The organism is Streptomyces sp. NPDC006235 (genome assembly GCF_040613735.1).
Taxonomy (GTDB): Bacteria; Actinomycetota; Actinomycetes; order Streptomycetales; family Streptomycetaceae; genus Streptomyces.
The window spans coordinates 1-56,458 of record NZ_JBEXSR010000054.1 but is presented as its reverse complement, the minus strand read 5'-3'; the positions used below and the strand labels follow the sequence as shown (position 1 = coordinate 56,458).

The following is a 56,458-nucleotide window of genomic DNA, read 5'->3' as shown; positions in this document are numbered from 1 at the left end:
CAACTCGCCCCGGAGCCGTTCCACTTCCCCCAACCTCACTCCGGGAAGCTGCCCACGATCAGCCGAGATCACTCAATGTAACGAAGCACTACTAGATCCTCGTCGCGCATGATGCGGGCCACCTCGGCGACGGAGGTCTGCGGCTCGACCGTGGCCGGATCGCTGGTCATGATGTCGCGGACATGCTGAGCCATGACGTTCCTCTTCCTTCGGCTCGGGTTCTCCGTCTTGCGCCGCCCGGGTACCCGGCGATCCGGCCCGGTCACAGGTGATCGTGGAGGTGTTCACCGCCCGAGCACGACCTCCGCCCACACCTGCTTGCCGCCGCTGACCGGCAGGGTCCCCCACGTCGCCGACAGGGCTTCGACGAGGAGGATGCCCCGGCCGCCCGTGGCCTCCCAGCCGATGCTGGTCGGCCGGACCGGGCTGCGCGGGGAGGCGTCGGCGATGGCGACGCGCAGGCGGTTGTTGATGAGGGTGAGGTCCATGCGGACCTGGCCGTCGGTGTGGACGAGGGCGTTGGTGACGAGTTCGGAGACGATGAGCAGGACGGCGTCGATGTCCTCGGTGACGCCCCAGGAGCGCAGGGTGCGCCGGGCGAAGCGGCGGGCGTGTCCGACCGCCTGCGGGACGCGCCACACCGTCCAGCTCTCCCGCAGCGGGCGCAGGTCCATGCCGTCGTAGCGCAGGAGGAGCAGGGCGACGTCGTCGCTGCGCGGGGCGTTGCCGAGGAGGGCGTCGGCGACGAGCCCCAGGTCGGCGGGGGCGGCTTCGGCCAGCCGGCCGGCGAGGCGGTCCATGTTCTCGTCGATGTCGGTGCCGGGCGTCTCGACGAGGCCGTCCGTGGCCAGGGCGACCACGGTGCCGGGCGGGAGGCGCAGCGGGCTCATGGGGAAGTCGGCCCGGGTGATCACCCCGAGGGGCGGGCCGCCCTCGGCCTCGGCGATCTCGGTCCGGCCGTCCGGGTAGCGCAGCACCGGCGGCAGGTGGCCGGCGCGCACGCACCAGGCGGAGCCTTCCTCCAGGTCGATGTCGACGTAGGCGCAGGTGGCGAAGAGGTCGCTCTCCATGTCCATGAGCAGCCGGTTGGCGTGCGCGACGACCACGTCGGGCGGGTGCCCCTCGACGGCGTAGGCGCGCAGGGCGGTGCGCATCTGGCCCATGAGCGTGGCGGCGCCCGCGCTGTGGCCCTGGACATCGCCGATGATCAGGGCGACGTGGTTGTCGGGCAGCGGGATGACGTCGTACCAGTCGCCGCCGAGTTCGAGTCCGGCCGTGCTGGGCAGGTAGCGGGCGACGGCCACCGCGCCGGGCAGCCGTGGCAGGCGGCGCGGCAGCAGCTGGCGCTGGAGCATGCCGACGAGTTCGTGCTCGGCGTCGAAGGCCCGGGCCCGTACCAGGGCCTGTCCGGCGAGGCCGGCGCAGGCGGTGAGCAGGGCGCGCTCGTCCGTGCCGAAGTCGTGCGGGGTGTCCCAGCCGATCAGGCAGGCTCCGGCCATGCGGTTCCCGGCGGGCAGCGGCAGGACGGCGAGGCCGCCGGGGCCGACCTCGGCCAGGGCGCGTTCCAGGGGGCTGCCGGCGGGCCAGATCCGGGCGCGGCCTTCGCGCAGCGCGGCGGCGAGGGTGGGCATGGCGCGCACGGGCGCGTCGGGCCACTCGCCGCGCCACTCCGTGCGCCACAGCTCGGGCCAGGCCTCGGGCTCGGGCGGGTCGAGGAGGGTGACGACGAGCCGGTCGCTCTCCAGCTCGGCGAGGGCGATCCGGTCGGCCCTGAGCGGCCGGCGCAGGGCGGCGACCACGGCGTTGCCGACGTCGCGGACGGTGACGGCGGTGGCCAGCGCGGTGGCCAGGCGCTGGACACGGGCGACGTCGGTGACGTCGGAGCGCAGGGTGGAGGCGTCGGCGACGGTGCCCACGAGCCGCGCCGGGTGGCCCTCACCGCCGGGCAGGAGGCGCCCGCTGAGCCGGAGCCACTTCGGCGGCCCGGTGGGCTGGAGCACGCGGAACTCCAGCTCGCGGTCGCCGATGGACATGTGGTCCGCCTCCACGACGGACATCAGCGAGGGCAGGTCCTCCGGCACGGTCAGGCCGAGCAGGGTCTCGACCCGGCCGTCGAACTCCACGGGGTCCAGTCCGAACAGGTCCAGCAGATCGTCACCGACCCGGACGCGTCCGGTGTCCATCGCGAGGCTGAAGGCGCCCGGCGGCAGCTCACCGCCCTCGGCGAGCGCGGCCGGCGCGGTGAGGGCGACCGCCTCGGAGATGAGTTCCAGGCACTTGCGGTCGTCGGTGTCGAACCCGGCGGGGCGCTCGCTCACGGCGAGCAGACAGCCGCCGCCGTTGCCGTGCACGGGCAGGGCCAGCAGATGGAAGTCCCGGGACGGCACGCGCCGCGCCTGGGCGTGCTCGGCGAGTTCGGCCGGGCCCATCGAGACCGGCCGTCCCCCGCGGTGCGCCTCGGCGACCGGGGACCGCCCGGCACGCGGGTAGCTGTCGCGCAGGCCGTACAGCGTCCTGGGCACCCCGGCCGACTCGACGAGGCAGAGCAGTTCGCCGTCCTGGCCGGGCGCGTACACGGCGACGAACGCGGCACCGGCGAAGACGAGTGCCTGTTCGAGGGTGCGGTGCACCCGTGCGGGCGACTCCTGATCGGCCGCGATCGCTTTGAGGGCACCTTCGGCACGCACCGTTCGCGTTCCGCGCTCTTCGGCGCCCTCACTGACCACGTTGGCCATTACAGCGCTTATGAGACACCTGCGCAGCCCCTGTGAGCGTTCCGTGGAGCCGGGCCGGTGCGGGCGCTCGAAAGCCACCGAACATGTCTTTACCCATGCGTTCCGCACGGTGTTCTCGTGACAGGCGTGACTGTCCGGGCCCGTCGCGTGGCTGGAAGGCTCGGTGCCCGTCACGACAGGGGGACGCATGGACAAGCGGTACGAGGTGTACGCGCTCGCCGACCGGCACTTCTACGAGACGCCGGACCGGCTGGCGCGGGGCGGGCAGGAGGCCGCGCAGGGGGCGGCCGCGCACCTCTACGAGACGGCCCGCCGGCCGGTGCCCGAGGGCTGGGAGGCGGCGCGGATCGGCGACTGGCTGACGATGACGCCGCTCGGCGCGGGCGGCGAGCCCGTGCAGGGCCCGGCGCAGGGCTGGAAGATCCACGCCTCGGCGACCCGGGCGAACGCGGAGCGGATCGCCGGGATCGTCTGGGACTACTGCGTCGAGCGGCGGATCGCCTTCAAGTTCGTGCCGGGACCGCACCTGCTGCACCTGCGCAACACCAAGTACGCGCCGCGCGACGGCAGCGGAAAGTTCGTCACCGTCTATCCGGGCGACGAGGAGCAGCTGCACGAGGTGCTGCGCGAGCTGGGGGCGCTGCTGGAGGGGTTCGAGGGGCCGTACATCCTGACCGACCTGCGGTGGGGCGAGGGTCCGCTGTACGTCCGGTACGGCGCCTTCGCGCGCTCGTTCGTCGTGGACGACCGAGGCTCGCTGGTGCCGGCGGTGCGGGACGGCGAGGGGCGGCTGGTGCCGGACCGGCGGGCGCCGTCCTTCCAGGTGCCTCAGTGGGTGACGCTGCCGGAGTTCCTCAGGCCTCATCTGGAGGCGCGCAACAACACGACGACGGGTGACCTGCCCTACCGCATCGAGAAGGCGCTGCACTTCTCCAACGGCGGCGGTGTGTACGCCGGCACCGACACGCGCGACGGGCGCAAGGTCGTGCTGAAGGAGGGCCGGCCGCACGCGGGGCTGGCCTCGGACGGCGCCGACGCGATCGCCCGGCTGGAGCGGGAGAAGCGGGCGTTGGAGCAGGTCGCGGGCACGGGCGTGGTCCCGGAGGTGCGCGACTGGTTCGAGCTCGGCGGCCACCGTTTCCTGGTGATGGACTTCCTCGAGGGGCGTCCGCTCAACTCGTTCTTCGCCGAGCGGCATCCGCTGCTCGCCCAGGATCCCGAGCCGGAGGCGGTCGCCGCGTACACGGCGTGGGCGCTGCGCATCCACCGCAAGGTGGAGGAGGCCGTGGCGGCGGTGCACGCGCGCGGCATCGTCTTCAACGACCTGCACGTCTTCAACATCATGGTCGCGCCGGACGAGGAGACGGTCTTCCTCCTCGACTTCGAGGCCGCCGCCCCGGTCGGGGACAACGGCCGCCAGATCGTGGCCCACCCGGGCTTCTTCGCGCCGCCGGACCGGCGGGGCGCCGACGTCGACCGTTACGCCCTGGCCTGTCTGCGGCTGGCCCTGTTCCTGCCCGTGACCACGCTGTTCGTGGTCGACCGCGGCAAGGCGGCGCACCTTGCCGAGGTGATCGGGGAGCAGTTCCCGGACGTGCCGCGGGAGTTCCTCGACGAGGCGGTCGCCGAGATCACTCGGGAGGTGTCCGGCCGTACGGTGGCCGCTCCGTCCTCTCCGGTGGACCCCGGCGACTGGCCCTACAGCCGCGACTCGATGGTCAAGGCGATCCTCGCCTCGGCCACCCCGGAGCGCGACGACCGGCTCTTCCCGGGCGACGTCGCCCAGTTCTCCGACGGCGGCGGGCTCGGGATCGCCCACGGCGCGGCCGGGGTGCTGTACGCGCTGGACGCGATCGGCGCCGAGCGGTACGAGGAGGGCGAACGCTGGCTGCTGGCCCGGACGGCACCGGCCCCGGTGGGCACGCCGCTCGGCCTGTACGACGGGCTCGCGGGCGTGGCCCTGGTCCTGGACCGGCTCGGGCACCGGCAGCGGGCGCTGGACCTGGTCGAGGGCATCCTCGCCGAGCGGTGGCAGAACCTCTCCTCCGATCTGCACGGCGGACTGGCTGGACTGGGCCTCGTGCTGGGCCACTTGGCGCACACCACCGGGGAAGCGGTGCTGCGCGAGCGGGCCGACGAGGCCGCCCGGATCCTCGTGCGACGGCTCGCCGAGCCGCTCCCGGCCACGCCCCGGCGGCGCGCCGGACTGCTGCGGGGCGCGACCGGTCCGGCGCTCCTGCTGCTGCGGCAGTACGAGTGGACCGGCCGGGCCGAATGGCTTCAGGCGGCGGCCGTGGCACTGCGCCGGGACCTGGAGTCCTGCGTGACCCGCGAGGGCGGTGCGCTGGAGGTCGACGAGGGCTGGCGGACCCTGCCCTACCTCGGCGACGGCAGCGCGGGAATCGGGATGGTCCTCGACGACCTCGTGGCCCACGCCCCGGACCTGGCCGGGGAGTTCGGCCCGGCCCGCTCCGGCGTGCTGACCGCCGCCACCTCACGCTTCTACGCGCAGCCCGGGCTGTTCCAGGGCCGCGCCGGAATGATCCTGCACCTCGGCCGCACGACCGCGCCGGGCGCGACCGCGGAACGGCTGGCCGCCCAGATCGCCGGACTCGGCTGGTTCACGATGGCCTACGAGGGCCAACTGGCCTTCCCCGGCCACCAGATGATGCGGCTGTCCATGGACCTCGCCACCGGAACGGCAGGGTGCCTGCTGGCGCTCGGCGCGGCCCTCGACCCGGCGACCGGCGCCCACCTGCCGTTCCTCCCGCCGCCGAACCGGCGGCCCACCTGAACGCGGCTCCGCGATCCGCGGAGTCGTGACACCACCCCGTCCCCACGGATGACCACGGACGGACACCCAACGGAAGGACACACCATGGCACTTCTCGACCTGCAGACCATCGAGTCCGAGGAGCGGACGGACGGTGGCGGCGCCAGCACGGTGAGCCTGCTCTCCTGCATCAGCGCGGCGAGCGTCCTGCTCTGTCTCTGACCGACGGTCCGCGGCATGGCTCCGGGCGGCTCTCTCCCTTCGGGGAGGGGCCGCCCGGGGTCCTCCCGTTTCCCGAAAGGCCCGTATGACCACGCGTGGTGACGACGACCCGGCGACCGGACACGCCCGCGCGCTGCTGCGTACGGCCACCCGGTACAGCGGGGTCCGCTGCGCGGCGCTGTGTCTGGTCAGCACCGCCGCGACCGGTGCCGGGCTGCTGCTGCCGGCCGCGCTGGGCCGGGCCCTCGATCTTCTGCTGGCGCAGGCCCCGGCGACCCGCTGGGTGCTGTACTGCGCCGGCCTCGTGCTGCTGCTCGCCCTGCTGGACGCGGCCCAGACCGTGCTGATCGGGACCGTCGACGCCCGCAGCACCGCGTGGCTGCGCCGCCGGCTGACCGGGCACGTGCTCGGCGTCGGCCCGCGGGCCGCCGACCGCTTCGGCTCAGGTGACCTCGTCGCGCGCCTGATCGGCAACGCCGCCGAGGCGGGGACCACTCCGGCGGCCCGTGCTGCACTGCTCGCAGCCCTCGCCGGTCCGCTCGGGGGTGTGGTCGCGCTCGGCCTGATCGACTGGCGGCTCGCGGCCGTCTTCCTCGCCGGGGCGCCCGTCCTGACGTTCCTGCTGCGTGCCGTCGCCCGGGACACCACGCAGAGCGCGACGCGGTACCAGCGGGCCCAGGGGCGGATCGCCGCCGCGCTGGCCGAGGCCGTCGAGGGGTTCCGCACCGTACGGGCGGCGGGTACGGAGGACAGGGAGACGGCCCGGGTGCTGCGGCCGCTGCCCGGCCTGTCCGAGGCCGGGCACCGCATGTGGCGGGTGCAGGGGCGCGCCGCCGCTCAGGCGGTCGCCGTGGCACCGCTGCTCCAGCTCGGGGTCGTCGCCGTCGCCGGTGTGCTGCTGACCCGGGACCTGCTGTCGGTGGGCGAGGTGCTCGCGGCCTCGCGGTACGCCGTGCTCGCCACGGGCGTCGGCGTCCTGGTCGGGCGGCTCGCGGGCCTGGCCCGGGCCCGGGCGGCGGCCCGGCGCCTCGGCGAGATCGAGGCCGAGCCCGCCATCGCCTTCGGCGCACGGCAGCTGCCCGACGGGCCCGGGCGGCTGGAGCTGCGCGGCGTGACGGCCCGGCGCGGCGGACACCCCGTCCTCGACGGAGTCGACCTCGTCGTACCGGGTGGCACGACGTTGGCCGTGGTCGGCCGGTCGGGCGCGGGCAAGTCGCTGCTGGCCGCGCTCGCGGGGCGGCTGGCCGACCCGGACGCCGGACAGGTGCTCCTCGACGGGGTGCCGCTGCGTGAGCTGCCGCACGACGACCTGCGGCGCGCCGTCGCCTACGCCTTCGCCCGTCCGGCCCTCCTCGGCGGCACGGTCGAGCAGGCGATCGGCCTCGGCCTGGCGGCCCCCTCCCCCGACCGCGTCCGCGAGGCGGCCCGCACGGCCCTCGCCGACGACTTCGTCCGCCGCCTCCCCGACGGATACGGCACGCCGGTCGCCGACGCCCCGCGCTCCGGCGGCGAGTCCCAACGACTGGGTCTCGCCCGGGCGTTCGCCCACGGGGGCCGGCTGCTGATCCTCGACGACGCCCTCTCCAGCCTGGACACGGTGACGGAACGCCACATCACCGACGCCCTCCTCGGCGACGGCCCCGCCGGAACCCGGCTCCTGGTCGCCCACCGCGCCGCCACGGCCGCGTGCGCCGACGCGGTGGCCTGGCTGGACGGGGGGCGGGTGCGGGCGGTCGGGCGGCACGAGGAGCTGTGGCGGCTCGCGCAGTACCGGGCGGTGTTCGGGTCCGGAGAGGGGACGGAATCGGCGTACGCCGAGGCCGGGAGCGCGGCGGGGGCATGACGAGCTTGACGGACAGCCCCGTGCGGGACGGACTGCCCTCACGGGGCCTGCGGTTCCTGCTGGCCCGGTGGCGGGTCCTGCTGCGGCTCACCGCCTGGTCGGTGCTGGAGACCGGGCAGACCTTCCTCATCGGGTACGGGCCCGCCCGCGCCCTGGACGACGGGTTCCTGCGGGGGCGGCCGGATGCCGGGCTGGCCTGGCTGGCGCTGGCCGGGCTCGGTGTCCTGGCCGGGGCGTACGGGACGGGGCGGGTGTACGCCGCCGTCGCCTCGCTGGTCGAACCGTTCCGGGACCGGCTCGTGGAGCGGGTGGTGTCCCGAGGGGTGCGGACCGGTGACGCGAGCTCCCTCTCGGGGCTCACCCAGCAGGTGGAGATCGCGCGGGACACCTTCGCCGGGCTGGTCATGGTCTCCCGCTCCTTCGTGTTCACCGCCGCCGGTGCCCTGGCCGGGCTGTTCACGCTCGCCCCGCCGCTCCTGCTGGTCGTCGGGCCGCCCCTGGCGGCGGGGGTGGCCCTGTTCGCGGCGACACTGCGGCCGCTCGCCCGGCGGCAGGAGGCGTTCCTCGTCGCCGACGAGGCCCTCGCGGGGCACCTGGGCACCGTCTGCCCGGGCCTGCGGGACATCACGGCGACCGGCGCCGAGGCGCACATCGCCGCGGGCACCGCCGACCTGGTGGAGGCGGAACTGCGGGCGGCGCGTGCCCTGGCCCGCTGGGGCGTCCTGCGCGTGGCGTCCCTGGCGCTCGGCGGCCAGCTGCCGATCGTGCTGCTGCTCGCCACCGCCCCGTGGCTCCTGGCCCACGGCGTCACCACGGGCGCCCTGGTCGGCGCCCTCGCCTACGTCACCCAGTCCCTGCTGCCCGCCCTGCGCAACCTGGTCCACGGCCTGGGCACGAGCGGCTCCCGCCTGACGGTGGTACTGCGCAGGCTGACCGCGGCGGGTTCCGCGGAGACCAAGGGCAAGGGTGACGTCGGAACACGTGCGGGAACGACCCCGCGCGTGGGGCCCCACCCCGCGGACGCGACACAGCGACACGAGGCGCTGCGCCCGGCTCCCGGCACCCGCGCCGACGGGCCCCGCGGCGCGATCCCGGATGCGGTAGGGGCCGCCGACGGCACTGGGGGCACACGCGGCACGCCCAGCGTCGCCGCCGTCCCCGGCAGCACACGCCACGCACCCGCCGTCGCCGACGGAACCGAGGGCACAGAGCGCACACACGGCACGCCCACCGTCGCAGTCACCGACGACACACGCGGCACGCCCACCGTCGCCGACGGCACCGCGAGCACCCGCCACACACCCACCGCCACCGGCCGGACCGACCCCGCCGCCCCCTCGACCTCGACCTCGCCGTCACCCTCACCCTCCCCCTCTCCCCCGGCCCTGTCCCTCTCCTCCGTCACCTTCGCCTACGGCCCCGCCAGCGCCCCCGTCGTCGACGGGCTGGACCTCACCCTTCCGGTCGGCTCGCACCTGGCCGTCGTCGGGCCCAGCGGTGCCGGGAAGTCCACGCTCACGGCCCTGGTCGCCGGGCTGCTCACGCCGGACCGGGGGACCGTCGCGGTGGGCGGGCACCCCGTGCCCGGGCCGGAGGCGGCCGCCGGGCGGGTGCTCATCCCGCAGGAGGCGTACGTCTTCGGCGCCACCCTGGCCGAGAACCTCGCGTACCTGCGTCCGGACCCGGTGCCCGAGGAGGAGCTGCGGGCCGCGGCCGTGGCGGTCGGACTCGCCCCGCTGGCAGGCCGGCTCGGCGGCCTCGGCGCCCGGGTCGATCCGGCCGCCCTGTCGGCCGGCGAACGGCAACTGGTCGCGCTGGCCCGGGCCTACCTGTCGTACGCCCCGCTCGCCCTGCTCGACGAGGCGACCTGCCATCTGGACGCCGCGACGGAGGAGCGCGCCGAGCGGGCCTTCGCCGCGCGGCCGGGCGGGACCCTGGTGGTCGTCGCCCACCGGATCAGCTCGGCCCGCCGCGCCGGACGCGTGCTGGTCATGGACGGCCGGAGCACGGCCTGCGGCGGCCATGAGGAGCTGATGCGGTCCTCGGCGCTGTACCGGGACCTCGTCGGGAGCTGGACGCCTGCCCCGGCCCGGCGGTCAGAGCCATCCCTGGCCCTGCGAGATGCGGATCGCGTCGATGCGGTTGCGGGCCCCGGTCTTGCGGGTGATGGCCGCCATGTAGTTCCGCACGGTCCCGTGGGACAGGTGCAGGCTCCCGGCGATCTCCGCGATGGAGGCTCCCTCGGCCGCGAGGGATAACACGCTCAGCTCTCTTCGGGTCAGCGGCATCTCGGCCGCCTTGAGGAAACCGAACCCCAGCGAGTCGTTGACGAAACGTTCCCCCTGGGCGACCCGGCGGATCCCGCGCAGCAGGTTCTGCGGCGAACCCTCCTTGTCGACGTAGCCGAGCGCCCCCGCCTCGGCCGCCCGTTTCAGCAGTCCGGGCCGGTTCGCGGTGGCGAGCACGAGCAGGCGCGGGCGCATCCGGTCCGGGCCCGGGCGGCACAGCTCGCCCAGCGGAGGGATGCCGTAGGAATCCGCGCACTCCAGGTCCGCCGCGCACACGTCCGGCCGCACGGACGGCAGCAGTTTCGGCGCGCCTCGCCACGACGTGTCGTGCACCACGAGATCGGACTCCCCCCGCAGCCACTCCGCCAGCACCGATCGCACCAGACACTCGTCGTGCACCAGAAGCACCCGGATCACTGCCACCCCCTCGGCTCGCCGTACGCCTGCCTCGTCGTCGTGTTGAGCGCGTGCCCCATTGTTCGGGACCGTGACCCTGCGTGGGCGCGATGATCCGGCCATCGGGGTGCGCGGGGGCGCACGCGCGGCGCCCGTACACCCTGCCGCGCTTCGACTTCGGCGGCATGGGGCGCGGCGGTCGGGGTACGCGGGCGCCTGGAACGGGGCCCTGTGAGTGTGACCGACGGTAACCAGGTCTGTCCCCCCGGGCGCTCGTCGTGCGCGACGGGCCGCCAGGGAGGACATTTGTTCCTGAGTCCGGTCGCGCGGCCGTGCGAGGAGGTGGTCGGCGTGTCCGACGGGCAGTCGTCCGCGCAGGCGCCGGCAGCCGCCAGGACGCCGGTCGGCCGTCCCCTGCTGTCCCTGGCCCTGGCCTCGATGATGGACGAGGTGCACGCCCACTCCGGCGCGGTGTACCTGCTGGGACGGGACCAGCCGGTGCTGGAGATGGCGGTGATGGCGGGGCTGCCCCGGGCGTTCGCGGCGCCCTGGGAGCGGGTGGGGCTGAGCGCGCCGATCCCGGTCGCCGACGCGGCGCGCGAGCGGCGGCTGGTGTGGGTCGGCGGTGAGGAGGAGATGGCCCGCCGCTACCCGCGGATCGCCATGGTGCTGCCGTATCCGTTCGCCCTGGCCGCCGTGCCGGTGGCCACCGAGTCCACCGTGTACGGCGCGGTGTTCGTGACCTGGCCGGGCGGGCACCCGCCGGAGCTGTCCGACCGGGAGCGCGAGCATCTGACGGCGGCCTGCGGGCGGCTGGCGGTCCGGCTGGAGCGGGCCGCCGAGCACAGCATTCCGCCGCACCCCGAGACGGATCTGGTCGCCTCGCCGCTGGTGGGCGGGATGGCCGGCACGCTCGGCACGGTCGAGGCGGCCCGGATGGTGAGCCGGCTGCCGTACGGGCTGGTCTCCCTGGATCTGCACGGGCGGATCGGTTTCGTCAACGCGGCGGCGGCCGAGCTGCTGAACGTCCCGGTCAGCCGACTGCTCGGCACACAGCTGTGGGCGTCGGTGCCGTGGCTCAACGACCCGGTGTACGAGGACCGTTACCGGGCCGCGCTGATGAGCCAGCACACCGCCTCGTTCGTGGCGCTGCGCCCGCCCGGCGAGTGGCTGTCGTTCCGGTTGTACCCGAGCACGACGGGCCTCAGCGTCCGGATCACCAGGGCCCGGGCCGTGGCGGAGATGAACCGGACCGCACCGCCGCCCGACGGGACGCCGACCCGGCTGGTCACCATCACGCAGGTGCTGAACCTGGCCAGTGCGCTCACCGAGGCGGTGGGGGTGCAGGACGTGGTGCAGCTGGTCGCGGACGAGATCGCCCCGGCCGTGGGCAGCCAGGCCCTGGTTCTGCTGGGCTCGCGGGCCAACCGGCTGCGGGTGCTCGGGCATCGCGGGTACCGGGGCGCGAACGTGGTGGAACGGTTCGACGGGATGCCGCTGACCGAGCCGACCCCCGGCACACAGGTGCTGCGGACGGGCGTGCCCGCCTTCTTCGAGTCGCAGGAACAGCTGGAGCGCCTCTACCCTGCGCGGGTCGCGACGCCCGACGGGTTCGCGGCCTGGGCCTATCTGCCGCTGATCGCCCAGGGACGGCCGGTGGGGACGTGCGTGCTCTCCTACACCGAGCCGCACCCCTTCCCGACGGAGGAACGGGCGGTGATGACCAGCCTGGCCGGGCTCATCGCCCAGGCGCTGGAGCGGGCACTGCTCTACGACGCCAAGCACCGGCTCGCACACGGCCTCCAGGAGGCGCTGCTGCCGCACTCCCTGCCGTCGCTGCCCGGCATCGAGGCGGCCGCCCGCTATGTGCCGGCCACGCAGGGCATGGACATCGGCGGCGACTTCTACGACCTGGTGCGCACCCAGGGCATGGCGGCTGCGGTGATCGGGGACGTGCAGGGCCACAACGTCACGGCGGCCGGGCTGATGGGGCAGGTCCGCACCGCGGTGCGCGCGTACACGGCCGTGGGCCAGGCGCCCGAGGAGGTCATGCGCAGCACCAACCGGCTGCTGCTGGACCTGGGGGCCGACCTGTTCGCAAGCTGCCTGTACCTGCGGCTCGACCCGGCGCGCGGCCGGGCCGTGATGTCGCGGGCGGGTCATCCGCCGCCGCTGCTGAGACGCCCGGACGGGCGGGTGCGCGTGCTCGACCTGGCCGGCGGCCCACTGCTGGGCATCGACGCCTCCGCGGTGTACCCGACGACGGAGGTCGCCTTCGCCCCCGGCTCCCTGCTCGTCCTCTACACCGACGGGCTGGTCGAGTCCCCCGGCACCGACTTCGAGGAGGCCCTCGCGGCCCTGGGCCGTCGCCTGACCGACGCCGGGGACCAGCCGCTGGACGAACTGGCCGACAGCCTCGTCCGCCCGGAGCGCCACCGCACGGACGGGGAGGAACGACTCGACGACATCGCCCTGTTGCTGCTCAGGGCCGTCGGTTAGGGCCCCGGCGTTCCGCTCTCCCGCGGAACTCCGCTGACACGCGAACGGACCGGCCCTCCCGCCGAAGGACCGGCCCACTCCACCACCGGCCGGAACAACGGCTCAGGCCGGTCGGTGGCTCGAAACTCCGGTGGACCGGCCCGGTCCCGCCAGGAAGGGGGCGGGACAGGGCCGGCATCGTCGGACCGGCTGCCGACGTCTCCGGGTCAGCGGGACTCGGTCAGACCCGAGTGGTCCTCGGCACCCTGGCCCGCGTCCTGGCCGGCGCCCGCACCGGCTCCGGCGCCCGCTTCCTCGCCTCCGGCCTGCTCACCGGCACCAGCGCCGGCCTCTTCACCGGCACCAGCCTCGCCGCCGGCACCGGCTTCACCGGCACCAGCCTCGCCGCCGGCTCCGGCTTCCTCACCGGCACCCGCTTCCTCACCGGCACCGGCACCAGCGCCGGCGTCCTCACCAGCACCGGCTTCCTCGCCGGCACCGGCCTCTTCGCCCGCGCCGCCTGCCGCGCCGCCCGCGCCGAGGGTCGCGCCGACCGCCTCCAGGGCGGTGGTCACCGGCTGGAAGAACGTCTCGCCGCCGGCCGTGCAGTCACCGCTGCCGCCCGAGGTCAGGCCGATCGCGAGACCGTCCTGGGTGAACAGGGAGCCGCCGCTGTCGCCGGGCTCGGCGCAGACGTTGGTCTGGATGAGGCCGGTGACCGTGCCCTCCGGGTAGTTCACCGTGGCGTCGAGTCCGAGGACCTGGCCGTCGGCGAGCCCAGTGGTGCTGCCCATCCGGAAGACCTCCTGGCCGACGGTCGCCTCCGCGGCCTCGGTGATCTGGACGGTCTGGTCGCCGGTGTTGACCTCGCTGGGCGCCTCGGTCGCCGGGTCGTCGTACTTCACGAGCGCGAAGTCGCCGTCGCCGGGGAAGGTCGACTGGTCGACGGTGGCGATCGGCTGGCCGCCCTGCGTGTCCGACCACTCGTTGCCGCCAAGGGTGCAGTGACCGGCCGTCAGGAAGGCCGGCGAGCCGTCGCCCGCGGTGACGTTGAAGCCGAGGGAGCAGCGCGAGCCACCCGCGAAGATGGCGTCACCGCCGGAGACGAACGGCTTGAAGGTGCCCGAGGACTTCTTGAGGGTCGCCATACCGGAGCCGAGGCTCTGCACGGTGGACTCCAGTCTGTCCCACTTGGCACCGGTGACGGTGCTGTCGGCCGTCACCAGGAGCTTGTTCGTGCGCGGGTCGATCGACCACGAGGTGCCCGCGATGGTCGCGTCCGACTTCAGGGTCTGCGCCCCGCTCTTCAGCTCCGACCAGCTGTTGTCGACCTCGCGGACCTTCGCACCCGCCGCCTTCGCCTGCACGACCACGTTGTTGTTGTCGCCCGGTACGACGTTGACGACGAGCTGCTGGCTGTCGCTGTCGTAGTAGGAGCCGCCGAACGCCTCACCGAGGAGCCCGGAGAGCTGCGAGGCGAGATCCGAGGCGTCGCCCGCCTTCAGGGTCTTCGGCGCGGCCGCCGCGCCGTCGGACGAACCGTCCTGCGAGGCGTTGGCGTTGGGGAGCAGGATCGCGGCCGCGCCGAGCGCCACCACGCTGCCCGCCGCTATCGCGGCCTTGCGCTTCGGAATTCGCTTGTGACTCAAACTTCTCTCCTCCTGGGGAACGGAGTAGGTGCCGCCGTCCGGCAGCTTCGGGGGGCGCCTGGATGGCTGTTGGTACGCACGGGCTTCCTGGGGCGTTCAATTCCGTTTGCAAGTGATCCGTTCGCATCACGGAATCAGCCAACTCCCGCCGCTCGCGCACCGAACCGCACGGCCTGCGTCCGTCCTGGTCGCAGCGGCGCGCCGGAGGAGCTGAAGAGTGACGGCCCACGACCACCCATGGCCGGATGACGGCGTTTCAGTCACAGCCCCGGTGACGACCCGTCGAACCAACACGGTCCGTATCCGACCGGAAGCGGTCTGTTGTGATCGCCGAATCGAATCCCACCTTCAGCGAATCTGCACATCGAATGCTCAACCCGGTCACCGAGTCGAGGGTTATCCGCGCGCCGGCCGCGTCGGTCATGCCTTTGGGGCGGGAGTGCCGGATTCGCCGTTCCGCAGGACAAGGGGCCAGATGCGCCGATGCCGTACCCCATGTGAAGAAGTCGCCAGGAAGGCGTGCCCACACCTGCACTCTTCGGTGCCTCTGGGGCGCAAGTTGCCTGGTGAGACGGCTGGTTGATTGGAAGCCCGCGCCCGCAGCGTGCTTTGATCCATCGCACCGCGGGGGCCGCACAGGGCACTCGGAAACGAGAGTCCGGCACCCGCGGTCGCGGCCGTCATCTGTCCCCAGAGGGGGCCGCTCCCCCCTTGTGAGATATCCATACGGAAGGAAGTTCCATCATGAACTCCACCCCCCAGGTTGAGACCGTCGAGATCGCCGACGCCGAGCTCGACGCCGTCTCCGGCGGCCTGTCCGTGAACGCCGTGAACACCGTCACCGACACGGTCGACGGCATCGCCCCGGTTTCCGGCCTGGTCAACACGGCCGTCGGCACCGTTGAGGGCGCCACCGGCCTGAACACGGCCCCGGTCACCAACCTGGTCGCCGGTCTCTGATCGAGCCCCAGTGCCGTTGAGTCCCGGAGCCGCAGCCGGCGGTTCCGGGATCTTCGGGTGCCGTAGCAGCCTCTGCCACGGCCGTAAGAACCTCTTCTACGGGTGAGGGAAGTTCCTTGCAGTTCCGCCAACAGGCCCTCGCCAAGCTCCAGTCGCCCGAGGAACTCGACCTGCCGGTGCGTTTCGCCCGCCCGCAGGGCTGGCTGGTGCTCTCGGTGACGGTCGTCGCGATGGCGGCCGCCTCGGTGTGGGCGGTGACCGGCTCGGTGACCTCCACGGTCAGCGCACCCGCCATCCTCACGCACGGGCAGGGCAGTTACCTCCTGCAGAGCCCCGTCGCCGGCCAGGTCACCGCGGTGCTCGCGAAGCAGGGCGAGACGTTGCCCGCGAACTCCCCTGTGCTCAAGGTCCGTACGCCCAAGGGCGAGACCGTCGTCCGCACGCTCGACGCGGGCCGTGTCTCCGCGCTCGCCGCGACCGTCGGGCAGATCATCCAGACCGGCGCGAACGTCGCCTCCGTCGAGAAGGTCGCCCACACCAAGGACGCCCTGTACGCGACGGTCTACGTCCCCGCCGAGAACGCCGCCTCGATCCCCGACGACGCCGCCGTCGACCTGACCGTGCAGCCGGTGCCGACCCAGGAGTACGGCGTGCTGCGCGGCCATGTGAAGTCGGTGGACCGCTCGGCCCAGTCCCCGCAGCAGATCGCCGCGTTCCTCGGGGACAGCCAGCTGGGCGAGCAGTTCACGAAGAAGGGCAGGCCGGTGGCCGTGACGGTCCGGCTGGACAAGTCGTCCGCCACAAAGAGCGGGTACAAGTGGTCGTCGGCGGACGGACCGCCGTTCAAGCTGAACTCCATGACGCTGGCCTCGGGGTCGATCAAGCTGGCCGACCAGCGTCCCGTCGACTGGCTGCTGCCGTGACCGCGACCGCACCGGAGACCCGGGGCCGGCGCCGCGCCGCCCCGCCCAAGCGCAAGGTGCCCAAGGCCGCGGCGAAGACCGTCCGCACGCCCACCGTGCTCCAGATGGAGGCCGTGGAGTGCGGTGCCGCCTCCCTCGCGATGGTGCTCGGCCACTACGGCAAGCACGTCCCGCTGGAGGAGCTGCGCATCGCCTGCGGCGTCTCCCGCGACGGCTCGCGCGCCAGCAACCTCCTCAAGGCCGCCCGCAGTTACGGCCTGACGGCCAAGGGCATGCAGATGGACCTGGCCGCCCTCGCCGAGGTGAAGTCGCCGGCCATCCTGTTCTGGGAGTTCAACCACTACGTCGTCTACGACGGCATGGGCCGCCGCTTCGGCCGCCGCGGCGTCTACATCAACGACCCCGGCAAGGGCCGCCGTTTTGTCCCCATGGAGGACTTCGACGGCAGCTTCACCGGTGTCGTGCTGGTCATGGAACCCGGCGAGGACTTCACCCGGGGCGGCCGCAAGCCCGGCATCCTCGGCGCCATGCCCGCGCGGCTGCGCGGCACCGCGGGCACCATGCCGGCCGCCGTCCTGGCGAGCCTGCTGCTGGTGGCGGTCGGCGCGGCGGTGCCCGCGCTCAGCAGGACCTACATCGACGAGTTCCTGATCGGGAACCAGACCTCGCTGCTGCCGACGCTGTTCGCGGCGATGGCGGCGTGTGTCCTGCTCACGGTCGTGCTCACCTGGCTCCAGCAGGCCAATCTGCTGCACGGCCGCATCATCTCCTCGACGCTGTCCAGCGCCCGCTTCCTGCGCCATCTGCTGCGGCTGCCGGTGACGTTCTTCTCCCAGCGCAGCCCGGCCGACCTGGTGCAGCGGCTGCAGTCCAACGACGCGGTCGCCGAGACGCTGTCGCGCGACCTCGCGGCGGCGGGCGTGGACGCGGTCGTCGTCGTCCTGTACGCGGTGCTGCTCTACACGTACGACCCGCAGCTGACGTTCGTCGGCATCGGCGTGGCGCTGCTGAACGTCGTGGCCATGCGGGTCGTCATCCGGCTGCGGGCCACGCGCACGGCGAAGCTGCGCGCCGACACGGCCCGGCTGACCAACACCGCCTACACCGGCCTTCAGCTGATCGAGACGATGAAGGCGACCGGCGGCGAGGACGGCTACTTCCGCAAGTGGGCCGGGCAGCACGCCACCACGCTGGAGGAGCAGCAGCGGCTCGGTGTGCCGAGTGCCTGGCTGGGCGTGGTCGCGCCGACGCTGGCCACCCTCAACAGCGCGCTGATCCTCTGGATCGGCGGTATGCGGGCGGTCGAGGGTCACATCTCGGTCGGTCTGCTGGTCGCCTTCCAGGCCCTGGTCACCCGGTTCACGGCCCCGCTGACCCGGCTCAACGGCGTCGCGGGCCGCATCCAGGACTTCGCGGCCGACGTGGCGCGGCTGAAGGACGTGGAGAACTTCAAGGCCGACCCGCTCTACGGCCGCCCCGAGTCCGGCGAGTCGACTCGCCGCCTCCAGGGCCACGTCGAGCTGGAGAACATCACCTTCGGCTACAGCCCGCTCGACAAGCCCCTGCTCACCGGCTTCGACCTGACGGTCGGTCCCGGGCAGCAGGTGGCGCTGGTCGGCGGGTCCGGCAGCGGCAAGTCCACGGTGTCGAGGCTGATCTCCGGCCTGTACGCGCCGTGGGAGGGCGTGATCCGCATCGACGGGCAGCGCATCGAGGACATTCCGCGCGGGGCGCTGGCCGCCTCCGTCTCCTTCGTCGACCAGGACGTGTTCCTCTTCGAGGGCACGGTCCGCGACAACGTGGCGCTGTGGGACCCGTCGATCCCGGACGAGGCGGTGGAGGACGCGCTGCGCGACGCCGCCCTGCTCGACGTGATCACGCGGCGTCCGGGCGGCATCCACAGCAAAGTCGAGCAGGACGGACGCAACTTCTCCGGCGGGCAGCGCCAGCGCCTGGAGATCGCGCGGGCGCTGGTGCGCCGGCCGAGCATCCTGGTGCTCGACGAGGTGACGAGCGCGCTGGACGCGGAGACCGAGCTGGTCGTGATGGACAACCTGCGCAGGCGCGGCTGTGCCTGCGTGGTGATCGCGCACCGGCTCAGCACCGTCCGCGACAGCGACGAGATCGTCGTCCTCCAGCACGGCACGATCGTGGAGCGGGGACGGCACGAGGACCTGGTGGCGCGCGGCGGAGCGTACGCGGCACTGGTCAGGGAGCGGTGAGATGACGGCCGTTCAGGGACACGAGGGTGACCTCGTCCTCAACGCGTTCGGGCAGATGGGCCAGCGCATCGACTGCGCCGGGTTCAACCGCCTGGACCTGGAGGGCCCGCAGGTGCTGTGGCTGGTCGCGTCGGGTGCCGTCGACCTGTTCGCGGTGGACGCCGGCGGGCAGGGCCACTGGCACCACCTGGGCCGGCTGGAGGCGGGCTCTCTGGTGCTCGGCCCGGTGGCGGGACCCCAGCACACGCTGGTGGCCCGCCCGCTGCGGGACTGCGTGGTGCACCGCATCGGCCTGCGCGAGCTGTACCAGCCCGCCAACACCGCGACCTGGTCGTACGACGAGTACGGCAACCCGCAGTACGTGCCGCCGACGACGAGCCCGCTGGAGTACGCCCTCGCCCTGGGCGTCGGCCGCAGCCTGTCGATCCTCTTCCAGGCGCCGATGGCGACCGAGCGGGCCGCCGCGCCCACCGACGACGACGTGTTCTGGATGCAGGTTCCGCCCGGCAGCGTGCAGTACGGCTCGCTGTACGGCGCGGAGGCCGCCGCCGACCTGCTGATGGACCCGGCGCTGTGGCAGTCCATGGTCGACCAGCAGTACCGGCTGCTGACCACGCTGGACCGCTGGATCGAGCAGCTGGAGCGCACCCACGAGTCGCGCACGGCCGAAGGCATCAAGGCCGGTGAGGCGGTACGCGCCCAGGCCGACCAGACCCTGCTCGCCTCCATCGGGAAGCGGTCGTCGAAGCGGACCACCGCGGCCGACGCCGACGCCACGTACGCGGCGTGCAAGCTCGTCGCGCAGGCCGCCGGGATCAGCCTCACCGAGCCCACGCAGAAGGGCACCGGCGGGGACCGCCTCGACCCGGTCGAGCAGGTCGCCCTGGCCTCCCGCGTCCGCACCCGGGCCGTGCGCCTGGACGGCCGCTGGTGGCGGGACAACGTCGGGCCGCTGGTCGGTCACCGGGCCCTGTCCGGCGCGCCGGTGGCACTGCTGTGGCGGCGCGGCGGATACGTCGCCGTCCATCCGTCCACCGGCCGTGAGACACCGGTCGAGAAGGCCAACGCCGACGAGTTCGAGCCGCGCGCGGTGATGTTCTACCGCCCGCTGCCCGAGCGGGGTCTCAGCCCGCTGAGGCTGCTGCGGTTCTGCATGCAGGGCACGCGCGGCGACCTGACGGGGCTGCTGCTCAGCGGACTGGTCACGGTGGCGATCGGCGCCCTGGTGCCCATCGCGACCGGCAAGGTGCTCGGCGAGTTCGTGCCGAAGGCGCAGACGGACCTCATCGTGCAGGTGTGTCTGGCGGTGATGCTCACCAGCGTGGTGTCGGCGGCCTTCATGCTGTTGCAGAACCTGACCATCCTGCGGCTGGAGGGCCGCGTCGAGGCCACGCTCCAGCCGGCCGTGTGGGACCGGCTGCTGAGGCTGCCGACGAGGTTCTTCACCGAGCGCTCCACCGGCGAGTTGGCCAGCGCGGCCATGGGCATCAGCTCGATCCGCAGACTGCTGGCGGGAGTCGGGCCGACGGTCGCCCAGTCGGTGACGGTCGGGGCGATGAATCTCGGGCTGCTGCTGTGGTTCAGCGTGCCGATGGCCATGGCCGCGATCGGCATGCTCGTGGTCATCGCGGCCGTGTTCCTGGGGCTCGGGCTGTGGCAGGTGCGCTGGCAGCGGCGGCTGGTCGTGCTCAGCAACAAGCTGAACAACCAGGCCTTCCAGACCCTGCGCGGGCTGCCCAAGCTGCGGGTGGCCGCCGCCGAGAACTACGCGTACGCCGCGTGGGCGTCCCAGTTCGCGCGCAGCCGTGAGCTCCAGCAGAAGGTCGGCCGCATCAAGAACCTCACGTCGGTGCTGGGCGCGGTGTACCTGCCGCTGTGCACGCTGCTGATGTTCATGCTGCTGGCGGGTCCGGCCCGGGGCTCGATGTCGGCGGCCGCGTTCCTCACCTTCAACACCTCGGTGACGATGGTGCTGACCTCGGTGACCCAGCTGACGAACGCCTTCGTCTCGGCCGTGGCCGCCCTGCCGCTGTTCGAAGAGATCAAGCCGGTGCTGGACGCGACGCCGGAGGTGCGCACGGCGAGCACGCGCCCGGGTCCGCTGTCCGGGGCGCTGGAGGCGCGGCGGCTGTCCTTCCGCTACTCGGACGACGGTCCGCTGGTGCTGGACGACGTGTCGTTCGAGGTGCGGCCGGGCGAGTTCGTCGCGGTCGTCGGACCGAGCGGCTGCGGCAAGTCGACGCTGCTGCGCCTGCTGATCGGCTTCGACCGCCCGGTGTCGGGCAGCGTCCTCTACGACGGTCAGGACCTGGCCGCGCTCGACCAGTCGGCGGTGCGCCGCCAGTGCGGGGTGGTGCTCCAGCACGCGCAGCCGTTCACCGGCTCGATCCTGGACGTCATCTGCGGCACCGAGCCGTACACGCCCGAGGAGGCGATGGCGGCGGCCGAGATGGCCGGGCTCGCCGAGGACATCAAGCGGATGCCGATGGGCCTGCACACGATCGTCTCGGGCAGCGGCGCCGTCTCGGGCGGCCAGCGCCAGCGGCTGATGATCGCCCAGGCGCTGATCCGCCGGCCGCGGATCCTCTTCTTCGACGAGGCGACCAGCGCCCTCGACAACGAGACCCAGCGCACCGTCATCGAGAGCACCAAGGCCCTCAACGCCACCCGGATCGTCATCGCCCACCGGCTGTCGACCGTGCTGGACGCCGACCGGGTCGTGGTGATGGAGGACGGCAAGGTCGTCCAGCAGGGCCCGCCCGCCCAGCTGCTCGCCGACACCGGCGGCCGGCTGCACGAGCTGGTGCGGCGCCAGATGGCGTGACGATGCCCGGTCCGTCCGGTGGCGCGTCTTCGCCGTACGCCGGGGCCCCGACCGTTGGGTTCTCCCGGAAGTGGGTACCCACGGCCCATGCGAATCAGCGTGGTGGACGTGGGATCGAACACGGTCAGACTGGTGGTCGCGGACGCGGACGGTGGCGTACCGCTTCCGGTGCACACCGCCAAGTGGCGGCTCCGGCTGTCCGAGCAGGTCACACCGGGGGGACCCATCCCTGAGCAGGCCGTCGAACAACTGGTGCACGCGGTCGCCGAGGCGAGCCGGACCGCCGCCCGGTGGGGCGCGGCGGCCCCACCGGCGTTCGCGACCGCCGTGGTGCGCGGCGCGTCGAACCGGCACGAGGTGCTGCACGCCGTCCGGACCCGTACCGGCGTGGACCTGTGCACCCTGCCGGGCGAGGTCGAGGCGGAGCTGACGTTCCTCGGGGCCCGGCGCTGGATGGGCTGGCGATCGGGTCCGCTCGCCCTGCTCGACATCGGCGGCGGCTCGCTCGAAGTCGCCTTCGGACGCGGCCGGTTGCCCGATTTCGTGGCCTCGCTGCCGCTGGGCGCGGGGCGGCTCACCCACGAGTTCTTCAAGGACGAGGACCCACCGTCACCGGAGCGGGTGCGGGCACTGCGCCGCAAGGTCCGCCACCAGCTGCGGGACGTCGCGGCGCGGATCCGCTGGGAGGGCCCGCGCACCGCGGTCGCCACCTCGCGCACGTTCCAGCAGCTGGGACGGCTGTGCGGTACGGCGCCCGGACGCCACGGCCCGTTCGTGGACCGGGAGTTGCACCGCGCGGCGCTGCGGGAGGCGATCCCTCGGCTGGCCGCCCTGCCCGCCGCGGAACGCGCGCAGCTGCCGGGCATCTCCGCCCCGCGGGCGGCGCAGAGCCTGGCCGGGGCGGTCGTCGCGCACACCGCGATGAAACTGACCGGCCTCAGGTCCGTCACGGTGTGCCCCTGGGCGATCCGCGAGGGCGTGCTGCTGCGGCACATCGAGGACGGCCCGGCCTGGTGGGCGGAGGTCACCCGCCGCACCGAGGAGGCTGCCCCTCCCGACCCGGTGCCGCTGCGCATCGCCACCGCCTCCACCTGATCGCCGGCAGACGACAACGGACGCACCGAACGCAGGAAGGAGACCCCCGTGTCCCAGGACAACCATCACGACGGCTCCGACAAGAAGCCCGAGACGGCGCTGGAGGAGGTGCTGCGCGAGATCGAGGATGCCGAGAACCGCACCGAGGACTCCGCCGAGCAGCGGCGCCACCGGGGCGAGGCCGGAGAGGCCATCACCCCCAACACGCGCGCCCAGGAGGAGTCCCACGGGGACTGAAGGGAAGGACCGGGCGAGGCCGGGCTACTGGGGCGGCGGGCCGAGCGGCCGCTGCGCCAGGGCCCGCGCCACGCCGACCAGGTTGGCCGCCATGGCCCGCCCGGTCGACCGCGACCAGTCGCGGCCGCGCTCGGCGTCCAGGAAGCTGGGCCCCGGGCCCGGCCCCTGGTTCCAGTAGGTCCACGCCTGACCGGGGATCGTGTAGCCGATGTCCTCCAGGGCGCCCGTGATCTCGTTGATCACATGGTGCGCCCCGTCCTCGTGGCCGGTGACGACCACGCCCGCCACCCGGTTGCAGGCGACCGGCCGGCCCTCGTCGTCGGTCTCGGACATCATCGCGTCCATCCGCTCCAGCACCCCCTGGGCGACGGAGGACGGCCCGCCGAGCCAGGTCGGCGAGGCGATGACGAGGAGCTCGGACTCCAGCAGCCGGTCGTGCACGCCCGGCCAGGCATCGCCCTCGTGCACCGGCTCGCTGGTCACCCCCGGGCCGATGTCCAGGTCGACCGCCCGCACGACATCGACGGCGGCACCCTCCTTCTCCAGCTGCTCGACGACGACGCTCGCCAGTGCCTCGGTGTTCGAGGTCTCCGGCGACTTCTTGAGGGTGCCACGAGTGCCTTCATGAGGTGCCGGAGTACCCCTGCGCGCCGGTGCTACGCGGGTAGGTGACTCCGGACGCCGGCCGGGTACCCGCCCGGCATGGAGCACGACCGTGGAGCACCAGGACTGCCCGCCCCGCGCGGCCCGCTGAGCGGGGGCGTCGAGGCGTATCTGCGGGGTGCGGGGCGGCTGCCCCGCCTCGAGGACGTCGCCCGGGCCGCGGTGTACGGCGAGGATCTCCAGCTCGCCCTGTACGTGTGCTACGAGCTGCACTACCGCGGGTTCGCCGGCGTGTCCCCCGACCACGAATGGGACCCCGAGCTGCTGCGCACCCGCGCGGCCCTGGAGCACCGCTTCCTGTCGGCCCTGCGCGCCGACGCCCGGGTCCACGACAGCGTGGACGAGGCGCTGGCGGACCTCCTGGTAGAACCCGTCGACGGCACGGGCGTCAGCCACTTCCTGCGCGACGAGGGCGAGCTGTGGCATCTGCGCGAGTACGCGGCCCAGCGGTCTCTGTACCACCTCAAGGAGGCGGACCCGCACGCCTGGGTGCTGCCGCGGCTGTGGGGCCGGGCGAAGGCCGGGATGGCGGCCGTGGAGTTCGACGAGTGGGGCGGCGGCCGGGCCGACCGGGTGCACGCCCGGCTGTTCGCCGACCTGATGACTGACCTGGGCCTGGACACCACCTATGGCCGCTATCTCGACGCGGCGTGCGCCGAGGCGCTGGTCACGGTGAACCTCATGTCCCTCTTCGGCCTGCACCGGGCCCTCAGGGGCGCCCTGGTCGGCCACTTCGCGACGGTCGAGATCACGTCGTCGCCGGGTTCCCGGCGGCTCGCCGAGGCGATGCGCCGCACCGGCGCCGGGCCGGCGGCCGAGCACTTCTACGACGAGCACGTCGAGGCCGACGCGGTCCACGAGCAGGTGGTGCGCCATGACGTCATCGGCGGTCTGCTGGCGGAGGAGCCGCACCTGGCCGCGGATGTCGCGTTCGGGATCGACGCCACCGGGTTCGTCGAGGACCGCTTCGGCGCCCGGCTGCTCGCCGACTGGCGTGCGTCACGTTCGTCACTGTGTGCACCGATTGCCACTGAAGCTGCCCATATCTCCTGAATGCCCGGGTACCCGAGCGTCGTGAACCCACTTGTGCCCCCGGGCGTGTACGCCCCGCAGGAAGACACCGAGCTGCTGGCCGGAACCTTGTCCGACGAGCCGTTGCCGCCGGGCGCGGAGGTCCTGGACGTCGGCACCGGCACCGGTGCCCTGGCCCTGGAGGCCGCGCGCCGGGGCTTTCGCGTCACGGCTGTGGACGTGTCCCGCAGGGCGGTGTGGGCCGCACGGCTGAACGCCGTACGGGCGGGGCTCCCGGTCCGCATCCGGCACGGCAATCTCTTCGATCCGGTGCGCGGCGAGTCGTTCGACCTGATCCTGGCCAACCCGCCGTACGTGCCGGCGCCGGACGGCACCCGACGCCCGCGGGGCGCGGCCCGCGCCTGGGACGCGGGCGACGACGGACGGCTGGTCGTGGACCGGATCTGCCGGGAGGCACCTGACCTGCTGCGTCCGGGCGGGGTGCTGCTGCTGGTGCAGTCCGCGCTCAGCGGCCCGGACCTGACCGTCGGCCATCTGCGCTCCTCGGGCCTGAAGGCCGCGGTGACGCGCCGGCGGCGGATCGCGTTCGGCCCGGTGCTGCGCGACCGGGAACGCTGGCTGCGGGAGCGGGGGCTGCTGCCCGCCGCCGAGGACAAGGAAGAGCTGGTGGTCGTCCGTGCCGAACTCCCCGTCTGACCGGTCCGCGGCGCCGCGCCGCGTCACGGTCCAGCGCAAGGGCCCGCTGCTGTTGGAGGGCCCCGTCGAAGTGGAGCTGGAGGACGGTTCCGTGGTCACCTCGGACCGCTTCCGCGTGGCCCTGTGCACCTGTCGCCGCAGCCGCCGCTATCCGTGGTGCGACACGAGCCACCGCGACCGGGCCTGAGCCCGGCGCACGGTGGCCGGTGAGCCCAGGGGCCGGCGGGCGGCCCCACTCCGCCCGCCGGCCCCCTTGTGCGAGATCGCAGGTCCCCGCGACAGCGGCCCGGCTCCCCAGCCTCGAACCGCTGTGCCTCACGGGAACAGCGCGATCCCGGTCCCTCAGAACGCGAAGACGCCGGAACCGTAGGCGTTCTTCACGCACTCGTTGGAGAACGTGCGCTCGTACGAGACCCTCTGGCCCTGCCAGACACCGTCGACGGTGACGACGACCGGGTCGTACTGCTTGGTGCACATCACGCCGTCCTTGGCGGTCAGGGCGCGGATGTCGCCGCCGACGCCGCGCAGTTCCGCGCAGGCGGAGGCGGCGACCGGGTGCGTGCCGGAGGGCGTCGGGGCACAGGTCAGGGTGACCGCGCGTTCCGGAGTCGCTTCGGTCGCGCTCTCACCGTGGCCCACCGTGAGAACGAGGGCCGACGGGGCGTAGAGCGCGGTGGGGGCCTGATCCGGAGTGGCGAGCGCGGACCCGGTGAGGGGTCCGCAGACGGCGGTGGCCGTCAAGCCGAGAGTCATGGCCCAGCGCGCGGTGTTCCGCATTGTGTGCATCCTTCCGCTCGATTACAGGGTGTGCCGGCCCGTGCTCGGTCGGTGCCCGGGACGGCGAACGCGAGTCTGCCGAGTCCGTCGCCGAAGCACACATCGACCCCACCGGTTTCAGTAACCTTGCGTGTTGAATCAGTGGCGTGAAGTTACGGAATCGACCCACGTGAAGCCCGTAACCGCACGGGTTCCGGGGACGCGAAGCGGCCAGATGGCCGATTCCCACGCGTTCGTTAATAGGCCTGAAACATTCCGATTCCGCTCTCGGCCAACTGCTTTGTCACCCCTTGTGTTCATGCTCTGGCCGAGTAATCGTCATTACATGATTACGACAGAGCAGCGAGAGAAACTGCGCGGCTGGTTCGCCGGCCGCCTTCCCGACGACCTCTTCGAGGAACTGACCGAGATCACGGTCGACCGCGAGGAGATCACCGTGATCGGCCGCATCCCCGCACCCCGGCTGGCCGAGGACGCCCCGGCCGCCGAGCGGGAGGCGGCTCTGGAGAGCCGGGTGCAGGAGTTCCGGGAACGCACGCGCGAGGACCGGATGGCCGTGGCCAGGGAGGCCGAGCACCGGTTCGGCCGGAAGGTGTCCTGGGGTGTGGAGTGCGGCGGGCGGCGATCGCTCTTCACGCACGTGGCCGCGCCCGTCATGACGCGGCTGCGCCAGCCGGAGCGCCAGGTCCTCGACACCCTGATCGCCGGCGGCGTCGCCCGCAGCCGCAGTGATGCGCTGGCCTGGTGCGTACGCCTGGTCCAGCGCCACACCGACGACTGGCTCGCGGAGTTGCGCGACTCCCTCGAACACGTGCAGCGGGTCCGGGCCCAGGGGCCGGACGCCGAGCCGGATCAAGCCGGTCACGCCGGGCACACGGATGACGAGGAGTGACCACAGGGTGTACCGCCCCTGACCCACCGTCGCCCATACCGCTGGGTATCGTCGGCCGTGAAGCACGGTCTCGACGAGGAGACGACGAGAGGCGGCTGCGTACGGTGGGCAAACACTGGGCGGACTTCCAGTACGAGATCTATCTGAACGGGATGACGGGTGCCGTTCCCCGGCTGCCCACCGATCTGACCCGGCTGGAGGAGCTGACCGAGCAGCGGCTCGGGCCCGGCCCGGTCGGCTATGTGGCGGGCAGCGCGGGCAACGGCAGCACGGCCCGCGCCAACCGGGCCGCCCTGGAGCGTCGCCGGATCGTGCCGCGCATGCTGCGGGACGTGCACGAACGGGACCTGTCGGTCGAGGTGCTGGGCCGTGCCCTGCCGGCCCCGCTGGCGCTGGCTCCGGTCGGCGTGCTGTCGATCATGCACCCGGACGCCGAGTCCGCCGCGGCCCGGGCCGCCGCCGCGCAGGGCGTGCCCTTCGTCCTGTCGTCCGCGTCGAGCACGCCCATGGAGCAGGTCGCCGAGGCGATGGGTGACGCCGAGCGGTGGTTCCAGCTGTACTGGCCCAGGGACCCGGAGGTGGCCCGCAGTTTCCTGAACCGGGCGAAGGCGGCCGGGTTCAGGGTCCTCGTGGTCACTCTGGACACGCCGCTGCTGGCGTGGCGGCCGCGCGATCTCGACCAGGCGTATCTGCCGTTCCTGCACGGAGTCGGCACGGCCAACTACTTCTCGGACCCGGCCTTCCAGGCGGGTCTGGCCAAGCCGGTGCACGAGGATCCGAACGCGGCCGTGATGCGCTTCGTCGGGATGTTCGCCGACCCGGCGAAGTCCTGGCCGGACCTTGCGTTCCTGCGGGAGAACTGGGACGGCCCGATCGTCCTCAAGGGCGTGCTGCACCCGGACGACGCCCGGCAGGCAGCGGAGGCGGGCATGGACGGCGTCGTCGTCTCCAACCACGGCGGGCGCCAGGTGGCCGGGTCCGTCGCTGCGGCCGACGCGCTGCCCCGCGTCGCGCAGGCCGTCGGCGACCGGCTCACCGTCCTCTTCGACAGCGGCATCCGCACCGGCGACGACATCTTCAAGGCGCTCGCCCTCGGCGCCCGCGCCGTCCTCGTCGGCCGCCCGTACGTCTACGGTCTCGGCCTCGACGGCCGGCCGGGCGTCGAACACGTCATCCGCTGCCTGCTGGCCGAACTCGACCTGACCCTCGCCCTGTCGGGCCATGCCACGCCGGGCACGATCGGTCCGGCCGACCTCGTCGAGGACCCGGCCTGAGAAGCGGGGCCGCGCGACGCGTGCGCCGCGCGGCCCCGCTCAGGCGCCTGGGCCCCTGCTCACGCCGTCGGGCCCTGGGGCAGGGTCACCTGCCGGGCCGTCGGCCCCTCCTGCTCCTCGATCGACAGGGAACCCGCCGTGGTCGGCGCGGGCTCGGCCTGCCAGCGCTGTGCGTCGGAGCGGTCGCGGACCTTGACGACGATGTCGGCACCGGGGTCGTCATGGGTGGCGGCGAGGGCGAGCTGCTCGTCCCAGCGGGGCAGCAACTGCCCCTGCACGGTGAGGTCGTAGCGCACGTCGTCGGTCCGCTCGGTGTCCTCCTCGGCGCAGGTGCCGAGGACGACGACGCCCGCGTCCTTGTGCGAGTCCAGGCACAGGCCGGGATCGGCGACGCTGCGCAGCAGCCCGTCGTTCTCGTACGTCCACTGCTGGGTCCATGCCGCCGAGCACTCGGCCAGCTCGGTCCCCGCGCCCTCCTTCGGCCGGTCCCGGACGTCGAGGCACAGGTCGGCGCCGGCGTTGCGCAGCCGTGTCACGCCCGGTGCCGTGGGAAGCCCGGCCGTGTCGGGCGGGGTCACGGAACCGGCGCCGTTGCCGCCGGCGGCACTGTTGGAGCCGGCCGGGTCGGCCTGGCCGCCGTCGTAAGTGGACGCGTTGATGATGAGCACGGTCGCCAGCACCCCGGCCGACACCGCGCCGACGCCCGAGAGCAGCGCCCGGGAGGAGCGCAGCGCGTCCGGGATCCGCACGCCCTGGACCCGGCGGACCTGCGCGGGGATCCGGGACAGCAGGCGGTGGCGTCCGCCTCCGGGCCGCCCGTCACCGCGTCCCGCGCCGCGCCGGCCCGCGCGTCCGCCCCGCGTGCCGTGCGAGGTCCGGCCCGGGCGCGAGTCGAGGTAGCGGCGGGCGCCCCAGCCGAGGACCGCTTCGGCGATCAGCAGGCCGAGCCCGCCCTCGAAATGGCTCAGTTGTTCGGCAGCGTCACGGCAGTAGCGGCACTGAGCCAGATGCTCCTGGACGTCGGGCAGCAGTGCGCCGCCCCGGCGGATCGGCACGTCGAGGAGGCGGTTGTAGAAGCGGCAATCCTGCGTCGGCGCGAGTTCACTATGGGCATGTACACAACCCTCGCGGAATTTATCACGCGCTTGTTCGAGTGCGGCCGACGCGAGGTCCGTATCCATGCCCAGCAGACCGGCCGGGACGCTTAAAGGATCGGCCTCGACCTCGACATGCCAGAGCAAACAGCGCGCGGCTGCGGGAAGTGCCTGAAATGCCCGCTCCGCGAGGACGCGATTTTCGGGCGTCATGGACGTCGCCGCCCGCAGCCCGCGCCCTCCGGCCGGTTTCTGCAACGCCGGCAGTACGGCGGATATTCGATCGTCGCCGGACCACTCGCGGACCGTGTCGCGCACGGTCACCAGAAGCGCCGGGCGCAGCGCGACGGCCGACTCACCGAAGGCGAGGCGGTTCAGGGTCCGGTGGAAGGCGGTCCCGGTGACCATCTCCGCGGCCTGCGCCGACGAGGCGAGACAGATGACCGCGTACTCGTACACCGGCTGCCAGTGCCGCGCCATCAGCAGCGCGACGGAATGGGCGGCGACCCCGCCCTCCGGGCTGCCTCTCAGCGGGGCGGCGAGAGATTCATCGGATTCCCCGGGATCCCCGCCGGGCGGGGGATACGGAGGGCGAGGGGGGTGGGGGGTGGGCACTGAGATGGTTCCTTCCCACGCGCATGTGGCACCAGAAGTCCTGCCGCCGAAAAAGGAGCCCGATTGGTGCGTACCTTTTTGACGGGGCGCGGGAGGTGCGAATTCACCGACGGCGAATCGGACCCGGTCTACAAAACGCGTGCGACACCCGGCCATTCCCCCCGCACGTGTGTTTCACTCTTGCACAACCCCCACACGACCAACAAGGCGCCGGTGCAACATCAAGCCCATTGACAGAAAGTCAGAAATGGGAACACGCGCAGGTCGTTCGTACCGGTTTTCGACCTTTCAGATCTGCCAGGACCGCAGCCGGTCCGCCGCACCGTAGACGTCCGTCGTGCCGGACATCAGGTCGCGGGCGAGGTCGACGAGGGCGCCGTAGGGCGGGTCGATGCCGACGCCGCTGACGAACATGTACGCCACGGCCGTCGCACACGCGAAGCGGGCGTTGGCCGACGGGAGCGGCCGCAGCAGGGTGATGGTGTGCAACAGCGCGGCGGCTCGCCAGGCCGGGTCGGAGTTGACGCCGAGACGGGGCGGGTCGACACGGTGCCGGGCGACCGCGGCCACCAACGCGGAGAAGTCGTTGATGGTGGGCTGGTCCGGCAGGACCTCTTCGTGGCGCTGGAGCAGCCAGGGCACGTCGATATGGAGGACGGGTGCCATCGGTCAGGCAGCCCGCCCCTCGCCCTTGGCGGGCGGTTCGTCGTCCGGGAAGGCGGCGGCGAACTCGTCGGCGTGGGTCGCGAAGAACCTGCGGAAGGCCTCCGCGCCCTCCTGCAGCGCCCGGTGGCGGGCTATGTCGGCGGCGGCCGCCTCGCGCACGAGTGCCTTCATGGACGTACCGCGCTCCTTGGCGATCTGCCGCAGGTCCTCAAGTTCGCGGTCGCTGAACTCCACGTTGAGAGCTGGCATGCCTTCACGGTACCGCTCGGGTACTGACTCGTAAATACTCCCAGGTCAGGGGGTCGAGCCGACGGTACCGAAGGCGGTGGGCCGCAGGCCATCCGCTGAGATCTGCATCACATCGCACCGCCCGATGTCACATTCCGGGTCCCCGCACGGCTCGCAGTGGTGAGCCGTCTCTGGGAGGACCACGCATGACCGAGATCCCCGTACCCGGCACCGCCGCCCCGCTCGACGAGGCGACCGGGGTGTTCGTCGACCACCGCGAGCTGCTGTTCGGCGTCGTCTACAACATACTGGGCAGCGTCGCCGACACCGAGGACGTCCTGCAGGAGACATGGCTGTCCTGGACGGCCCGCGGCGGGGGCGCTCCCCTGGCCGGCGTCGGCAATCCCCGGGCCTATCTCGTCCGGGTGGCGGTCAACCACGCGCTGCGGCGCCGCGCCGTGATCAGCCGGAGGCAGGAGACGTACGTGGGCTCCTGGCTGCCCGAGCCGCTGGTCGCCGACGAGGGCGCCGACACCGCCGACGGTCCGGCCCTGCGCTCGGAGTCGGTGTCGCTGGCGATGCTGGTGGTCCTGGAGTCGCTCACCCCGCTGGAACGGGCCGTGTTCGTGCTGGGCGAGGTGTTCGGCTACCCGCACGCGGAGATAGCCGACATCATCGACCGCTCCCCCGCCGCCGTACGGCAGTTGGCGCACCGGGCCCGGGAGCACGTGAACGCACGGCGGCCCCGGTACGAGGCGCATCCGCGGGTGCGGCGGGAGGCGACCGAACGGTTCGTGCGGGCGGCGCTCGGCGGGGACATCGCCGAGCTGATGGAGGTCCTCGCGCCGGACGTCACGGCGTGGACGGACGCCGGCGGCAAGCGCAGGCCGGCGAGCCTGCGCCCGGTGCACGGCCGGGACAAGGTGGCCCGTCTGCTCACCTCCGGGCGGGGCGGCCCGAGCAACCCCGTGTTCCGCTACCGGCGCGTCAACGGCGACGACGCGGCGGTGCTGTTCGACGGCGACGCGCCCTACGCCGTCCTGGTCCTGGACCTCACCCCGGAGGGCGACCGGGTGCGCGGGATCTACGTCGTGGCCAACCCGGACAAGCTCACCCACCTGCCCAGGGAGGCGGCGTGAGCGCCGGACGCGGTGAGCGGCTCGCGGACTGGTTCGACGGCCGGCTCGGCACCCACACGCTCGGCCGGAAGTACCTGCGCAAGGTGTTCCCCGACCACTGGTCCTTCCTGCTCGGCGAGATCTGCCTGTACAGCTTCGTCGTGCTGGTCCTCACCGGCGTGTATCTGACGCTGTTCTTCCATCCGTCGATGAACGAGGTGACCTACCACGGGAGTTACGCACCGCTGAACGGCGTGCGGATGTCCGAGGCGTACGCCTCGACGCTGGACATCAGTTTCGACGTGCGCGGCGGGCTGCTGATCCGGCAGCTGCACCACTGGGCGGCGCTGGTCTTCGTCGCGGGGATGCTGACGCACATGATGCGGCACTTCTTCACCGGCTCGTTCCGCAAGCCGCGTGAGGTCAACTGGCTGTTCGGCTGGCTGCTGCTCTTCCTCGGCCTGTTCGAGGGCCTGTTCGGCTACTCGCTGCCGGACGACCTGCTGTCGGGCACGGGGCTGAGGTTCGTGCACGGCGCGCTGCTGTCGGTGCCGATCGTGGGGACGTACCTGGCGATGTTCCTGTTCGGCGGCGAGTTCCCCGGCGACGACATCGTGGCCCGGTTCTACTCGCTGCACGTCCTGCTGATCCCCGGGGTGATGGCGGCACTGATCGTCGTCCATGTGCTGCTGGTCGTCTACCACAAGCACACCCAGTTCGCGGGCCCCGGGCGCACCGAACGCAACGTCGTGGGCGCGCCCTTCATGCCGGTGTACCTCGCGAAGGCGGGCGGCTTCTTCTTCCTCGTGTTCGGGGTGCTCGCGCTGATGGCGGCGGTGGCGACGATCAACCCGGTGTGGTCGTACGGCCCCTACCGCGCCGACCAGGTGTCCACGGGCGCCCAGCCCGACTGGTACCTCGGCTTCGCGGAGGGGCTGGTGCGGATCATGCCGGGCTGGGAGATCACGCTGTGGGGCCACACGCTGGTGCTGGGCGTGTTCATCCCGATCGTGGTGTTCCCGCTGCTGCTGCTCTTCATCGGCGTGTACCCGTTCCTGGAGGCCAGGTTCACCGGTGACAGGAACGAGCACCATCTGCTGGACCGGCCGCGCAACCGCCCGGTCCGCACGGCGATCGGGGCGGCCTGGATCAGCCTCTATCTGGTGCTGCTGGCGGGCGGCGGCAACGACATCGTGGCGACCCGCTTCCACCTGTCGATCAACACGGTGACCTGGGCGGTGCGGATCGCGATGTTCGTCGTCCCGGCGGCCGTCTTCGTCGTCACCCGGCGGATCTGCCTGGGGCTGCAGCTGCGCGACCGGGAGCTGGTGCTGCACGGCCGGGAGACCGGCGTGATCAAGCGGCTGCCGCACGGCGAGTACGTCGAGGTGCACGAGCCGCTAGACCAGGCCCGGCTGCACACCCTGACCGCACATGAGCGGCCCGGGGAACTCGTGGTCAGGAGTGGGCGCGACAGAACTCCCGGACAGTCCGGTTGAACGGCTCCGGGGCCTCGAGGTTGCTGAGGTGCCCGGTGCCGGGCAGCACGACCAGGGTGGCCTCGGGGATCGCCTCCAGGAGGGGACGGGCGATGAGATCCACCGGCGAGCGTGCGTCGAGCTCCCCCCACAGCAGCAGGGTCGGCACCCTGATCTTGGGCAGCAGGTCGCGCTGGTCGGCCTCGGTCATGACGGTGAGCTGCGTCCGCATGCTCCGGGGCCGGGTGTCGGCGGACATCACGGACAGGAGGCGGACGGCTTCGGCCGGTGGCCGCCCGGCGAACAGGCCGGGCATGGTCGGCGCGAACTCCTCGTCCGGGACCGCGAGCATCCGCTCCGCCCCCTCGACTCGCGACCGCACCTCCGCCGGAGGCAGCGAGCCCTTCCAGCCGGCGTAGGTGTCCACGAGGAGCAGCGTCCGGACGAGCTCGGCGTGGTGCCGGTAGAGCTCCAGCACCACGGTCCCGCCCCACGACAGGCCGAGGACGTGCGCCGGACCGAGGTCCACGTCCACGATGACGGCCGCCAGACAGCGGGCGTAGTCGGCGAGGACGAAGGAGGGCGGTACGTCGGAGGAGCGGCCGGCCCCGGGCTCGTCCCAGGCGACGACGGTGAACTCGTCGGCCAGGTCCGCGAGCTGCGGACGCCACAGGCGGGCGTCGGTGGTGGCACCGTGCGCGAGCACCAGGGGCGGGCCCTGGCCCACCCGGTCGTAGGCGACCTCGATGCCGTCTACCCGCACCGCGTGCATGACACCAGGCTACGCGCGGGTGCCGAAGGCGTCCTGTCGGCGGACTCCCCCGGCACCCGGCGTGCTCGTCCGGTCCCTACCCCTGGTCCGCCACGAAGGCGGCCATGCGGGTCAGGGCGGCGTTCCAGTTGATCGTGTGCTCGTTGGTCGACCAGGACTGGATGTCGTCGATGTAGCAGAACTGACCGACACAGCCCTGGAGTTTGCTCTGTGCGTAGGGGTCCTGGATGCTCGAGTTCGGTCCGCCCGCCAGGGTGCCCTTCGGCGGGTTCGGCTGGCTCGGGTCGAGCTGGCGAGCGTACCAGCGGCTGTGCTGGTTCTGGGCGCTGACCTCGCCGTAGCCGGTGACGTAGGAGATGTTCAGGGCGTTGCGGCCCAGGATGTAGTCCATGCTCTGGAGCGCGCCGTCGCGGTACTTCGAGGCGCCGGTGATGTCGTACGCGGTGGCGAGGACGACGGCGTTGTTGAGGACCTGGTGGCTGGAGCCCCAGTCGTACTTGTTGCCGTCCGGGGCGTACGGCATGCCGTAGGGGTGTGCCTTCAGCGTGGCCAGGTAGCGGTCGGCGCCCTTGAGGACGGACTGGCGGACCTTGTCCCGGCCGGGCAGCCTGTTCGGCACCGTGGCGAGGTCGAGCCGTCCCGCCGCGCCCGTGCGGGCCCAGTCGAAGCCGACGGGGGTGAAGAGGTCGGCCGTGTGGACCGGCGACTTCAGGACGTAGTCCTGGAACGGCTTCTCGCCCGTGCTGAGGTACAGCTCGGCCGCCGCCCAGTAGAAGTCGTCGGTGACGTCGCTGTCGGCGTAGGCGCCGCCGCCGACGCCGTCGCTCTCGGAGGCGTAGCGGTCGGGGTGGGCGAGCGCCGCCGCCCAGGCCTTGCGGGCGGCTGCCAGGGCCCGGTCGGCGAACGCCTTGTCGTAGGGCCGGTAGAGGCGGGCCGCCTGTGCGGCCGTGGCGGCCAGGTTCAGGGTCGCGGCCGTGGACGGCGGGTGCAGTTCCCGCTTCTGCGGGTCGTCGCTGGGCAGCAGCGGCAGTCCGGTCCACTGCTCGTCGTGCATCTTGTGGTGGGCCATGCCGGCCAGCGGCTTGCCGTCGGGCACCTGCATCTTCAGCAGGAACTCCAGCTCCCAGCGGGCCTCGTCGAGGATGTCGGGGACCTTGTTGCCGCTCTCGGGGATGGCGAGCGTGCCGTCGCCGAGCTTGCCGGCGTCGCCGGTGCGGGCGTGCAGCGCGCGTTCGTGGGTGCTCAGCACCTCCCAGGTGGAGATGCCGCCGTTGACGACGTACTTGCCGTGGTCGCCGGCGTCGTACCAGCCGCCGCTGACGTCCAGGCTGTAGTCGCAGACGCCGGGCTGGCACGGGACGTCGGTGTCGCCCTTGTTGGGGGCCACGCCCACGTGACCGGCCGGGCGGCCGTAGCCGGGCCGCAGGTCGTCTCGTATCTCGATGCCGCTGCGCTGGGTGTAGTAGTACTTCGCCGAGTCCAGCCGGAGCCTCTCGTAGGCGCTCGCGTCGATGTCGAAGGGGCGGCTGGTCTCGCCGTCGGCGACGAGCGTGAGGCCCGTGCCCTTCTTGCGGTACGCGCCGAAGTCGATCGAGTGGACGTTCTGTCCGGAGGAGGCGTCGACGCCGCGCGGCACGGTCGTGCCCCGGGCCACCGTCCTCCCGCCGGAGGTCCTCAGCTCCCAGGGCAGTTTCGCCGTGGCGTCGGTGACGAGGGTGGCGTTCTTCGGCCCGGCGGGCAGATAGGCGACCTGGTTGACGCGGACCCGGGGCCCGGTGTCGGGCTCGTACGGCTCCGGCGTCACCCCGCCGAGCAGGGAGACGTCGTCCACGCAGAAGCGCCAGGGATCCGCGCTGCCGCCGAGCTGGAGGCCGACCTGGCCCTGAGTGGTGTCGGCGGGTGCGGTGAAGGTGTAGGAGTAGGTGTCGCCGGAGACGCTGAGCTGCGGTGACACCTCGTGGTAGGTGTCGTACGGCGACACGGACAGGCCCACGATCGCCCGCACGACGTGCCCGGCGGGCGTGCCGGTCGCGCTGAAGGAGAAGCGGTACGACTCCCCCTTCACCAGGGTGATGTCGTTCTGCCCCACGGCGGCGTCCCAGCGGTTGGTGGTGCCGCCGGGGACGTCGGCGCAGAGCCGGCCGTCGGACAGCCCCGCCGTGACGTTGCTGGTGGCCCACCACGGGTCCATGGTCGTGTCGAAGGTGCCGTTCCTGACCTGCTCGACCTCCTCGGCCCCGGCCGGTGCGGAGGGCAGCGCGGTGAGCGCGGTCGCCAGCAGGGCCGTCAGGGACAACAGGGCGGTTCTGCGTCGTTTCACGTCCGGGCTCCTCTGGAGAGGTGCGGGTGACGCTCGGCGTGGGAGCGCTCCCAGATGTGGATGCCCGCCATGGTTGTTGCTGATGTGACGCCCAGTCAACGGTCCGGACAGGACTGGCTGTTCGCCGCCCGTCCGGACCGTCGTGCCCGAGAGATCAGGCGGCCGGGGTCTCCAGCCTGCTGATGCGGAGGGCGCCCCGGGGCTCGTCGGGGTGGCGGCTCGTCATCGTGAGCCGGATCCGGGAGCCGCGGACGGTCTTGAAGGTGATCACGGTGGGGGCGTCGGAGGCGGTGGCCCAGTCGATCACCGTGTCCTGCACGGCCCGCCACGCCCGGCCGTCCCACACCGCCACCTCGATCGCCGCGGGCAGGCTGTGCGTGGCGTCGACGGTGAAGGAGACGTCCACCCGGTCGAAGCCGCGGGTGCGTCCGTGGTCGACCGTGACCCAGTCCTCGGAGCGGGCGCCGTCGAAGGCGGGCAGCAGGGCCGTGGCCTGTTTGTAGAAGCCGTTGGACCAGCCGGTGGCCGGGTCACCGTCGAGCATGGCGGCGGGCAGGGTGTCCGGGCGGCCGGAGTAACTGGCGTCCGCGTGCGGGTAGTTGATCGGCGCCGGGTGCTCCGGCCGGAAGGCGGGCGGGGCGGTCTCGGCCCGGTCCGCCGCCCGGGTGGCGCGTACGGTCGTGGTGCCGGTGCGCAGGCCGTCGGCGCGGGCGGTCACCCTCACCGTGCCGGACTTGGTGCCGGAGCGGACGATGGCGAGGGCCTTGCCGTGGAAGGCGGTGCGGGTGCTCGCCTGGTAGCGCTCGGCGCTCTCCTGGCGACCGTTGTCGAGCCCGGCGAGGGAGCCGCCCGCGACCTCGAAGGAGAGCAGGTGCTCCGCGTCGGGCACCACCACCCCCCGCCGGTCGACCACCTCGGCGGTCACGAAGACCAGCGAACGTCCGTCGGCGGCCAGGGACGTGCGGTCCGGCGTCAGGCGTATCGCGTGCGGGGCGCCGGCGGTGCGCAGCACGTCGGTGGCGACCACCTTGCCGTCCCGACGCGCGACGGCCTTCAGCTCGCCCGGCCGGTAGGGCACCTTCCAGGTCAGGTGGAGCTTGCCGGCGCTGCCGTTCGGGCTGGTGTAGCTGCCGGGGTAGGGGCCGTCGGTGAAGGTCTTGTCGTCTCCGGTCGTCTCGGTCGTCTCCAGGTAGGTGCGGCCGTCGACGGTCTTCTTGGTGTCGAACCGCCGTAGGCCCAGGGACTTTCCGTTGAGGAACAGCTCGACGGTGTCGACGTTCGAGTACGCCCAGACCTCGACCGTGTCGCCCTCGGCGTGGTTCCAGGTCATCGGCAGCAGATGGACCATCGGCTCCTCGGTCCACTGGCTCCGGAACAGGTAGTACATGTCCTTGGGGAAGCCCGCGGTGTCGACCGCGCCGAAGAAGGACGCCTTGACCGGGAAGACGTCGTACGGCGTGGGCTCGCCGATGTAGTCGATGCCCGACCACAGGAACTGCCCGGCGAACCACTTGCGGTCCCGGTCCTTCTTGTGACCGTACTCGCCGCTCATGGTCCAGGAGGCGAGGTTGTTGTCGTAGGAGGAGGTGCCGCGCCTTCCCGGCGTGTAGTTCTCACCGGTGTTGAGGTGTTCGGGCTCCTGGTACTCGCCCCGGGTCGAGGTCTCCGAGGAGGACTCGGACTCGAAGAGGAAGAGGTGCGGGTAGGCCGCGTGCAGCTGGTCCACCGACTTGGCGGTGTTGTAGTTGAGGCCGAGGCCGTCCAGCTTGGCCAGCATCAGGTCGGCCGCGGAGCCCTTGGCGGGGAGGCGGCGGTACTTGTCGGAGCCGATGACCAGCGGGCGGGTGTCGTCGGCGGCCCTGATCGCGGTGATGATCCGGTCGGCCATGGCGAGACCGGCGGTGGAAGTGGAGTCGGGGACCTCGTTGCCGATGGACCACATCAGCACGGCGGGCGAGTTGCGGGCCGCCAGCACCATCTCGGTGGCGTCCTTCTCGCACCACTCGTCGAAGAACCGGCCGTAGTCGTAACGGTTCTTGCCCGTGCGCCAGCAGTCGAACGCCTCCACCAGCATGACGATGCCCAGCTCCTCGCAGACCTGGATCACCTCGGGCGCGGGCGGGTTGTGGGAGGTCCGCAGGGCGTTGACGCCCATGGACCGCATGATCTCCATCTGGCGGCGTATCGCGTCGATGCTGACCGCGGCGCCGAGCGCGCCGAGGTCGTGGTGGAGGTCGACGCCCTTGAGCTTGTGGTGGGTGCCGTTGAGGAAGAAGCCCTCGTTCGGGTCGAAGCGGAAGGTGCGCAGGCCGAAGGGCGTGCGGTAGGTGTCGGTGGTCCTGCCGCCGACGCGCAGTTCGGTGTGCAGGGTGTAGCGGTGCGGGGCCGCGATGTCCCACAGCTGGGGGCGCCGGACCGTGAGCTCGTGGGTCTCGGTCCTCTCGCCGGTGACGGCGGCCGTGGAGGAGGTACGGGCGACCGTCCGGCCCTTCGGGTCGACGATCCGGGAGACGACCTCGACGTCTGCGCCCGCGCCCGACGCGTTCACGACCGAGGTGTCGATCCGTACGACGGCCCGTTCGGCGGAGATCTCGGGCGTGGTGACGCGGGTGCCCCAGCGGGCCACGTGCACCGGCTCGGTGATCACCAGGCGGGCCTCGCGGTAGATGCCGCTGCCCGAGTACCAGCGGCTGCTGGGGAGCCGGTTCTGGACCTTGACCGCGAGCACGTTCTCGGTGGTGCCGTCGGTGTGCACCAGGTCGGTGAGATCGAGGGCGAAGCCGGTGTAGCCGTAGGGGTGGCGGCCGGCCTCCTTGCCGTTGCAGTAGACGGAGGAGTCCATGTAGACGCCGTCGAACTCCACCGAGATCCGCTTGCCGGCGAGGGCGGGCGGCAGCGTGAAGGCGAGGCGGTACCAGCCGAGGCCGCCGGGGAGGAAGCCGGTGCCGCTGGTGGTGCCGTGCTCGGTGGTGGGGGTCTGCTCGATGCTCCAGTCGTGCGGGACGGCGACCTCGCGCCAGCCGGAGTCGTCGTGCCCGGGAAGGTGGGCGTCGGCATAGGCGCCGGTCGGGTCGGTGATCCCGCCCGGGTTGACCAGCGCGAAGCGCCAGCCGTCGCGCAGCGCGACGGTGCGGCGGCCGGACGCCCCGCGCGCCTCCTCGGCGGCCCACGCCTCCGGAGCACCCAGCAGTGTTCCGGCCGCGGGCGCGGCGGCGGAGGCGAGCAGGACCGATCTGCGCGTGACCGACATGGCGGCTTCTCCCTCATGAAGACCCAGAAGTACTCACAACTGATCGTGAACAAACAGATTCTGTCGAGGTGTCACACTGGGCCGTCAAGGGTGCGGCAGCGCTGTTCTGCCCCAGAGGTCACATCGGCCGGAAATGGGCCTTGACCGTGCGCTGCCGTGGCCGCCCAGGGGTTGCCGGGTCACGTCGGGCGCCCACGGTCTAGTCTGGAACCCAAGCGACCTCCCTGATCACTGTGAGTGTCCGTATGGAGTGGCGACGATGAGGCCGGACGAGCCGTTCGACGATGCCGTGGCCGCCCGTGCCGTCATCGCCGCCGACGGCACGCTCACCGAGTGGAGCGAGGGCGCCCACCGCCTCCTGGGCCACACGGCCGCCGAGGTCCTCGGCCGCCCGGCCGCCGAACTGCTGGCCGACGGAGCGGCGCCGCCGCCCGTGCCGACCGACGCCCGCTGGAACGGGACGCTCACGTTGCGTCACCGCGATGGGCACGCGGTGACCGCGTGGGTGCTCGCCCACCGCAGACCGCCGGACGGCCCGGAGGCGACCGAGTGGCTCACCGTCTCCCCTTCTCAGGCGCCCGGCCCGGAACCGACGGACGATCCGCTGGTGCGGGCGGCCCTGACACAGTCGCCCTGCGCCACGATGATCTTCGACGAAGGGCTGCGGCTGCGCGGCGTCAACGACGCCATGGCGGACCTCCTCGGACTGCCCGCCGACCGGCTGCGCGGCCTGCGGCCCACCGACGTCGGCAGCCGGCCGCAGAACACGGAACTCGAAGAGAATCTGCGCCGCGTGCTGAGCACCGGTCGGCGGCAGGACATGCAGACGTACATGAAGGCCAGCGGCGAGAACCGGGGTGCGCACGCCTGGCTGGCCCGGCTCGCACCGCTCATCGACGACTCGGGCCGGGTGCGGGGCGTGTGCGTGACGGCCCACGACTTCAGCGACCAGTACCGGTCCCGGGAGCGGCTCCAGCTGGTCAACGAGGCGAGCGTGCGCATCGGCACCACCCTCGACGTCACCCGTACGGCCCAGGAGTTGGCGGACGTGTGCGTGCCGGCGCTGGCCGACTTCGTCAGCGTCGACCTGCTCGACGTACGCGACAACGGCGGCGAGTCCGCCGGCGCGCCGACCCCTCCGAAACCGCCGGTGAGCCTGCGCCGCGCCGCCCACCAGTCGGTCAACTCGGGCAGCCCCGAGGCCGTGGCCAAGCCGGGGCAGGTGGACGTCTATCCGGAGAACTCCCCGCAGGCCGCCTCGCTCCTCGCGGGGCGCACGGTCGTGGCGTCCGGAACGGACGGCGGCGACCTCGAGCAGTGGCTGGCCTGGGACCCGGTCCGGTTCCGGCGGATCCGCGAGTACGGCATCCACTCGACGATGTCCGTGCCGCTCCAGGCCAGGGGCTCGACCCTCGGGGTCGCGGTCTTCACCCGCTTCCGTCGCCCGGAGCCCTTCACCGACGACGACGTGCTGCTGGCCGAGGAGGTCACGGCCCGCGCCGCCGTCTGCATCGACAACGCCCGCCGCTACTCCCGCGAGCGCGAGACGACGCTCACCCTGCAGCGCAGCCTGCTGCCCCGCAAGCTGCCGCACACGGCCGCCGTGGAGGCGGCCTCCCGCTATCTGCCCGCCACCCGCTCCGGCGTGGGCGGCGACTGGTTCGACGTGATCCCGCTGTCCGGGATGCGCGTCGCGATGGTCGTCGGCGACGTCGTCGGGCACGGCATCCAGGCCTCGGCCACCATGGGCCGGCTGCGCACCGCCGTCCGCACCCTCGCCGACATCGACCTGGCCCCCGACGAGCTGCTCACCCACCTCGACGACCTGGTCGTCCGGCTCTCCCAGGAGTCCGGAGTCGACGCCGGCACCGGGGAGGTGGGCGCGACCTGCCTGTACGCCGTGTACGACCCCGTATCACGGCGCTGCACCCTGGCCCGGGCCGGGCACCCGCAGCCCATGCTGGTGCCGCCGGACGGCCCGGCCCGGCAGCTCGACCTGCCCTCCGGTCCCCCGCTCGGTGTCGGGGGGCTGCCGTTCGAGAGCGCCGAGGTGGAGCTGCGGGAGGGCAGCGTCCTGGCGTTCCACACGGACGGACTGGTCGCGAGCCGCGAGCGGGACGTCGACGCGAGCCACCGGATGCTGCGCGAGGCGCTGTCGGCTCCCTCCGACTCCCTGGACGAGATCTGCGACCGCGTGCTGCACGCCCTGCTCCCGCCCACCGGCTCCGCCGACGACGTGGCCCTGCTGCTGGCCCGCACCCGGGGCCTGCCGTCCTCCCAGGTGGCGACCTGGGACATCCCCGCCGACCCGGCGCTGGTGGCCCCCATCCGCAAGCAGGTCGTCGACCAGCTCGACCGCTGGGGGCTGACCGAGGCCACGTTCACCGGGGAACTGGTGGTGAGCGAGCTGGTCACCAACGCCATCCGCTACGGCGCCCAGCCCATCCGGCTGCGGCTGATCCACGACGCGTCCACGCTGATCTGCGAAGTGTCCGACACCAACCACACGGCGCCACACCTGCGCCGCGCCAAGACCTGGGACGAGGGAGGCCGCGGTCTGCTCCTGGTCGCCCAGCTCACCCAGCGCTGGGGCAGCAGGCACACCGCCGAGGGCAAGACGATCTGGGCGGAGCTGGCCCTGCTCGACGAGCTGTGACAGCGCGCTTCCCGTTCTCGTAACTCTCTTACCAACTCCTGGTTTCATGGGCGGGCACGCTGTGATCACGCTCCGGAGGACTTCACCCTGAACGCCCCGCTCGCCGAAGTCCTGTCCGTGGTGCTGCTGGCCGCCGTGCTCGTCTGGGCCGTGCTCCGGCCGCGGGGGCTGCCCGAGGCCGTCCTGGCGGTTCCGGCCGCCGGGTTCGCGGTCGCCGTCGGAGTGATCCCGCCGGGCCACGCGTGGGAGGAGATCCAGCGGCTGGGGCCCGTGGTCGGCTTCCTCGCGGCCGTGCTGGTGCTCGCGCACTTCTGCGACGTCGAGGGGCTGTTCACGGCGTGCGGGGCGTGGATGGCCCGCTGGGCGGCGGGGCGTCCCGCGCGGCTGCTGACCGCGGTGTTCGCGCTGGCCTCCGTCATCACGGCCGTGCTCAGTCTGGACGCCACCGTCGTCCTGCTGACCCCGGTGGTGCTCGCCACCGCCACCCGGATGGGCGTCCGGGCCCGGCCGCACCTCTACGCGTGCGCCCATCTGTCGAACACCGCCTCGCTGCTGCTGCCGGTCTCCAATCTCACCAACCTGCTGGCCTTCACGGCGAGCGGGGTGAGCTTCACCCGGTTCGCGGCGCTGATGGCGTTGCCCTGGCTGGTGGCGATCGGCGCGGAGTACCTGGTGTTCCGGCGCTTCTTCGACGAGGAACTGACCGCCCCCCTCCCCTCGCCCGACGCCGAGCGGCCACCCGAGCTACCCCTGTTCGCCCTGGTCACCGTCGGCTGCACACTGGCCGGGTTCGTCGTGGCCTCCGCCGTCGGGATCGCACCGGCCTGGGCCGCTCTGGCCGGTGCGCTCGTGCTGGCCGTACGGGCGCTGCTGCGGCGCCGGGCCACCCCGCTGGCCGTGGTGCGGTCCGCGGCCCCGGCGTTCCTGGCGTTCGTGCTCGCCCTGGGCGTCGTGGTGCGGGCGGTCGTCGACCACGGGCTCGCCGACGCGCTCCACCGGGTGCTGCCCGCCGGCTCGGGCCTGCTCACACTGCTGGGCGTGGCCGCGCTGGCCGCCGTCCTGTCGAACATCGTCAACAACCTGCCCGCGGTCCTGGTGCTGCTGCCGCTGACCGCGGGGGCCGGACCCGGTGCCGTGCTGGCGGTGCTGCTCGGCGTGAACATCGGCCCCAACCTGACCTACGCCGGATCGCTGGCGACCCTGCTGTGGCGGCGGATCGTGCAGCAGCACGGACACCGGGTGGAAGTCGGCGAGTTCACCCGGCTCGGGCTGCTCGCGGTACCGGCCGCGCTGGTGCCGGCCGTGGTGGCGCTGTGGCTGTCGCTGCGCGTCGTCGGGAGCTGAGCGCGCACCCGGTCAGCGGTGGCCGCCGCCATGACCGCCGTAGCCGTAGCCATAGCCGCCGTAGCCGCCATAGCCGGGGTATCCATAACCGGGGTAGCCGTAGCCGGGATAACCGTCCTGGCCGTCCCCGTCGCAGGGGTAGCCGTTGGGGTCGCAGGCCGGGTCGGTGGGGGCCGGGCTGGTCGGTGCCGGCCGCTGTGCCGACGGGGTGGCGGAGGGGGTCGGGGTCGGGGTCGCCGAGGGCTTCTTCGAGGCCGTGGGGGTGGGTGTCGGGGTGGGGCGCGGCGCGGGGGCGGCGGCGTGCCAGTTGACGGCCTCCATCTGGAGATCCGCCTTGGAGGTGTCGATCGCCCACCGCTGGTCCTCGTCGTCGGCCCGAGCCTTGAGGACCAGGGCTCCCGAGCCGTCGGTCGCGGCCGGAGCCAGGGCGAGGTCCTGGTTCCAGCGGGGCACCAGGGCGCCCTGGAGGGTGAAGTCGTAGCGGATGTTCCTGGCGTCCGCCTGGGACGTTCCCGCGCAGGGGGCCAGCCGCACCGAGTAGCCGAGGTGCGAGTCCAGGCACAGGTCCGGGGCGGCGCCGTTGCGCAGCAGGCCGTCGGTCTCGTACGTCCACTGCTGGGCGGCGGCCGAGGAGCAGGGGGTGAGTTCCGCCTCCGCGTCCTCGACGGCCTTGCCGTCCTCGATGCCGACGCACAATCCCGAGTCCACGTTGTGCAGCCGGCCGCGCAGGGTGCCCTTCTCGGCGTCGCCCGACCCGATCCATGACGGGTCGCCCGTCGGCTCTCCCGCACCCGAGCCGGGCGCCTCGGAGGGCCGTCCCGCACCCGCCTGCTGCGGGCCCTCGCCGGAGCTGCCCAGGGACCACAGGACCAGCGGGATGACGACCAGGCCGCTGACGGTCAGGATGCTCACGGAGAGATTGCGGCGGCGGGCGGAACGGCGGGCCGCCTTGTGGGCGGATCTGCGCGCCGCGGCGCGGGGGCCCGCCGCACGCCGGCCGGGACGGGAACCCGCGGCACGCCGGCCGGGCGTGGTTCCAGCGGCCGGCGGGGCGTCGGGCGGGGCCGGGAAGCCGTCGTGGGCGTGAGCACGCGCCGCGTCCCCCGTCGCGGGGGCGGCCGGCGCGGCCGGCGGGCCGACCGGGTCGGTGAACGACTCCCCGGCCATGCCCGCGAGGACCACGGGGTCGGGGAAGGCTTCGCCACCGGCCACACCTGCGGGGAGTCCGGTCCCCGCGGCGGCCGACTCCGCGCCGGGCCGCGGGGCGTCCGTCTGCGCGCCGGGGCCCGGGGCGTCCGGCACGTCGCTCTCCGCGACGCCGCTCGGTCTGCCCTCCGCGTACTCCAGGCCGCCCCAGCCGAGCACCGCCTCCGCCAGGGCGGGACCGAGCCCGTGGTTGAACCGGCCGAGCTGGTCCGCGGCGGCGGCGCAGTGCCCGCAGCCCTGGATATGCGCGCGTAGATCGGGGTCGAGATCGAGGGCGCCACGCCGGTACGTCACGTCGAGCAGGCGGAGATAGCGCCGGCACTCCTCGTCGGGCGCGAGTTCGCGGTGCAGCTGGAGGCTCTCCTCGCGCAACCGGTCACGGGCCCGGTCCAGTTCGACGCCGGCACCCTCCTCGTCCAGGCCGAGCAGCCCGGCCGGGACGGCGAGCGGCTCGGCCTCGACCTCTACGTGCCACAGCAGACAGCGCGCCGACTGGGGCAACCGCTGGAAGGCACCGGACAGCAGGCGCCGGTGCTGCTGCGGCAGCAGCCGGGCGGCCACTCGCTCCCCCTCGCCGGACCCGGACAGCAGGTCCGGGTGAAGCATGTCGCGTCTGTGGTCGGTGGCCCACTCGGCGGCGATACGCCGCACGGTGACGAGCAGATGGGGCCGCCACGCCGAGGTGGGGCCGGTCTGGCGCAGGGTCTCGCCGAAGATCCGGGTGAAGGCGGCCGTCGTGAGTATTCCGGCGGAACGCGGCCCGTCGGTGCACAGCCGTGCGTAGGCGGAGGCCGCCTCCCAGTGCCGGTCCAGCAGTTCGCCGACGGGGTGAAGTGCGGGGGTCGCCCCCGTCCACTTCCTGAGCTCGGCGCTCAGTTGCTCGTCCGTCGCGCCGATCCTGCGGGCCGGACCCGGAGAATTCGACGGGCCTGCGTCGTTCACGGCTGCATTCCTCTCAAGGACATGCGGGAGAAAGTCCATACCAAGGGGTATGTCGGCCCGGTGGCCTCGCGCATGCGAAGAAAGGCGTGTTGTCCGGACGCCGACAGGGCACACCTTTGCACAGGTCAGCGACAGGGAACAAGTGATCTCGCGGTTTCGTGCATTGCGTACGCGGCCGGAGCCTTTTGACAAAACGTCAATGTGCGGTGCGAAAGGGATTTCCGCACTGTCCGTTCTGTTTTTTCCCGGCGCGTTTTCGCCCGGCTCCGGGAGTCGCCTCAAAACCATTGGACTGCCGCCCGCACAGCAGCTCACACCCTCGGGCCTTCCCGGAACGGCCCTTTCGGGAACTCCTCCCGGAACCAATGACGACACCTCTGCTCAGCCGCGCGGACCGCCGTGAGCGGTGTTCCGGTACGCCCCGGGAGGTGTTCCGTAGCGCTCGCGGAAGACGCGGTTGAAGTGGAACGGGCTGGCGAAACCCGAGGCCGCGGCGACGCGTTCCACGGACAGGTCGGTGCCCTCCAGCAGGCGGGCGGCGTGACGCAGCCGTGCCTCGCGCAGGGCGCGCATGGGCGACCGGCCGAGCTGGCGGCTGAACAGATGGGCGAAGCGGGACGGCGACAGGGAGACCTGTCCGGCCAGCGAGCGGACGGTGTGCGGGGCGCCCGGGTCGGCGTCGATCAGCTCCTGGGCCCGTTGGATCCGCGCGTCGAGGCCGGGCCGTGGTTCCGTCGGCCGGGCACCGGCGGTGGCGAGGAGGACGATCTCCTCCAGGGCGCACAGGGCCAGTTCGCGGGCGGCGCCGCCGTGCGCGACGGCGATCTGCCCGTCCGGGGTCGCGGTGTCGTCTGCGACACTCCCAGGGGCCACCGCCTCGGACGGTGGTGCCCCGGCCGAGGCCCCTGGCCGGCGGGCGTCGGCGTGCATGCGCCGGAACGCCGCCTCGACACGGCCGTGCACTCCGACCGGGGCGGACGTGACCACGTAGACCCCGTCACCGGCCTCGTACGGTCGCAGCCACGCGGCCCACGACGGGCGGGCCTGGCAGTGCGCCCACCAGAACCGCCAGCGGCGGGCGCCGGGCCGGACCGTGTAACGGTGCGGGGCGCCCGGGGCGAGCACCACCAGGTGGCCCGCGCCGGCCGAGGTCTCCACCGCGCCCTGCCGGAGCAGCCCGCGGCCTCCCGTGGTCCAGGTGAACAGCCAACTCGCGGATCCGTACGGTCGGTTGACGACGTAACCGGGCGGCTGGTCGAAGTGACCGAGCACGACCAGGCCGGGCGGCGGTGCGGGGTCGCCGCGGGCTGGGTCCCCGTCGTGCCCGTGCTCAGCAGTACCGGGCAATCCGTCAGCACGCACGGGCATCCCCCTCGGCAGCACGGTCGCCTAGCGTGTCGTGCCGGGGACCACTGACCGAGGAGTGCGCTCATGACAGTCACGGGCAACGGCGCCGCCGGCGCTCCCATCCTGGACCCTGCCGCGCTCCAGCGGTACCGGGAGGGTTTCGAGGAGGACGGTTTCACGGTCGTGCGCGGGCTCTTCGGGGCCGACGAGACCGAGCGGCTGTGCGACGAGTTCGCGGCACTGCGTGCGGCCGGTCCGGTCCCAGGGCATTTCGAGCCGCGCGCGTCGGGGCCGGGCGCCGATCCGCTGCACGTCTGGCCGCGGGTGATGCACCCGCACGAGATCAACGGCCTCGCTCGCGACGTCCTGCTGGACGCCCGACTGCGGACGGTGCTGGAGGTGCTCCTCGGGGAGGAGGTCCTGGCGGCGCAGAGCATGTTCTACTTCAAGCCGCCGGGGGCCCGGGGGCAGGCGCTGCACCAGGACAACTTCTATCTGCGGGTGGAGCCGGGCACCTGTGTGGCGGCGTGGCTGGCCTGCGAGGTGATCGACCGTGAGAACGGCGGGCTGGAGGTCGTGCCGGGCACGCACCGGATGGGCCTGTTCTGCCCGGAGGAGGCGGACGCGGGGGTGTCCTTCGCGCGGGAGTACGTTCCGCCGCCGCCCGGTCTGGCGCCCGTGCCGGTGGACATGTCGCCGGGGGATGTTCTGTTCTTCAACGGCAGTCTGGTGCACGGGTCGCAGCCGAACCGTTCGGGTGATCGGTTCCGGCGGTCGTTCATCGGGCATTACGTGGGGCGGTCGGCGGAGCGGATCGGCAGGTTCTACCGGACGTTGACGATGAGCGGGGCGAGGGTGGCGCTGCCGGAGAGCGAGGGGGCGGGGCCCTGCGGGACGGAGTTCACGTGGCAGGGGCCCCACTAGTCGCTCGTCTGCGGGTTTGGTGTGGCTGGTCGCGCCGTTCCCCGCGCCCCTGGAGGACGGTTTCAGTGACCGGCGATCGGATGCGGTGTGTAGGGCCGCTCCAGTTCCTCGAGTTCCTTGTCGCTGAGCTCCAGCTCCACCGCCGCCACCGCGTCCTCCAGGTGCTGCGGCTTGGACGCTCCGACGATCGGGGCCGTCACCGTGTCCTGGTGGAGGAGCCAGGCGAGCGCGACCTGGGCGCGGGGCACGTCCCGCTCCCCGGCGATGCGGGTGACCGCCTCGACGATGGTGCGGTCGCCCTCTTGATACAGGTTGCTGCCGAAGGTGTCGGTGGCGCTGCGCTCGGTCGTGGTGTCCCAGTCGCGGGTGAGACGGCCGCGGGCGAGCGGGCTCCAGGGCAGGACGCCGACGCCCTGGTCCGCGTACAGGGGCAGCATCTCGCGCTCCTCCTCGCGGTAGAGGAGGTTGTAGTGGTTCTGCATGGAGACGAAGCGGGTCCAGCCGTTCAGCCGGGCGGTGTACTGGGCCTTGGAGAACTGCCAGGCGTACATCGAACTGGCCCCGATGTAGCGGACCTTGCCGGCCTTGACGACATCGTGCAGGGCCTCCATCGTCTCCTCGACGGGGGTGTGCGGGTCGAAGCGGTGGATCTGGTAGAGGTCCACGTAGTCGGTGCCGAGGCGGGTGAGGCTCTGGTCGAGCTCGCTGATGATCGCCTTGCGGGACAGGCCGCCGCCGTTGGGCCCGGGCCGCATCCGGCCGTGCACCTTCGTGGCGAGCACGATCTCGTCGCGGCGGGCGAAGTCGCGCAGGGCCCGGCCGACGATCTCCTCGCTGGTGCCGTCGGAGTAGACGTTGGCCGTGTCGAAGAAGTTGATGCCCGCCTCGACCGCCTGCCGGATCAGCGGGCGCGAGGCCTCCTCGTCGAGGGTCCACTCGTGCCGGCCCCGGTCCGGCAGGCCGTAGGTCATGCACCCCAGACAGATCCGCGAGACGTCCAGGCCCGTCGAACCGAGCTTCACGTACTGCATCGTTGCTGCTCCTGCCTTCGGGAGGTGTTCCAGGGGGAGCGTACGTGCTCGTGTGCGCTCGAAGCCGTCGCGGGCCGCACCGGCTCACGGGCCGTCATCGTTGCTGGCCCCAGGCTCCACGCGAAGCGGGGTTACTGGATGCCGCGCGGGCAGGCGCTGTACACCGGCGGCGTGGTGGAGGGACCCACGGTCGGCTGCGGCTGACCGGCCGGCCGTCAGCCGCGTTCGACCAGGTCCAGCGCCCGTTCCCAGCCGAACTCCGGCCGTCCGCCGTCCTCACCGGGTTCTCCGGTGTACGGCTGCCCGAACCGCACGCCCATGCCCCGCAGCCGTTCGAGACTGTCCCGGTAGGTGGGGTGGGACGCCAGCGCGTCGGCCACGCACGGCAGGACGGCGACCGGCACGCCGAGCCCCGCGGCCTCGCACAGGGTGCCCAGGGCGAGGGTGTCGGCGATGCCGGCCGCCCACTTGTTGACGGTGTTGAAGGTGGCGGGCGCGACGACCACGGCGTCGGGCGCCGGGAACGGACGCGGCTCGCCCGGGGTGCGCCAGGCGGACCGGATCGGGCGGCCCGTCTGCGCCTCGACGGCCGCGGTGTCGAAGAAGCCGTTCATGGCGACGGGCGTCGCGATGACACCGACCTCCCAGTCGCGCTCCTGCGCGGCGGTGATCAGTTTGCTGACGTCCGCGGCGATACCGGCGGCGCAGACGACGACGTAGAGGAAGGGCTTCCGGGCGGACTGTTCGGTCATCCCGGAAACCCTAGTGACTCCTCAAGGCTCACCGGACGGGGAAGGTGGCTCCGCGCTCGTGCTCCGGCCGCGGGCCGAAGATGCGACGCTCCCGCTCCTCGATCGGTACATCATTGATGCTCGCCTCGCGGCGGGTCATCAGGCCGTGCTCGTCGAACTCCCACAGTTCGTTGCCGTAGGAGCGCCACCACCGGCCCTCCGCGTCCCTGCACTCGTACTGGAAGCGGACCGCGATGCGGTTGCCGTCGAAGGCCCACAGGTCCTTGCGCAGCGCGTACTCCCGCTCGCGCTCCCACTTTCCGGTCAGGAAGTCGACGATCTCGGCGCGTCCGGTGAGGAAGGTGTCGCGGTTGCGCCAAACGGAGTCCTCCGAGTAGGCGAGGGCGACCTTGTGCGGGTCGCGGGTGTTCCAGGCGTCCTCGGCGGACTGGACCTTCTGCGCGGCGGTGTCCCGGGTGAAGGGCGGCAGCGGCGGGCGGTCGCCCGTGGAGAACGGCCTCAACTCACTTTCTCCGAGACGGTGATGGCGCTCACCGGGCAGGCCCGGGCCGCCTCCCGTACCAGGGGGCTGCCGCCGCCGTCCTCCTGGCCGGGCAGCAGGGCGCTGTAGCCGTCGTCGTCCTGGGTGAACACGTCCGGGGCGGTCAGGGCGCACTGGCCCGCGCCGATGCAGACGTCCTTGTCGATGTCGATGTGCATGTCCGGAAGCCTCTTACCAGGTCACGGGAAGTTCCAGCATCCCCTGGATCGTGTCGCCCGGTTTGAAGGGGATCTCCTCGGCCGGGGCGGCCAGCCGCAGCGCGGGCAGCCGGTCGAAGAGGGTGTGCAGGGCGATCTCGAGTTCGGCGCGGGCGAGGTTCTGGCCGAGGCACTGGTGGATGCCGAAGCCGAAGGCGACGTGATGGCGGGCCGGGCGGCTCCAGTCGAGCGTGTCCGGCTCGGGGTAGACCGTATCGTCGCGGTTGATGACGGAGGTCGCGAAGACCACGCCGTCGCCCTTGCGGATGGTCGTCCCGGCCACCTCGATGTCCTCGACGGCCAGGCGCAGCAGGCCGTCGGCGATCGACAGCATCCGCATCAGCTCCTCGACGGCGGCCGGCAGCAGCCGCGGGTCGGCGCGCAGTTCGGCCAGCCGTTCGGGGTGCTGGAGCAGGGTGAAGGTGCCGAGGGAGATCATGTTGGCGGTCGTCTCGTGGCCCGCGACCAGCAGGATGAGCGCCAGGGCGATCAGGCCCTCGCGGTCGACCGCGCCCTCGCGCAGCTGCCGCTGGACCAGGTCGTCGAGCAGACCGGTGCCGGGGGCGCGCTGCTTGCGGTCGATCAGCTCGCCGAAGTACGCCTCCAGCCGGTCGCGGGCGTCCTCGACGTCCGCGGTCTCCGGGCCGCGCAGCAGCCGTCGTGACTGGGCCTCGAAGAAGTCGTGGTCGGCGTACGGGACACCGAGCAGGGCGCAGATGACCATGGACGGCACGGGCAGCGCGAAGGCGCTCACCAGGTCCGCGGGCGGGCCCTGGGCGATCATCGCGTCGAGCCGTTCGTCCACGATCTGCTGGATCCGTGGCCGGAGTTCGACGGCCCGTTTGAAGGTGAAGTCGCCGACGACCATCCGCCGCTGGGCGCGGTGCTCGGGGTCGTCGACGCCGAGCAGGGCTGTTCTGCGGTTCGTGATCCCGGCGAACCGCCGGGTCGGGGCGGGGAAGCCGGGACGGCTGCGGTTGGAGGACAGCCGCGGGTCGGCCAGCAGCGCGCGGGCGGTCGCGTGCCCGCTGACCAGCCACGCCTCACGGCCGTCGAAGAGGGTGATGCGGGTCAGGGGGCGCTCGTCGCGCAGCGAGTCGTACGCGGCGGGCGGCTGGTAGGGGCAGGTCCGGCTCTGGGGGAAGGCGACGGGTGCGGTCGTTTCCGTCATGAAGACCTCGCAGACGAAGTGTGCGTCGTGCCGATCTTCATTAGATGCCCCAGGCACCTATAGAACGACGCGAAGTTCGGCCAGATCGGTGGCGGCGCCAACATGGCCGAGGAACGCCGTCTTCCAGTTCGAACGCCGGCCGTCGGGGGCCGGGTTGCGGGAGCCGGTCCCCTGCCGGAAGCGGCGGTGCGCCGGTGCCGGTGGGAAAACCGGTTGTCGGTGGGGCGTTGCAGGGCCCAGGATCCAGCCATGTCCGACTTCGCCGTCCTGCTGCCGCCGTCCGCCGCCGCTCCTGCCGCGCGCCGACAGCAGCGGTCCGGCCGCCGTGGAGGGCCGACGCCGCCGCGGTCATGACGGCCGCGCTCGTCGCGGGGCTGCTCGCCGGGTACGGCATCGCCGTCCCCGTCGGCGCCGTCGGGACGTACCTCGTCTCCCTCACCGCCCGTACGTCCCTGCGCACCGGTGTCTGCGCCGCGCTCGGCGTCGCCACCGCCGACGGGCTGTACGCCCTCGCAGCCACGCTCGGAGGCGCGGCCCTGGCCGACGCGCTGCGGCCGGTGCTCGGGCCGCTGCGCTGGATCTGTGTCCTGGTGCTGCTCGGGCTGGCGGGGTGGGGCGCGGTCACGGCCGTGCGCGAACACCGCGGCCACCGGCTCGCCACGCGGACGGCCCCCGCTCCCCCGGGCCCCGCACGGGCCTACCTGGCGCTGCTCGGCGTCACCCTCCTGAACCCCACGACCGTGATCTACTTCGCGGCACTCGTGCTCGGCTCCCGGTCCGCGGGGCCGGCCGGCGCTCCGGAGCAGGGCGTCTTCGTGCTCGCCGCCTTCGCCGCCTCGGCGAGCTGGCAGGTGCTGCTCGCCGGGAGCGGAGCCCTGCTGGGGCGGGCGCTGACCGGTCACCGGGGCCGGCTGGTGACGGCGCTGGTGGCGAGCGGGGTGATGACGGTCCTGGCCGTGCGGACGGCGGTGGCGCCGGGGTGAGACGCGCCGCCGGCCCGGACGTGCCGTGGTGCGGATGATTCGCGGGCGTATCGGTGTTGAAGGCGGATGCCGGTCAACCGTGACACGACGATGGGACGGATGCCATGCCTCTCCAGGGCGAGTACGAACCCAGCCCGACGCAGTGGGTGCGCAAGCAGGTGGAGCTCTACGAGAGCTCCGGCGGCACGCAGGGCACGACCCTCCAGGGCTCGAAGATGCCGGTGGTCATCCTCACCTCACGGGGTGCCAGGAGCGGCAAGCTGCGCAAGACACCGGTGATGCGGGTGGAGCACGAGGGGCGTTACGCCGCGGTCGCCTCCCTCGGCGGCTCGCCCAAGCACCCGGTCTGGTACTTCAACATCAAGGCCGATCCGCACGTGGAGCTGCAGGACGGCCCGGTGAAGCAGGACATGGTCGCCCGTGAGGTCACGGGCCAGGAGAAGGCCGAGTGGTGGGAACGCGCCGTGGCGGCGTATCCCCCCTATGCCGACTACCAGAAGAAGACGGACCGGGAGATCCCCGTGTTCGTGCTGGAGCCGACCGACGGCGGGTGACGCGGCAGGCCTTCGGCGCCCCCGGGCGGCCATGCGAGCAGGGCGAGGACGGGCCCCTGAGCGGACCGGCAGCGGTCGGCCGCCCAGGGGCCTTGTTTCGGGCCGCCGGGGGACGAAGCCGCCATCGCCCGGCCGCTGGGGCACGGAAGGCGACCCGTCCGGCGGGCACGAAACGCCGCCCGACCGTTGGGAGACGGATAGTCGCCCGTCCGGCGGGCTCGGAACTCCACCCGATCGATGGGCCACGGACGGCCGCCCGACCAGCGGGCACAAGACACCCCCCGACCGTCGGAACACGCAAGGCCGCCCGACCGGCGGGCACAAAACACCCACCCGACCGATGGAAACCGGATCGTCGCACGACCGGCGGACACAGGACACCACACCCACCCGACCGTCGGAACACGAAAGGTCGCCCGACCGGCGGGCGCGAAAACCGCCGTCCGCTCGATGGGACACGAGTCGTCGCCCGTCGGCGGGCACGAAACACCACCCGACCGTCGGGGGCACAGGGCGGAGCCCGTCCGGAGGTGGGCGGAGGAGGGCGTCCGCCGCCGGCATCCGGGGCGCCGAGCGCACCCCCGAAGTTGCCCCCCGGTCCCGCCCGGAACGACGCCCCCGCGGAGCGGGCCCGAGAGGCCGACCGCCCTGTCCGGGGCGGTCGGCTAAAAACTTCTCCGGGGGCGTGCATGAACCGTCGGCGACGGGGCACGCGTGGGTCAGGCCCCGCCGCGTTCCCCCGTCGCGGCGGGGCTTTCCGCTGCCTCTCGCGCGCGATGGTCGGTGACATCGAGGAAGATCTGGTCGGCCTCGGGGACCGTCCGGGCGATGGAGCGCTTGATGCGGACGGCGACGTCCTCGACGCGCTCGCTGTCCAGGCCGGGCACGAGGTCGACGCGGGCGGCGATAAGTGCCGTGTCGAGGCCCGTCTTCATGGTGAACAGTGCCTCCACGCTGTCGATCTCGGGCTGTGCCCGCAGCAACTCCCGGATCCTCCCGCTCGACTCCTGGTCGGCGGCCTCGCCGATCAGCTGGTCGCGGGCGTCCCGGCCCAGCCGGTAGGCGACGTAGACCAGCAGCGCGCCGATCGCCAGGGAGGCCGACGCCTCCCACACCACCTGGCCCGTGACCATGTGCAGCGCCATACCGGCGATGGCGAGCGTGACGCCGAGCACCGCCGTACCGTCCTCGGCGACGACCGTGCGCAGCGCGGGGTCGCGCAGCCCGGCGCCCGTGCCGCCCTGCCGGCGCACCTGGTACAACGCCCGCAGCAAAGAGGCGCCCTCCGCGAGGAGGGCGATACCGAGCACGATCAGACCGGCCACATAGCCGCCGGTATCCTCCTCCGCTCCGCCCGCCAGGGCCTCGAAGCCCTGGAAGAAGGAGAAGCAGCCGCCCATGACGAAGATCCCGACGGCCGCCAGGAGCGACCAGAAGAACCGCTCCTTGCCGTAGCCGAAGGGGTGCCGCCGGTCGGCGGGGCGGCGGCTGCGGCGCAGCGCCGCCAGTAAGAACACCTCGTTCAGGCTGTCGGCCACCGAGTGGGCCGCCTCCGACAGCAGGGCCGGTGATCCCGCGGCCAGGCCACCGACCGCCTTGGCTGCCGCGATCACCAGATTGGCAGCGAGCGCCACCAGCACGGTGACGCGTGTCCTCCGATCAGTTCCTTCTGCAGTCACCCACGCCGATTGCCCCGGTCGGCGGTGCTCACACCGTGCCGTCGGCGGAAAAAGGGGAACGCGTTCACCGGGGCACACGCACGACAAGCAGGCCACACGTACGCCGAAGGAGGTCATCCCCATGAGCCGCGACGACGGCGACGGCGGCAACAGCGCCTACGGAAGGAGCAGGTTCAAGCGGTCCAAGGCGCATTTCTCGGACCGGATCACCGCCGATGGCCGGGACGGCTGGCCGGTGGAGGCCGGCCGCTACCGTCTGGTCGTCAGCCGCGCCTGCCCGTGGGCGAGCCGGTCGCTGGTCTCCCGGCGGCTGCTCGGCCTGGAGGACGCGCTGTCCCTGGCCGTCGCCGACCCGATCCAGGACGACCGCAGCTGGCGCTTCACCCTGGACGAGGACGGTCGCGACCCGGTCCTCGGCATCCGCTATCTGTGTGAGGCGTACGACCGCCGGGAGAGGGACTACCCCGGCGGTGTCAGCGTGCCGGCGATCGTGGACGTGCCCAGCGGACAGCTGGTCACCAACGACTACCAGCAACTGACGCTCGACCTCGCGACCGAATGGTCGGCCCTGCACCGGCAGGGCGCGCCCGACCTGTACCCGGACAAGCTGCGCGACGAGATCGACGAGGTGATGGCGGACGTCTACGAGGACGTCAACAACGGCGTGTACCGGGCGGGTTTCGCCACCGGGCAGGAGGAGTACGAGACCGCCTGCGCGGGCGTGTTCCGGCGGCTGGAGCTGCTCGCGGACCGCCTGGAACGGCAGCGGTACCTCGTCGGCGACACCATCACCGAGGCGGACATCCGGCTGTTCACCACGCTGGTCCGCTTCGACGCGGTCTACCACGGCCACTTCAAGTGCAACCGCTGGAAGCTGACGGAGAACCGGGTGCTGTGGGGGTACGTCCGGGACCTCTACCAGACGCCCGGCTTCGGCGACACCGTCGACTTCGACCACATCAAGCGCCACTACTACCAGGTGCACACGGGCATCAACCCGACCCGCATCGTGCCGCTGGGCCCGGACCTGTCCGGCTGGCTGACCCCGCACCACCGCGAGGAGCTGGGCGGCCGGCCGTTCGGGGACGGTACGCCGCCCGGGCCGGTCCGCGCCGAGGAGCGGGTCCCGGCCGCCCACACCCCCTGACCACTTCCGTCCACCCCTCACCGATCAAGGAGATTCACGTGGCCAAGAAGAAGAAGCTGCCCTTCGCCTACCAGCCCCTCGGGTTCGTGCTGGGCTGGTCGAGCGGCTGGCTGGCCGGGCTGGCCTTCCGCAAGACATGGATGGCGATCCGTCACGAGGAGGACGCGCCCGACGCGCTGGACAAGGACCGCGGCTGGGGGGAGATCCTGCTGGCCGCCGCGGTCCAGGGCGCCATCTTCGCCGTGGTGCGCAGCGCCGTGGACCGCGCGGGCGCCAAGGCCATCGAGCGTTCCACCGGCACCTGGCCGGCCGGGGAGAAGGGCGGCCGCGACTGAGCACGACACGGCCCCGCCCGCCGGTGCGGCGGGCGGGGGCTGGGCGAAGATCGTGGCAACGATGCGGTGGGTGCGGCCCTCGTGCTCGATCGTGTACGGGACGTGGTAGCGGAGGACCCAACGACCGTC

General features: G+C 72.7%; 42 protein-coding genes and 3 pseudogenes. 25 read left to right on the top strand and 20 right to left on the bottom strand.

Translation table 11 applies throughout. The annotated features are described in order from the left end of the window. Window positions 1–92: 92 nt before the first annotated feature. Together ABZ192_RS38780 and ABZ192_RS38775 are read right to left on the bottom strand one after the other, a co-directional pair. A pseudogene (locus tag ABZ192_RS38780) lies at window positions 93–194 on the bottom strand (CBS domain-containing protein); the annotation flags it as partial. A gap of 90 nt (window positions 195–284) precedes the next feature. Further along, window positions 285–2,735 carry a SpoIIE family protein phosphatase gene (locus ABZ192_RS38775; RefSeq protein ID WP_356929159.1) on the bottom strand — a complete coding sequence of 817 codons (2,451 nt, stop codon included), beginning with the start codon at window positions 2,733–2,735 and terminating at the stop codon, window positions 285–287. A 187-nt stretch (window positions 2,736–2,922) separates the two neighbouring features. Between ABZ192_RS38775 and lanKC the strand changes: the two genes are divergently transcribed. The 4 genes from lanKC to ABZ192_RS38755 all read left to right on the top strand — a co-directional run bounded on the left by lanKC (window position 2,923) and on the right by ABZ192_RS38755 (window position 9,831). Next, window positions 2,923–5,529 (top strand): class III lanthionine synthetase LanKC, encoded by a 2,607-nt coding sequence (lanKC, locus tag ABZ192_RS38770; RefSeq protein ID WP_356929158.1) that lies wholly within the window; start codon window positions 2,923–2,925, stop codon window positions 5,527–5,529. Window positions 5,530–5,613: 84 nt separating this feature from the next. Continuing rightward, the gene (locus tag ABZ192_RS38765; RefSeq protein ID WP_010040504.1) at window positions 5,614–5,730 is read left to right on the top strand and encodes a SapB/AmfS family lanthipeptide; all 117 of its coding nucleotides are present in this window, start codon (window positions 5,614–5,616) and stop codon (window positions 5,728–5,730) included. Window positions 5,731–5,815: 85 nt separating this feature from the next. Then, window positions 5,816–7,573, top strand: a complete 1,758-nt coding sequence (locus ABZ192_RS38760; protein ID WP_356929157.1) for an ABC transporter ATP-binding protein — start codon at window positions 5,816–5,818, stop codon at window positions 7,571–7,573. Next, window positions 7,570–9,831 carry an ABC transporter ATP-binding protein gene (locus tag ABZ192_RS38755; RefSeq protein WP_356929156.1) on the top strand — a complete coding sequence of 754 codons (2,262 nt, stop codon included), beginning with the start codon at window positions 7,570–7,572 and terminating at the stop codon, window positions 9,829–9,831. Before ABZ192_RS38760 ends, ABZ192_RS38755 begins: the two co-directional genes overlap by 4 nt. Here the strand turns inward: ABZ192_RS38755 and ABZ192_RS38750 are convergent. Next, window positions 9,754–10,056, bottom strand: a pseudogene (locus ABZ192_RS38750) (LuxR C-terminal-related transcriptional regulator); the annotation flags it as partial. The gene ABZ192_RS38755 and the pseudogene ABZ192_RS38750 sit on opposite strands and share 78 nt — an antisense overlap. 552 nt (window positions 10,057–10,608) lie before the next feature. Here ABZ192_RS38750 and ABZ192_RS38745 point away from each other — a divergent pair. Continuing rightward, a complete protein-coding gene (locus ABZ192_RS38745; protein WP_356929155.1) occupies window positions 10,609–12,756 on the top strand; it encodes a SpoIIE family protein phosphatase in 2,148 nt (715 codons plus the stop codon). A 206-nt stretch (window positions 12,757–12,962) separates the two neighbouring features. Here ABZ192_RS38745 and ABZ192_RS38740 read toward each other — a convergent pair whose 3' ends face one another. Continuing rightward, entirely contained in the window at window positions 12,963–14,384 is a 1,422-nt protein-coding gene (locus tag ABZ192_RS38740; protein ID WP_356929154.1) for a S1 family peptidase, read from the bottom strand. 744 nt (window positions 14,385–15,128) lie between these two features. Between ABZ192_RS38740 and ABZ192_RS38735 the strand changes: the two genes are divergently transcribed. The 6 genes from ABZ192_RS38735 to ABZ192_RS38710 all read left to right on the top strand — a co-directional run bounded on the left by ABZ192_RS38735 (window position 15,129) and on the right by ABZ192_RS38710 (window position 22,645). Further along, a complete protein-coding gene (locus ABZ192_RS38735; protein ID WP_086851420.1) occupies window positions 15,129–15,344 on the top strand; it encodes a type A2 lantipeptide in 216 nt (71 codons plus the stop codon). Between the two features lie 116 nt (window positions 15,345–15,460). Continuing rightward, entirely contained in the window at window positions 15,461–16,267 is an 807-nt protein-coding gene (locus ABZ192_RS38730; RefSeq protein WP_356929153.1) for an HlyD family efflux transporter periplasmic adaptor subunit, read from the top strand. After that, entirely contained in the window at window positions 16,264–18,489 is a 2,226-nt protein-coding gene (locus ABZ192_RS38725; protein ID WP_356929152.1) for an NHLP family bacteriocin export ABC transporter peptidase/permease/ATPase subunit, read from the top strand. The genes ABZ192_RS38730 and ABZ192_RS38725 overlap by 4 nt, the downstream gene beginning before the upstream one ends. 1 nt (window position 18,490) lies before the next feature. Continuing rightward, window positions 18,491–21,313: an NHLP bacteriocin export ABC transporter permease/ATPase subunit gene (locus tag ABZ192_RS38720; RefSeq protein WP_356929151.1), complete on the top strand. Its 2,823-nt coding sequence runs from the start codon at window positions 18,491–18,493 to the stop codon at window positions 21,311–21,313. Between the two features lie 87 nt (window positions 21,314–21,400). Beyond that, the gene (locus tag ABZ192_RS38715; RefSeq protein ID WP_356929150.1) at window positions 21,401–22,408 is read left to right on the top strand and encodes a Ppx/GppA family phosphatase; all 1,008 of its coding nucleotides are present in this window, start codon (window positions 21,401–21,403) and stop codon (window positions 22,406–22,408) included. Between the two features lie 48 nt (window positions 22,409–22,456). After that, window positions 22,457–22,645 (top strand): hypothetical protein, encoded by a 189-nt coding sequence (locus ABZ192_RS38710; RefSeq protein ID WP_356929149.1) that lies wholly within the window; start codon window positions 22,457–22,459, stop codon window positions 22,643–22,645. Window positions 22,646–22,669: 24 nt separating this feature from the next. Here ABZ192_RS38710 and ABZ192_RS38705 read toward each other — a convergent pair. Then, a pseudogene (locus ABZ192_RS38705) lies at window positions 22,670–23,271 on the bottom strand (NAD(P)H-dependent oxidoreductase). A gap of 76 nt (window positions 23,272–23,347) precedes the next feature. Here ABZ192_RS38705 and ABZ192_RS38700 point away from each other — a divergent pair. Genes ABZ192_RS38700 through ABZ192_RS38690 form a run of 3 tightly spaced genes read left to right on the top strand, consistent with a single transcriptional unit; the run spans window position 23,348 to window position 25,223 of the window. After that, window positions 23,348–24,361 (top strand): iron-containing redox enzyme family protein, encoded by a 1,014-nt coding sequence (locus tag ABZ192_RS38700; protein WP_356929148.1) that lies wholly within the window; start codon window positions 23,348–23,350, stop codon window positions 24,359–24,361. After that, a complete protein-coding gene (locus ABZ192_RS38695; RefSeq protein ID WP_356929147.1) occupies window positions 24,362–25,036 on the top strand; it encodes a HemK2/MTQ2 family protein methyltransferase in 675 nt (224 codons plus the stop codon). Further along, window positions 25,017–25,223 carry a CDGSH iron-sulfur domain-containing protein gene (locus ABZ192_RS38690; protein ID WP_356929146.1) on the top strand — a complete coding sequence of 69 codons (207 nt, stop codon included), beginning with the start codon at window positions 25,017–25,019 and terminating at the stop codon, window positions 25,221–25,223. The genes ABZ192_RS38695 and ABZ192_RS38690 overlap by 20 nt, the downstream gene beginning before the upstream one ends. Before the next feature lie 155 nt (window positions 25,224–25,378). Here ABZ192_RS38690 and ABZ192_RS38685 read toward each other — a convergent pair whose 3' ends face one another. Next, entirely contained in the window at window positions 25,379–25,813 is a 435-nt protein-coding gene (locus ABZ192_RS38685; RefSeq protein WP_356929145.1) for a protease inhibitor, read from the bottom strand. Window positions 25,814–26,138: 325 nt separating this feature from the next. Here ABZ192_RS38685 and ABZ192_RS38680 point away from each other — a divergent pair, with 325 nt between their 5' ends. Both ABZ192_RS38680 and ABZ192_RS38675 read left to right on the top strand, forming a co-directional pair. Next, a complete protein-coding gene (locus ABZ192_RS38680) occupies window positions 26,139–26,705 on the top strand; it encodes a hypothetical protein (protein WP_356929144.1) in 567 nt (188 codons plus the stop codon). A 104-nt stretch (window positions 26,706–26,809) separates the two neighbouring features. After that, the gene (locus ABZ192_RS38675; RefSeq protein ID WP_356929143.1) at window positions 26,810–27,979 is read left to right on the top strand and encodes a lactate 2-monooxygenase; all 1,170 of its coding nucleotides are present in this window, start codon (window positions 26,810–26,812) and stop codon (window positions 27,977–27,979) included. A 59-nt stretch (window positions 27,980–28,038) separates the two neighbouring features. Here the strand turns inward: ABZ192_RS38675 and ABZ192_RS38670 are convergent, their stop codons facing one another. From ABZ192_RS38670 to ABZ192_RS38660, 3 genes are all read right to left on the bottom strand, one after another. Then, the gene (locus ABZ192_RS38670) at window positions 28,039–29,688 is read right to left on the bottom strand and encodes an RICIN domain-containing protein (protein WP_356929142.1); all 1,650 of its coding nucleotides are present in this window, start codon (window positions 29,686–29,688) and stop codon (window positions 28,039–28,041) included. Between the two features lie 288 nt (window positions 29,689–29,976). After that, the gene (locus ABZ192_RS38665) at window positions 29,977–30,354 is read right to left on the bottom strand and encodes a hypothetical protein (RefSeq protein ID WP_029181218.1); all 378 of its coding nucleotides are present in this window, start codon (window positions 30,352–30,354) and stop codon (window positions 29,977–29,979) included. Between the two features lie 3 nt (window positions 30,355–30,357). Next, complete coding sequence (locus ABZ192_RS38660; RefSeq protein ID WP_030845137.1) at window positions 30,358–30,603, bottom strand: hypothetical protein; 246 nt, start codon at window positions 30,601–30,603, stop codon at window positions 30,358–30,360. 185 nt (window positions 30,604–30,788) lie between these two features. Between ABZ192_RS38660 and ABZ192_RS38655 the strand changes: the two genes are divergently transcribed. Further along, window positions 30,789–31,721 carry a sigma-70 family RNA polymerase sigma factor gene (locus ABZ192_RS38655; protein ID WP_356929141.1) on the top strand — a complete coding sequence of 311 codons (933 nt, stop codon included), beginning with the start codon at window positions 30,789–30,791 and terminating at the stop codon, window positions 31,719–31,721. Beyond that, the gene (locus ABZ192_RS38650) at window positions 31,718–33,199 is read left to right on the top strand and encodes a cytochrome bc complex cytochrome b subunit (RefSeq protein WP_356929140.1); all 1,482 of its coding nucleotides are present in this window, start codon (window positions 31,718–31,720) and stop codon (window positions 33,197–33,199) included. The genes ABZ192_RS38655 and ABZ192_RS38650 overlap by 4 nt, the downstream gene beginning before the upstream one ends. Here ABZ192_RS38650 and ABZ192_RS38645 read toward each other — a convergent pair. From ABZ192_RS38645 to ABZ192_RS38635, 3 genes are all read right to left on the bottom strand, one after another. Next, a complete protein-coding gene (locus ABZ192_RS38645) occupies window positions 33,159–33,950 on the bottom strand; it encodes an alpha/beta hydrolase (RefSeq protein WP_356929139.1) in 792 nt (263 codons plus the stop codon). The genes ABZ192_RS38650 and ABZ192_RS38645 overlap by 41 nt on opposite strands. A 76-nt stretch (window positions 33,951–34,026) precedes the next feature. Next, window positions 34,027–36,270 (bottom strand): glycoside hydrolase family 9 protein, encoded by a 2,244-nt coding sequence (locus ABZ192_RS38640; RefSeq protein ID WP_356929138.1) that lies wholly within the window; start codon window positions 36,268–36,270, stop codon window positions 34,027–34,029. Between the two features lie 154 nt (window positions 36,271–36,424). After that, window positions 36,425–39,520, bottom strand: coding sequence for a glycoside hydrolase family 2 TIM barrel-domain containing protein (locus ABZ192_RS38635; protein WP_356929137.1), 3,096 nt, complete (start codon window positions 39,518–39,520; stop codon window positions 36,425–36,427). Window positions 39,521–39,779: 259 nt separating this feature from the next. On the opposite strand from ABZ192_RS38635, the gene ABZ192_RS38630 reads away from it, so the two are divergent. After that, entirely contained in the window at window positions 39,780–42,176 is a 2,397-nt protein-coding gene (locus tag ABZ192_RS38630; protein WP_356929136.1) for a SpoIIE family protein phosphatase, read from the top strand. Between the two features lie 87 nt (window positions 42,177–42,263). After that, window positions 42,264–43,520, top strand: a complete 1,257-nt coding sequence (locus ABZ192_RS38625; RefSeq protein WP_356929161.1) for an arsenic transporter — start codon at window positions 42,264–42,266, stop codon at window positions 43,518–43,520. A 12-nt stretch (window positions 43,521–43,532) separates the two neighbouring features. Here the strand turns inward: ABZ192_RS38625 and ABZ192_RS38620 are convergent, their stop codons facing one another. After that, on the bottom strand, window positions 43,533–45,668 hold the full coding sequence (locus tag ABZ192_RS38620; RefSeq protein WP_356929135.1) for an RICIN domain-containing protein: 2,136 nt from the start codon (window positions 45,666–45,668) through the stop codon (window positions 43,533–43,535). A 381-nt stretch (window positions 45,669–46,049) separates the two neighbouring features. Next, complete coding sequence (locus ABZ192_RS38615) at window positions 46,050–47,036, bottom strand: helix-turn-helix domain-containing protein (protein WP_356929134.1); 987 nt, start codon at window positions 47,034–47,036, stop codon at window positions 46,050–46,052. Between the two features lie 63 nt (window positions 47,037–47,099). Between ABZ192_RS38615 and ABZ192_RS38610 the strand changes: the two genes are divergently transcribed. Continuing rightward, window positions 47,100–47,939, top strand: coding sequence for a phytanoyl-CoA dioxygenase family protein (locus tag ABZ192_RS38610; protein ID WP_356929133.1), 840 nt, complete (start codon window positions 47,100–47,102; stop codon window positions 47,937–47,939). Between the two features lie 62 nt (window positions 47,940–48,001). Here the strand turns inward: ABZ192_RS38610 and ABZ192_RS38605 are convergent, their stop codons facing one another. The 5 genes from ABZ192_RS38605 to ABZ192_RS38585 form a co-directional block, all read right to left on the bottom strand. Further along, window positions 48,002–48,970 carry an aldo/keto reductase gene (locus ABZ192_RS38605; protein WP_356929132.1) on the bottom strand — a complete coding sequence of 323 codons (969 nt, stop codon included), beginning with the start codon at window positions 48,968–48,970 and terminating at the stop codon, window positions 48,002–48,004. Between the two features lie 215 nt (window positions 48,971–49,185). Next, window positions 49,186–49,722 carry a flavoprotein gene (locus tag ABZ192_RS38600; protein ID WP_356929131.1) on the bottom strand — a complete coding sequence of 179 codons (537 nt, stop codon included), beginning with the start codon at window positions 49,720–49,722 and terminating at the stop codon, window positions 49,186–49,188. A 28-nt stretch (window positions 49,723–49,750) separates the two neighbouring features. Further along, window positions 49,751–50,224: a nuclear transport factor 2 family protein gene (locus ABZ192_RS38595; protein WP_356929130.1), complete on the bottom strand. Its 474-nt coding sequence runs from the start codon at window positions 50,222–50,224 to the stop codon at window positions 49,751–49,753. After that, the gene (locus ABZ192_RS38590; RefSeq protein WP_356929129.1) at window positions 50,221–50,421 is read right to left on the bottom strand and encodes a ferredoxin; all 201 of its coding nucleotides are present in this window, start codon (window positions 50,419–50,421) and stop codon (window positions 50,221–50,223) included. The genes ABZ192_RS38595 and ABZ192_RS38590 overlap by 4 nt, the downstream gene beginning before the upstream one ends. Before the next feature lie 13 nt (window positions 50,422–50,434). Next, a complete protein-coding gene (locus tag ABZ192_RS38585) occupies window positions 50,435–51,631 on the bottom strand; it encodes a cytochrome P450 (RefSeq protein ID WP_356929128.1) in 1,197 nt (398 codons plus the stop codon). A gap of 350 nt (window positions 51,632–51,981) precedes the next feature. Here ABZ192_RS38585 and ABZ192_RS38580 point away from each other — a divergent pair, with 350 nt between their 5' ends. Together ABZ192_RS38580 and ABZ192_RS38575 are read left to right on the top strand one after the other, a co-directional pair. After that, window positions 51,982–52,614 carry a LysE family transporter gene (locus ABZ192_RS38580; RefSeq protein ID WP_356929127.1) on the top strand — a complete coding sequence of 211 codons (633 nt, stop codon included), beginning with the start codon at window positions 51,982–51,984 and terminating at the stop codon, window positions 52,612–52,614. Window positions 52,615–52,718: 104 nt separating this feature from the next. After that, window positions 52,719–53,168 carry a nitroreductase family deazaflavin-dependent oxidoreductase gene (locus tag ABZ192_RS38575; protein ID WP_356929126.1) on the top strand — a complete coding sequence of 150 codons (450 nt, stop codon included), beginning with the start codon at window positions 52,719–52,721 and terminating at the stop codon, window positions 53,166–53,168. A 719-nt stretch (window positions 53,169–53,887) separates the two neighbouring features. Here ABZ192_RS38575 and ABZ192_RS38570 read toward each other — a convergent pair. Next, a complete protein-coding gene (locus ABZ192_RS38570) occupies window positions 53,888–54,934 on the bottom strand; it encodes a cation diffusion facilitator family transporter (protein ID WP_356929160.1) in 1,047 nt (348 codons plus the stop codon). Between the two features lie 34 nt (window positions 54,935–54,968). Between ABZ192_RS38570 and ABZ192_RS38565 the strand changes: the two genes are divergently transcribed. Next, window positions 54,969–55,994, top strand: a complete 1,026-nt coding sequence (locus tag ABZ192_RS38565) for a glutathione S-transferase C-terminal domain-containing protein (RefSeq protein ID WP_356929125.1) — start codon at window positions 54,969–54,971, stop codon at window positions 55,992–55,994. A gap of 38 nt (window positions 55,995–56,032) precedes the next feature. Further along, window positions 56,033–56,329, top strand: coding sequence for a DUF4235 domain-containing protein (locus ABZ192_RS38560; RefSeq protein ID WP_020274281.1), 297 nt, complete (start codon window positions 56,033–56,035; stop codon window positions 56,327–56,329). The last annotated feature ends 129 nt before the right edge of the window (window positions 56,330–56,458 follow it).

Excerpts from the sequence above, each read along its gene's own strand:
- ABZ192_RS38715 (WP_356929150.1), top strand. The coding sequence starts at position 21,401 with ATGCGAATCAGCGTGGTGGACGTGGGATCGAACACGGTCAGACTGGTG.
- ABZ192_RS38615 (WP_356929134.1), bottom strand. The coding sequence starts at position 47,036 with ATGCCCGTGCGTGCTGACGGATTGCCCGGTACTGCTGAGCACGGGCAC.
- ABZ192_RS38680 (WP_356929144.1), top strand. The coding sequence starts at position 26,139 with ATGATTACGACAGAGCAGCGAGAGAAACTGCGCGGCTGGTTCGCCGGC.
- ABZ192_RS38760 (WP_356929157.1), top strand. The coding sequence starts at position 5,816 with ATGACCACGCGTGGTGACGACGACCCGGCGACCGGACACGCCCGCGCG.
- ABZ192_RS38565 (WP_356929125.1), top strand. The coding sequence starts at position 54,969 with ATGAGCCGCGACGACGGCGACGGCGGCAACAGCGCCTACGGAAGGAGC.
- ABZ192_RS38580 (WP_356929127.1), top strand. The coding sequence starts at position 51,982 with ATGACGGCCGCGCTCGTCGCGGGGCTGCTCGCCGGGTACGGCATCGCC.
- ABZ192_RS38630 (WP_356929136.1), top strand. The coding sequence starts at position 39,780 with ATGAGGCCGGACGAGCCGTTCGACGATGCCGTGGCCGCCCGTGCCGTC.
- ABZ192_RS38685 (WP_356929145.1), bottom strand. The coding sequence starts at position 25,813 with ATGCGGAACACCGCGCGCTGGGCCATGACTCTCGGCTTGACGGCCACC.
- ABZ192_RS38700 (WP_356929148.1), top strand. The coding sequence starts at position 23,348 with ATGGAGCACGACCGTGGAGCACCAGGACTGCCCGCCCCGCGCGGCCCG.
- ABZ192_RS38605 (WP_356929132.1), bottom strand. The coding sequence starts at position 48,970 with ATGCAGTACGTGAAGCTCGGTTCGACGGGCCTGGACGTCTCGCGGATC.
- ABZ192_RS38585 (WP_356929128.1), bottom strand. The coding sequence starts at position 51,631 with ATGACGGAAACGACCGCACCCGTCGCCTTCCCCCAGAGCCGGACCTGC.
- ABZ192_RS38695 (WP_356929147.1), top strand. The coding sequence starts at position 24,362 with ATGCCCGGGTACCCGAGCGTCGTGAACCCACTTGTGCCCCCGGGCGTG.
- ABZ192_RS38665 (WP_029181218.1), bottom strand. The coding sequence starts at position 30,354 with ATGGCACCCGTCCTCCATATCGACGTGCCCTGGCTGCTCCAGCGCCAC.
- ABZ192_RS38645 (WP_356929139.1), bottom strand. The coding sequence starts at position 33,950 with ATGCACGCGGTGCGGGTAGACGGCATCGAGGTCGCCTACGACCGGGTG.
- ABZ192_RS38755 (WP_356929156.1), top strand. The coding sequence starts at position 7,570 with ATGACGAGCTTGACGGACAGCCCCGTGCGGGACGGACTGCCCTCACGG.
- ABZ192_RS38655 (WP_356929141.1), top strand. The coding sequence starts at position 30,789 with ATGACCGAGATCCCCGTACCCGGCACCGCCGCCCCGCTCGACGAGGCG.
- ABZ192_RS38590 (WP_356929129.1), bottom strand. The coding sequence starts at position 50,421 with ATGCACATCGACATCGACAAGGACGTCTGCATCGGCGCGGGCCAGTGC.
- ABZ192_RS38575 (WP_356929126.1), top strand. The coding sequence starts at position 52,719 with ATGCCTCTCCAGGGCGAGTACGAACCCAGCCCGACGCAGTGGGTGCGC.
- ABZ192_RS38765 (WP_010040504.1), top strand. The coding sequence starts at position 5,614 with ATGGCACTTCTCGACCTGCAGACCATCGAGTCCGAGGAGCGGACGGAC.
- ABZ192_RS38610 (WP_356929133.1), top strand. The coding sequence starts at position 47,100 with ATGACAGTCACGGGCAACGGCGCCGCCGGCGCTCCCATCCTGGACCCT.
- ABZ192_RS38660 (WP_030845137.1), bottom strand. The coding sequence starts at position 30,603 with ATGCCAGCTCTCAACGTGGAGTTCAGCGACCGCGAACTTGAGGACCTG.
- lanKC (WP_356929158.1), top strand. The coding sequence starts at position 2,923 with ATGGACAAGCGGTACGAGGTGTACGCGCTCGCCGACCGGCACTTCTAC.
- ABZ192_RS38735 (WP_086851420.1), top strand. The coding sequence starts at position 15,129 with ATGAACTCCACCCCCCAGGTTGAGACCGTCGAGATCGCCGACGCCGAG.
- ABZ192_RS38720 (WP_356929151.1), top strand. The coding sequence starts at position 18,491 with ATGACGGCCGTTCAGGGACACGAGGGTGACCTCGTCCTCAACGCGTTC.
- ABZ192_RS38600 (WP_356929131.1), bottom strand. The coding sequence starts at position 49,722 with ATGACCGAACAGTCCGCCCGGAAGCCCTTCCTCTACGTCGTCGTCTGC.
- ABZ192_RS38775 (WP_356929159.1), bottom strand. The coding sequence starts at position 2,735 with ATGGCCAACGTGGTCAGTGAGGGCGCCGAAGAGCGCGGAACGCGAACG.
- ABZ192_RS38635 (WP_356929137.1), bottom strand. The coding sequence starts at position 39,520 with ATGTCGGTCACGCGCAGATCGGTCCTGCTCGCCTCCGCCGCCGCGCCC.